Origin of the sequence: Actinomyces sp. HMT 175 (assembly GCF_016694895.1) — a bacterium.
Lineage (GTDB): Bacteria > Actinomycetota > Actinomycetes > Actinomycetales > Actinomycetaceae > Actinomyces > Actinomyces oris.
Genome location: NZ_CP068012.1, coordinates 1495137 through 1552807, shown reverse-complemented (window position 1 = coordinate 1552807; position 57671 = coordinate 1495137). Strand labels below are relative to the sequence as shown.

The 57671-nt window shown below is 67.7% G+C and carries 40 protein-coding genes and 1 riboswitch (2 of these 41 cut by a window edge); of the genes, 27 read left to right on the top strand and 13 right to left on the bottom strand.

The window, feature by feature from the left end; genetic code table 11:
* From pyrR to JJJ14_RS06570, 12 genes are all read left to right on the top strand, one after another.
* Positions 1-646, top strand: the 3' portion of a protein-coding gene (gene pyrR / locus JJJ14_RS06625) for a bifunctional pyr operon transcriptional regulator/uracil phosphoribosyltransferase PyrR (protein ID WP_201443653.1). 23 nt of this gene lie to the left of the window's left edge; the window shows 646 of its 669 coding nt (coding positions 24-669); its start codon lies off the left edge, out of view; the stop codon is at positions 644-646.
* Positions 643-1632: an aspartate carbamoyltransferase catalytic subunit gene (locus tag JJJ14_RS06620; protein WP_201443652.1), complete on the top strand. Its 990-nt coding sequence runs from the start codon at positions 643-645 to the stop codon at positions 1630-1632. The genes pyrR and JJJ14_RS06620 overlap by 4 nt, the downstream gene beginning before the upstream one ends.
* The gene (locus tag JJJ14_RS06615) at positions 1629-2951 is read left to right on the top strand and encodes a dihydroorotase (protein ID WP_201443651.1); all 1323 of its coding nucleotides are present in this window, start codon (positions 1629-1631) and stop codon (positions 2949-2951) included. Before JJJ14_RS06620 ends, JJJ14_RS06615 begins: the two co-directional genes overlap by 4 nt.
* On the top strand, positions 2944-4167 hold the full coding sequence (carA, locus tag JJJ14_RS06610; RefSeq protein ID WP_201443650.1) for a glutamine-hydrolyzing carbamoyl-phosphate synthase small subunit: 1224 nt from the start codon (positions 2944-2946) through the stop codon (positions 4165-4167). The genes JJJ14_RS06615 and carA overlap by 8 nt, the downstream gene beginning before the upstream one ends.
* Before the next feature lies 1 nt (position 4168).
* The gene (gene carB, locus JJJ14_RS06605; RefSeq protein ID WP_201443649.1) at positions 4169-7528 is read left to right on the top strand and encodes a carbamoyl-phosphate synthase large subunit; all 3360 of its coding nucleotides are present in this window, start codon (positions 4169-4171) and stop codon (positions 7526-7528) included.
* Positions 7525-8403 carry an orotidine-5'-phosphate decarboxylase gene (gene pyrF, locus JJJ14_RS06600; RefSeq protein WP_201443648.1) on the top strand — a complete coding sequence of 293 codons (879 nt, stop codon included), beginning with the start codon at positions 7525-7527 and terminating at the stop codon, positions 8401-8403. Before carB ends, pyrF begins: the two co-directional genes overlap by 4 nt.
* Before the next feature lie 154 nt (positions 8404-8557).
* Complete coding sequence (gene mihF, locus JJJ14_RS06595) at positions 8558-8869, top strand: integration host factor, actinobacterial type (protein ID WP_101558155.1); 312 nt, start codon at positions 8558-8560, stop codon at positions 8867-8869.
* Positions 8870-8926: 57 nt separating this feature from the next.
* A complete protein-coding gene (gene gmk / locus JJJ14_RS06590; RefSeq protein ID WP_201443647.1) occupies positions 8927-9520 on the top strand; it encodes a guanylate kinase in 594 nt (197 codons plus the stop codon).
* Between the two features lie 45 nt (positions 9521-9565).
* Complete coding sequence (gene rpoZ / locus JJJ14_RS06585) at positions 9566-9964, top strand: DNA-directed RNA polymerase subunit omega (protein ID WP_009405492.1); 399 nt, start codon at positions 9566-9568, stop codon at positions 9962-9964.
* Between the two features lie 12 nt (positions 9965-9976).
* Positions 9977-11314, top strand: coding sequence for a bifunctional phosphopantothenoylcysteine decarboxylase/phosphopantothenate--cysteine ligase CoaBC (gene coaBC / locus JJJ14_RS06580; RefSeq protein WP_201443646.1), 1338 nt, complete (start codon positions 9977-9979; stop codon positions 11312-11314).
* A gap of 69 nt (positions 11315-11383) precedes the next feature.
* Positions 11384-12589, top strand: a complete 1206-nt coding sequence (gene metK, locus JJJ14_RS06575) for a methionine adenosyltransferase (protein ID WP_004564862.1) — start codon at positions 11384-11386, stop codon at positions 12587-12589.
* 39 nt (positions 12590-12628) lie between these two features.
* Positions 12629-14776: a primosomal protein N' gene (locus tag JJJ14_RS06570; RefSeq protein WP_201443645.1), complete on the top strand. Its 2148-nt coding sequence runs from the start codon at positions 12629-12631 to the stop codon at positions 14774-14776.
* 47 nt (positions 14777-14823) lie between these two features.
* Here the strand turns inward: JJJ14_RS06570 and JJJ14_RS06565 are convergent, their stop codons facing one another.
* The 7 genes from JJJ14_RS06565 to JJJ14_RS06535 form a co-directional block, all read right to left on the bottom strand.
* Positions 14824-15486 carry a TetR/AcrR family transcriptional regulator gene (locus JJJ14_RS06565; RefSeq protein ID WP_201443644.1) on the bottom strand — a complete coding sequence of 221 codons (663 nt, stop codon included), beginning with the start codon at positions 15484-15486 and terminating at the stop codon, positions 14824-14826.
* Positions 15487-15682: 196 nt separating this feature from the next.
* Positions 15683-17047, bottom strand: a complete 1365-nt coding sequence (locus JJJ14_RS06560) for an MFS transporter (RefSeq protein WP_201443643.1) — start codon at positions 17045-17047, stop codon at positions 15683-15685.
* A 131-nt stretch (positions 17048-17178) separates the two neighbouring features.
* Positions 17179-18192: a DMT family transporter gene (locus JJJ14_RS06555; protein WP_201443642.1), complete on the bottom strand. Its 1014-nt coding sequence runs from the start codon at positions 18190-18192 to the stop codon at positions 17179-17181.
* A gap of 187 nt (positions 18193-18379) precedes the next feature.
* Positions 18380-19507, bottom strand: a complete 1128-nt coding sequence (locus JJJ14_RS06550; protein ID WP_201443641.1) for a serine/threonine protein kinase — start codon at positions 19505-19507, stop codon at positions 18380-18382.
* 209 nt (positions 19508-19716) lie between these two features.
* Positions 19717-20697: a carbamate kinase gene (gene arcC / locus JJJ14_RS06545; RefSeq protein ID WP_004564868.1), complete on the bottom strand. Its 981-nt coding sequence runs from the start codon at positions 20695-20697 to the stop codon at positions 19717-19719.
* Between the two features lie 3 nt (positions 20698-20700).
* Positions 20701-21708, bottom strand: a complete 1008-nt coding sequence (gene argF / locus JJJ14_RS06540; RefSeq protein WP_201443640.1) for an ornithine carbamoyltransferase — start codon at positions 21706-21708, stop codon at positions 20701-20703.
* A 65-nt stretch (positions 21709-21773) separates the two neighbouring features.
* The gene (locus JJJ14_RS06535; protein ID WP_201443639.1) at positions 21774-22997 is read right to left on the bottom strand and encodes an arginine deiminase; all 1224 of its coding nucleotides are present in this window, start codon (positions 22995-22997) and stop codon (positions 21774-21776) included.
* A 343-nt stretch (positions 22998-23340) separates the two neighbouring features.
* Here JJJ14_RS06535 and JJJ14_RS06530 point away from each other — a divergent pair, with 343 nt between their 5' ends.
* From JJJ14_RS06530 to JJJ14_RS06470, 13 genes are all read left to right on the top strand, one after another.
* Complete coding sequence (locus JJJ14_RS06530) at positions 23341-24021, top strand: HAD family hydrolase (protein WP_442859437.1); 681 nt, start codon at positions 23341-23343, stop codon at positions 24019-24021.
* A 39-nt stretch (positions 24022-24060) separates the two neighbouring features.
* Positions 24061-25035, top strand: coding sequence for a methionyl-tRNA formyltransferase (gene fmt / locus JJJ14_RS06525; RefSeq protein ID WP_101558166.1), 975 nt, complete (start codon positions 24061-24063; stop codon positions 25033-25035).
* A 239-nt stretch (positions 25036-25274) separates the two neighbouring features.
* Positions 25275-26666 carry an RsmB/NOP family class I SAM-dependent RNA methyltransferase gene (locus tag JJJ14_RS06520; protein ID WP_201443637.1) on the top strand — a complete coding sequence of 464 codons (1392 nt, stop codon included), beginning with the start codon at positions 25275-25277 and terminating at the stop codon, positions 26664-26666.
* 38 nt (positions 26667-26704) lie between these two features.
* Positions 26705-27394, top strand: a complete 690-nt coding sequence (gene rpe, locus JJJ14_RS06515) for a ribulose-phosphate 3-epimerase (protein ID WP_201443636.1) — start codon at positions 26705-26707, stop codon at positions 27392-27394.
* Positions 27395-27777: 383 nt separating this feature from the next.
* Entirely contained in the window at positions 27778-29613 is a 1836-nt protein-coding gene (locus JJJ14_RS06510) for an ATP-binding protein (RefSeq protein WP_201443635.1), read from the top strand.
* A 66-nt stretch (positions 29614-29679) separates the two neighbouring features.
* Positions 29680-31248, top strand: a complete 1569-nt coding sequence (locus JJJ14_RS06505; RefSeq protein ID WP_236592943.1) for an acyl-CoA carboxylase subunit beta — start codon at positions 29680-29682, stop codon at positions 31246-31248.
* Between the two features lie 124 nt (positions 31249-31372).
* Positions 31373-40825 carry a type I polyketide synthase gene (locus JJJ14_RS06500; protein WP_201445020.1) on the top strand — a complete coding sequence of 3151 codons (9453 nt, stop codon included), beginning with the start codon at positions 31373-31375 and terminating at the stop codon, positions 40823-40825.
* A gap of 140 nt (positions 40826-40965) precedes the next feature.
* Positions 40966-41472: a holo-ACP synthase AcpS gene (acpS, locus tag JJJ14_RS06495; protein ID WP_101558170.1), complete on the top strand. Its 507-nt coding sequence runs from the start codon at positions 40966-40968 to the stop codon at positions 41470-41472.
* A gap of 265 nt (positions 41473-41737) precedes the next feature.
* Entirely contained in the window at positions 41738-43231 is a 1494-nt protein-coding gene (gene putP / locus JJJ14_RS06490) for a sodium/proline symporter PutP (RefSeq protein WP_201445019.1), read from the top strand.
* 141 nt (positions 43232-43372) lie between these two features.
* Positions 43373-43523: riboswitch (FMN riboswitch) on the top strand.
* Positions 43524-43806: 283 nt separating this feature from the next.
* Entirely contained in the window at positions 43807-44652 is an 846-nt protein-coding gene (locus JJJ14_RS06485; RefSeq protein ID WP_330831703.1) for an ABC transporter permease, read from the top strand.
* A gap of 65 nt (positions 44653-44717) precedes the next feature.
* Positions 44718-45704: an ABC transporter substrate-binding protein gene (locus tag JJJ14_RS06480; RefSeq protein ID WP_201445017.1), complete on the top strand. Its 987-nt coding sequence runs from the start codon at positions 44718-44720 to the stop codon at positions 45702-45704.
* A gap of 105 nt (positions 45705-45809) precedes the next feature.
* A complete protein-coding gene (locus JJJ14_RS06475; RefSeq protein WP_201445016.1) occupies positions 45810-46961 on the top strand; it encodes a PASTA domain-containing protein in 1152 nt (383 codons plus the stop codon).
* Positions 46958-49516, top strand: a complete 2559-nt coding sequence (locus tag JJJ14_RS06470; protein ID WP_201445015.1) for a VWA domain-containing protein — start codon at positions 46958-46960, stop codon at positions 49514-49516. The genes JJJ14_RS06475 and JJJ14_RS06470 overlap by 4 nt, the downstream gene beginning before the upstream one ends.
* A gap of 84 nt (positions 49517-49600) precedes the next feature.
* Here JJJ14_RS06470 and hisG read toward each other — a convergent pair whose 3' ends face one another.
* Complete coding sequence (gene hisG, locus JJJ14_RS06465; protein WP_009406030.1) at positions 49601-50446, bottom strand: ATP phosphoribosyltransferase; 846 nt, start codon at positions 50444-50446, stop codon at positions 49601-49603.
* 56 nt (positions 50447-50502) lie between these two features.
* Positions 50503-50766, bottom strand: coding sequence for a phosphoribosyl-ATP diphosphatase (locus JJJ14_RS06460; protein WP_070658136.1), 264 nt, complete (start codon positions 50764-50766; stop codon positions 50503-50505).
* 635 nt (positions 50767-51401) lie between these two features.
* Here JJJ14_RS06460 and JJJ14_RS06455 point away from each other — a divergent pair.
* On the top strand, positions 51402-52040 hold the full coding sequence (locus JJJ14_RS06455; RefSeq protein WP_201445100.1) for a DUF6318 family protein: 639 nt from the start codon (positions 51402-51404) through the stop codon (positions 52038-52040).
* Positions 52037-52876 carry a zinc transporter gene (locus tag JJJ14_RS06450; RefSeq protein ID WP_442859492.1) on the top strand — a complete coding sequence of 280 codons (840 nt, stop codon included), beginning with the start codon at positions 52037-52039 and terminating at the stop codon, positions 52874-52876. The genes JJJ14_RS06455 and JJJ14_RS06450 overlap by 4 nt, the downstream gene beginning before the upstream one ends.
* Before the next feature lie 229 nt (positions 52877-53105).
* On the opposite strand, the gene JJJ14_RS06445 is transcribed toward JJJ14_RS06450, so the two are convergent.
* The 4 genes from JJJ14_RS06445 to JJJ14_RS06430 form a co-directional block, all read right to left on the bottom strand.
* A complete protein-coding gene (locus JJJ14_RS06445; RefSeq protein WP_201445014.1) occupies positions 53106-54791 on the bottom strand; it encodes a hypothetical protein in 1686 nt (561 codons plus the stop codon).
* Positions 54788-55579: an ATP-binding cassette domain-containing protein gene (locus tag JJJ14_RS06440; protein ID WP_201445013.1), complete on the bottom strand. Its 792-nt coding sequence runs from the start codon at positions 55577-55579 to the stop codon at positions 54788-54790. The genes JJJ14_RS06445 and JJJ14_RS06440 overlap by 4 nt, the downstream gene beginning before the upstream one ends.
* Before the next feature lie 98 nt (positions 55580-55677).
* Positions 55678-56433 (bottom strand): response regulator, encoded by a 756-nt coding sequence (locus tag JJJ14_RS06435; RefSeq protein WP_201445012.1) that lies wholly within the window; start codon positions 56431-56433, stop codon positions 55678-55680.
* Positions 56430-57671, bottom strand: the 3' portion of a protein-coding gene (locus JJJ14_RS06430) for a sensor histidine kinase (protein WP_201445011.1). Its footprint extends 147 nt past the window's final position; 1242 of the gene's 1389 nt are visible here — the last part of the coding sequence; its start codon lies beyond the right edge, outside the window; its stop codon occupies positions 56430-56432. Before JJJ14_RS06430 ends, JJJ14_RS06435 begins: the two co-directional genes overlap by 4 nt.

Genomic DNA, 57671 nt, shown 5'->3' with positions numbered 1-57671 from the left:
CTCTGGCGCACCGATCCAGGGCAAGGAGATCCTCGGACCTCCCGATATAGCCCGTTCCCTGTTCCGTATCGCGCACGAGATTCTGGAGCGCAACCACGGGACGCAGGACATCGTCGTCCTCGGGATCCCCAGTGGGGGAGCGCCACTTGCGCACAGGCTCGTCGAGGCGCTCGCCGTCGCCTCGGGCGAAGGCACGCAGTGGTCCAAGCAGGCGGGGCAGGCACAGACCGCCGCCAAGGTCCCGGTCGGCACCCTGGACATCACCATGTACCGCGATGATCTGGGACGTCATCCCATCCGAGTTCCCCGTCCCACGGAGATCCCCCAGGGAGGCATTGACGGCAAGGTCGTCATCCTCGTGGACGACGTCCTCTACTCCGGACGCACCATCCGGGCCGCCCTCGACGCCCTGGGCGCCGTCGGCCGCCCCCGGGCCGTGCAGCTAGCCACGCTCGTGGACCGCGGACACCGGGAGCTGCCCATCCGAGCCGACTATGTGGGTAAGAACCTGCCGACCTCCCGCACCGAGAAGGTCGTGGTCTCCCTGACCGAGCTCGGCGCCTCCACCGACGCCGTCACCATCGTCCCTGCAGACGTCCCCACTGAGCGTTCGAGTGAGCGCAGCAACCAGGAGGCCACCCGATGAAGCACCTGCTCTCCGCTAAGGACCTGACCCACGACGAGGCGGTCATGGTTCTGGACACCGCCGAGGCGATGGCCGCCACCCAGCGTCATGCGGTCAAGAAGCTCCCGACGCTACGAGGCAAGACCGTGGTGAACCTCTTCTTCGAGGACTCCACCCGCACCAGGCTCTCCTTCGAGGCCGCCGCCAAGCGTCTGAGCGCCGACGTCATCAACTTCTCGGCCAAGGGCTCCTCACTGTCCAAGGGCGAGACCCTCAAGGACACCGCTCAGACGATCATGGCCATGGGGGCGGACGCCGTCGTCGTGCGCCACTCCGCCTGCGGCGCCGCGCACCTGCTGGCCCACGCCGGCTGGATCAACGTGCCGGTCCTCAACGCCGGTGACGGCACCCACCAGCACCCCACCCAGGCCCTTCTGGACGCCATGACGCTGCGGCGCTGGTACGTCCCCGGAGCGCCGGCCACAGCGGACGGCAGCCCCTGCCCGCAGGGGCGCGACCTGGAGGGCGCCCGCCTCATCATCGTCGGTGACGTCCTGCACTCCCGGGTGGCCCGCTCCAACGTGGACCTCATGACGGCGCTCGGCGCCAAGGTCACGCTCGTCGCACCGCCCACGCTACTGCCCGTCGGCATGGACGACTGGCCCTGCGAGGTCTCCTACAACCTCGATGAGGCGATCGAGGAGATTCAGCCCGACGCCGTCATGATGCTGCGCGTCCAGCGCGAGCGCATGAGTGCCGCAGGAGGGGGCTTCTTCCCGAGCCCTGGTGAGTACTCCAGCGTCTACGGCCTCACCTCCGCCCGTCGCCGGGCCATGCCGGAGCACGCGATCGTCATGCACCCCGGCCCCATGAACCGCGGCCTTGAGATCACCGCCGAGGCCGCCGACGACCCCCGCTCGCGCATCATCGAGCAGGTCGGCAACGGAGTCTCCGTCCGTATGGCCGCCCTCTACCTCCTCCTCGCTGACGAAGGGAACCAGCTGTGACCTCCCACCTCCTGACCGGTGTCCGCCCCTACGGCGAGGACTCCACCGACATTCTCATCACCGACGGCACTATCACCGCCATTGGCCCTGACGCCGCAGCGAAGGCCCCGGCCGATGTCCAGCGCCACGACCTGGACGGGCTCATCGCCCTGCCCGGGCTCGTCGATATCCACACTCACCTGCGCGAGCCCGGAGGGGAGTCCGCCGAGACCATCTACTCCGGTACCCGCGCCGCAGCCGTCGGCGGCTACACCGCCGTTTTCGCGATGGCCAACACCACGCCCGTCCAGGACAACGCCGGAGTCGTGGAGCAGGTGCTGCGGCTGGGCCGTGAGGCAGGCTGGGTGGATGTCCACCCGGTGGGCGCCGTCTCGGCGGGACTGGCCGGCGAGCACCTGTCCGACATGGGTGCCATGGCGGCCTCCGCCGCCCGGGTGCGGGTCTTCTCCGACGACGGCAAGTGCGTCTCCGACCCCGTCCTCATGCGCCGGGCCCTGGAATACGTCAAGTCCTTCGACGGCGTCATCGCCCAGCATGCTCAGGACCCCCGCCTCACCGAGGGCTCCCAGATGCACGAGGGCGTCGTCTCCGCCGAGCTGGGACTGCGTGGCTGGCCGGCGGTGGCCGAGGAGTCGATCATCGCCCGCGACGTCCTGCTGGCCGAGCACGTCGGCTCGCGTCTGCACGTGTGCCACCTGTCCACCGCCGGCAGCGTCGGGATCATCCGCTGGGCCAAGTCCCGCGGCATCAATGTCACCGCCGAGGTCACACCGCACCACCTCCTGCTGACCGATGAGATGGCCCGCACTTACTCCCCGCTGTACAAGGTCAACCCCCCGCTGCGCACGGCCGAGGACGTCGAGGCGGTTCGCGAGGCCCTGGCCGATGGCACCATCGACGTCGTCGGCACCGACCACGCCCCGCACCCCGTGGAGGACAAGGACTGCGAGTGGCAGGCCGGAGCCTTCGGCATGACCGGCCTGGAGACCGCACTGAGTGTCCTGATCGAGACGATGGTCGCCACCGGCCGCATGTCCTGGCGCGACATCGCCCGGGCCATGTCCTCGACCCCGGCCCGCATCGGCCGCCTGAGCGATCAGGGCTGCGAGCTCGAGGTCGGTGCCCCGGCCAACATCACTGTGGTCGACCCCGAGGTGCGCCGCACCGTCGACGCCTCCGCCCAGTGGACCAGCTCCACCAACACCCCCTACGCCGGGATGGAGCTGCCGGGACAGGTCATGGCCACCTTCCTCCACGGCCGCCCCACCGTGCTCGACGGCGCTCCCGTTGAGGCTCCCGCCGGCTCGGCTCATGCCTGAGCTGAGCCACCGCCCAGCCGCCCTCCTCGTGCTGGAGGACGGCTGGGCCCTGCGGGGCCGCAGCTACGGGGCCCAAGGGCGCACCATTGGAGAGATCGTCTTCTCCACCGGGATGACCGGGTACCAGGAAACACTGACCGATCCCTCCTACCACCGCCAGATCGTCGTGCAGACCGCGCCACACATCGGTAACACCGGGGTCAACGATGAGGACGCCGAGTCGGACCGTATCTGGGTGGCCGGCTACGTCGTACGCGAGCCTGCTCGGCGGGCCTCCAGCTGGCGCTCCCATCGGGAGCTGGAGGACGATCTGCGTGACGCCGGCATCGTTGGCCTCTGCGAGGTCGACACCCGGGCCCTGACCCGGCATCTGCGCGAGGCGGGCGCGATGCGTGGCGGCATCTTCTCCGGGGACGCCCTGCCTGCCGGAGGCACTGACCCCGGTGGTCCCAGCCAGGCCTGCATCGACATCTGCCTGGAGGCCGTGCGCAGTGAGCCGCCCATGAGCGGCCGCGCCCTGGCCGCTGAGGTGACCACTCCCTCCGGCTACGTCGTCGAGCCCACCGGACCGGCCAAGGGACATGAGCCGGTCGCGGTGCTGGTCGCCATCGACCTGGGCATCAAGTCCCGCACCCCGTGGCAGTTCGCCGAGCGCGGCGTACGCGTCCACGTCCTGCCCCAGTCCACGACTCTGTCCGAGATTCTTGCCCTCAGACCCGATGGCGTCCTGTTCTCCAACGGCCCTGGAGACCCGGGGACTGCCGACGCCGAGATCGAGCTCCTGCGTGGCGTCCTCGACGCGCGCATTCCCTTCTTCGGCATCTGCTTGGGCAACCAGCTCTTGGGACGTGCCCTGGGCTACGGCACCTACAAGCTCACCTACGGGCACCGCGGCGTCAACCAGCCCGTTGTCGACCGCGCCACCGGCAAGGTGGAGATCACGGCCCACAACCACGGCTTCGCCGTCGACGCCCCCATCGATGAGCCCTCTGTAGCCCCCTTCGACAACGGTCGCTACGGTCGGGTGGAGGTCTCCCACCTGGGACTCAATGACGGTGTGGTCGAAGGGCTACGGGCGCTGGACCTGCCGGCCTTCTCCGTCCAGTACCACCCCGAGGCCGCTGCTGGACCCCATGACGCCGAGCACCTCTTCGACCGATTTGTCCGCCTCATGCGGGAGCACCGCCGGGGCCAGGACCGCGAGGACACGAACTGACATGCCTGTTCGCCCTGATATCAGCTCCGTCCTGGTCATCGGATCGGGCCCCATCGTCATCGGGCAGGCCTGCGAGTTCGACTACTCCGGCACCCAGGCCTGCCGCGTCCTGCGCGCTGAGGGAATCCGCGTCATCCTGGTCAACTCCAACCCGGCCACGATCATGACCGACCCCGACGTCGCCGACGCCACCTATATCGAGCCGATCACCCCCGAGGTGCTGACCACCATCATCGCCAAGGAACGGCCCGACGCCCTCCTGCCCACCCTGGGCGGGCAGACCGCCCTCAACGCCGCCATGAGCCTGGTCGAGCGGGGCGTGCTCGATGAGTACGACGTCGAGCTCATCGGCGCCTCCGCCGCGGCCATCAACGCCGGGGAGGACCGTGACGAGTTCAAGGACGTCGTCGAGCGTTGTGGCGCCGAGGTCGCCCGCAGCGTCATCGCCCACACCATGGATGAGTGCCGCGCCGGGGTCGATGCCCTGGGCGGATACCCGGTCGTCGTGCGCCCCTCCTTCACGATGGGCGGCCTGGGCAGCGGTGTCGCCTTCAATGACTCGGACCTGCATCGCATCGCCGGGGCGGGTCTGGCGGCCTCCCGCACCACCGAGGTCCTCCTGGAGGAGTCGATCCTGGGCTGGAAGGAGTACGAGCTCGAGCTCATGCGCGACACCGCCGACAACGTGGTGGTCGTGTGCTCCATCGAGAACGTCGACCCCGTGGGAGTGCACACCGGTGACTCCATCACGGTCGCCCCGGCCCTGACCCTCACCGACCGCGAGCTCCAGAGGCTGCGGGACATCGGCATCGCCGTCATCCGGGAGGTCGGGGTCGATACCGGCGGCTGCAACATCCAGTTCGCCGTCGACCCGGCCACCGGCAGGATCATCGTCATCGAGATGAACCCCCGCGTCTCCCGGTCCTCAGCCCTGGCCTCGAAGGCCACCGGCTTCCCGATCGCCAAGATCGCCGCACGCCTGGCCGTGGGGTACACGCTCGACGAGATCCCCAATGACATCACCGGCTCCACCCCGGCCTCCTTCGAACCGACCCTGGACTACGTGGTCGTCAAGGTGCCGCGCTTCGCCTTCGAGAAGTTCCGGGGCGCTGACCCCCGGCTCACCACCACCATGAAATCGGTCGGCGAGGCCATGGCGATCGGTCGCTCCTATACGGAAGCCCTCCAGAAGGCCTTGCGCTCTCTGGACAAGAAGGGAACCGTCTTCCACTGGGACGGACCGGCGCCCAGCCAGCAGCAGACCGCTGAGCTGCTGGAGTCCATCGCCGTGCCCACCGAGCACCGGCTGGTCGACCTCCAGCAGGCCGTGCGCGGTGGAGCCACCATTGCTCAGCTCCACGAGGCCACCCGCATCGACCCCTGGTTCCTGGACCAGATGCTGCTTCTTGAGGAGGTGGCCCAAGAGGTCAAGGGCGCACCCGCGCTCACCGCGGACGTCCTGGCCCTGGCCAAGCGCCACGGCTTCTCCGACGTCCAGGTCGCCTCCCTGCGCGGCATCAGCGAGGACACGGTGCGAGAGGTCCGCCATGCCTTTGGCCTGCGGCCCGTCTACAAGACCGTTGACACCTGCGCCGCCGAGTTCGCCTCACGCACCCCCTACCTCTACTCCAGCTACGACCTGGAGACCGAGGTGGCATCCCGTGAGCGTGAGGCCGTCATCATCCTGGGCTCGGGGCCTAACCGGATCGGCCAGGGCATTGAGTTCGACTACTCCTGTGTTCACGCCGCGATGGCCCTGTCCGATCGCTACGAGACCGTCATGGTCAACTGCAACCCTGAGACCGTCTCCACCGACTACGACATCTCCGATCGGCTCTACTTCGAGCCTCTGACCTTCGAGGACGTCATCGAGATCTACGAGGCCGAGCTGGCAGCCGGACCCGTGACCGGTGTCATCGTCCAGCTCGGTGGTCAGACACCGCTGTCCTTGGCGGCCAGGCTGGCCAAGGCCGGGGTACCGATCCTGGGAACAAGTCCCGAGGCGATCGACGCCGCCGAGGACCGTGAGGCCTTCGGGGTCGTTCTTCAGCGTGCCGGCCTGCCCGCACCAGCGCACGGCACCGCTCTGAGCGACGAGCAGGCGCGCTCAGTCGCCCAGGGCATCGGCTATCCGGTCCTGGTGCGCCCCAGCTACGTGCTCGGCGGCCGCGGTATGGAGATCGTCTACGACGCCCAGGGTCTTGACGACTATCTCCAGCGCGCCGGTCTTGAGCCCGGAGGCGTCTACGGTACCGGGCCACTACTCATCGACCGTTTTCTCGACGACGCCATCGAGATCGATGTCGACGCCCTGTACGACGGCAGTGAGCTGTTCCTCGGCGGCGTCATGGAGCATATCGAGGAGGCCGGTATCCACTCCGGTGACTCCGCCTGCGTCATGCCGCCCATGACCCTGTCCGACACGGAGATCGCTCGCATCCGGCGCTCCACTGAGGCGATCGCCAAAGGTGTGGGCGTGCAAGGGTTGCTCAACATCCAGTTCGCCCTGGTCTCCGACGTTCTCTACGTCATCGAGGCCAACCCCAGGGCCTCGCGCACAGTCCCCTTCGTCTCGAAGGCCTCTGGTGTGCAACTGGCCAAGGCGGCGGCCCTCATCATGACGGGGGAGACGATCGCCTCGCTCAGGCGCTCCGGTCACCTTCCCGAGGCCGACGCCGCCGTCACCGATCCCGATGACCCGATCGCCGTCAAGGAGGCGGTCCTGCCCTTCAAACGGTTCCGTACCACCGAGGGCCGCGTGGTTGACACGATCCTGGGGCCGGAGATGCGTTCCACCGGCGAGGTCATGGGCTACGACGTCGACTTCCCGCGGGCCTTCGCCAAGTCCCAGGCCGGTGCCTACGGTGGTCTACCAGGAGAGGGAACGCTGTTCGTCTCGGTGGCCGACCGGGACAAGCGAGCCATCATCCTGCCGGTGGCTCGGCTCGCGGAGCTCGGCTTCACGGTCCTGGCCACGACCGGGACCGCACAGGTGCTGCGCCGCAACGGGATCGACGCCTTGGCGGTGCGCAAGATCAGCCAGGGCGTTGGTGACCACGGCGAGCAGACGATCGCCGAGCTCATCGAGTCCGGAGCCATCGACATGGTGGTCAACACCCCCAAGGGCCAAGGGGCCCGCGCCGACGGCTACTCCATCCGCGCGGCCACCACCGGTGCCGACCGTCCCATCATCACCACCGTCCAACAGCTCCAGGCAGCGGTCCAGGCCCTCGAGGCCCAGCTGCGCGGCCCCTTCCAGGTTCGCAGCCTCCAGGAGCACATCGCCGCCCGCCGATCCCGGCGAGGCTCGGTATCCGAGTCCCACCCCGTGGCCCCCGTTGACGACAAGGAGACCAGATGAGTTCCGCCGCCGCTCACCAGACCAGTCGACGCCCCTTCGGATCCCGCCTGGCCGACGCCATGGACGACCACGGGCCCCTGTGCGTCGGCATCGACCCCCACCCGAACCTGCTCGAGGCCTGGGGCCTGGCCGACTCGGCCGCAGGCCTGCGGGACTTCGCCCTGCGGACCATCGATGCGGTTGGTGGACACGTGGCCGCCGTCAAGCCCCAGTCCGCTTTTTTCGAGCGTCATGGCAGCGCCGGCATCGCGGTCCTCGAGGAAACCCTGGCGGCCCTACGCGACCTCGGCACCTTGTCCGTTCTCGACGTCAAGCGCGGGGACATCGGTTCCACGATGGCCGGCTACGCTCAGGCCTACTTGTCCGATGACGCTCCTACAGCCGCCGACGCCATCACCGTCTCGCCCTACCTGGGCTACGGGTCCCTCACACCTGCACTCAACCTCGCCGAGGCCAACGGACGCGGCGTTTTCGTCCTGGCCCTGACCTCCAATCCGGAAGGAGTCGGCGTCCAGCACGCCGTCAACGGGGACCAGGCCGTGGCCGCCGGCATCGTGGAGGGCGTGACCGCCTCCAACGCCCAGGCCAGTGGCGAAGGCAGGCTCGGCAGCATCGGGCTGGTCATCGGCGCCACCGTCGGTGGGGCCGTGAGTGACCTGGGAATCGACCTGCAGCGCGCCAATGGTCCGTTGCTGGCGCCGGGCGTGGGCGCCCAAGGCGCTGGGCCGGCCGAGCTGGAGGCTGTTTTCGGGACGGCGCGCCGTCAGGTCCTGGCCTCCACATCACGAGGGGTTCTCAAGGCAGGACCCTCCATCGACGAGCTGCGAAAAGCAGCGTCGGCATCCGCCTATGAGGCCGCAACAGCTCTGCGCTGAGTCTGAAGGTGCTGCAGCCCGCCTTGGATTGAGGATGTGTGCGGAAACACGAAGTCGGTGGTGGAATATAGGCCCCTGCGAATGCGAGTACACCTGGCCCGACTTATGCTCGTGGTGCGGGTCACTGGTATTCGACCGGGAGGAGACACACACCATGACGCTTCCGACGCTGACACCCGAGCAACGGGCTCAAGCACTGGAGAAGGCTGCTGCGGCGCGATCGCATCGCGCCCGTATCAAGTCCGAGCTCAAGAGCGGGGAGCTCAAGCTCTCCGAGTTCTTCACCGCCTCAGAGACGGATGATGTCTTGGGCAAGATGAAGGTCAGAGCACTGCTCATCTCCCTGCCACGCGTGGGGACCACAACAGCTGATGCCATCCTCGCTGACGTGCGTATCGCCGAGTCCCGGCGAGTGCGTGGGCTGGGAGCGAACCAGCGGGCGGCACTCGTGGAGCGCTTCGGCTAGGAAGGCCGCTTAGACGCTGGGTCGTGCCGACGGGTCCCGGTAGGCCATGATGTGGCCATGACCGACGTTGCTGCCACAGACCCGTCCGCTCCCGCTCTCGCCCGCCTGACCGTTCTGGCCGGCCCCACGGCGGTGGGTAAGGGCACTGTCGTCACCGAGCTGCGCAGACGCCATCCGGACCTGTTCATCTCGGTCTCGGCCACCACCCGTCGGCCTCGTCCCGGTGAGGTCGACGGCGTGCACTATCACTTCGTCAACGATGAGGACTTCGACTCGCTCGTCGCCAGTGGCCAGATGCTGGAATGGGCACTGGTCCACGGAGCGCATCGTTACGGCACCCCCCGGGGCCCGGTCCAGGACCGGCTCGATGCCGGATGCCCCGCACTGTTGGAGATCGACCTGGACGGTGCCCGGCAGGTGCGTCGGGCGATGCCTGAGGCCCGCCTCGTCTTCCTCGCGCCGCCGAGCTGGGAGGAGCTCGTCCGCAGGCTCGTCGGTCGCGGTACTGAGGATGCCCATGAGCAGGAACGGCGCCTGGCCACGGCCCGCACCGAGCTGGACGCGGCCGGCGAGTTCGACCACGTCGTCATCAACGACACCGTGGCGAGCGCCACCGCGGAGCTGGAGAGACTCATGGGATTGGGCAGTTAGAATAACGTGGCTCTGAACTATCGAGACTGAACCGGAGGCATGCACATGCTCGGAACCTCTCCCCAGCCCGAGGGCATCACCAACCCGCCGATCGACGACCTTCTGGAGAAGGTCGATTCCAAGTACGGGCTCGTGGTGGAGGCCGCCAAGCGCGCCCGCCAGATCAACACCTACACCCAGCAGCTCGAGGACAACCAGTTCGAGTTCTTCGGTCCGCTGGTCGACTCCGAGGTCGGCGAGAAGTCCCTGGGCATCGCTCTGCGTGAGATCGCCGAGGACAAGCTCGAGGTCATCCCCGGGGACGTGGCCCGAGCCCGCCGCGCCGAGGCCGAGGAGGCCCGTCGAGCCGCGGAGGCTGACATGTTCAGCGACATCTCGCTGGATGCCCCGGTGTCCCTCGAGGGCGGCGAGACTCCCACCAGCCTCGACGACATCCAGTTCTGAGCCTGGCTCGCCATGGACGAGCCGCACACTGCTGTGACTGAACGCGCCGTGACCGCCGTTAAGCGGCCACGGCGCGTCGTCGTCGGCGTCGCCGGGTCGATCGCCGCCTACAAGGCCCCTTTCGTCGTTCGACTGCTGCGTCAGGCCGGGCACGAGGTCAAGGTGGTGGCCACCGAGTCGGCGTTGAGGTTCATCGGTGCTCCGGCTCTGGCGGCGGTCAGTGGAAAGCCGGTATCCACCGGGGTCTTCGATGACCCGGCCGCCGTCGAGCACGTGGCCGTGGCCGAGTGGGCCGAGCTCGTCGTGGTCGCTCCGGCCTCGGCGGACCTACTGGCGCGGGTACGAGTAGGACGGGCCGACGACATGCTTACCGCGACGATACTGACCTGCCAGGCCCCCGTCGTCCTGGCGCCGGCCATGCACACCCAGATGTGGGTCAACCCCGCCACCCGGGAGAACGTGGCATTGCTGCGTGAGCGTGGTCTGACGGTCATCGAGCCGGACAGCGGGCGCCTGACCGGCAAGGACTCCGGAGTGGGCCGGATGCCCGAACCCGAGCAGATCGTGTCGCAGTCCCTGGCCGCCTTGACACATGCCGCCGCCGGGTTCGCGGGAGCGCAGGAGGCCTCGGGGGAGGGCGACAAGAGTCTGCAAGGACGGCACGTCGTCATCTCGGCCGGCGGTACACGCGAGCCCATCGATCCGGTGAGGTACCTCGGCAACCGCTCCTCAGGACGCCAGGGCTGCGCTCTGGCGGCGGCCGCTGCCGAGCAGGGAGCCCGCGTCACCCTGGTGCAGGCGCACGTGGCCTCCGACCTGCTCAAGGCCCTGCCTGCGCAGGTGAGCGTTGTTGCGGCCGGTACCGCCGCGGACATGCTCCGTGTCGTGCGCGACGCCGCCCGCGACGCCGACGCCGTCATCATGGCTGCCGCCGTCGCCGACTACCGGCCCGTCACCGTGGCCACCACCAAGCTCAAGAAGCAGGCGCCCGCCGGCGAGGAGCCCCTCAGCAAACCGACCATGTCCATTGAGCTCACCACCAACCCGGACATCCTGGCCGGGTTGGTGAGCGACCCGCCTCGGCCCGGACAGATCGTGGTCGGATTCGCCGCCGAGACCGGGGACGAGAACGGTGACGTGCTCTTCCACGGCAGGGCCAAGGCCCGCCGAAAAGGGGCACACCTTCTGGCGGTCAACGCGGTGGGGGAGGAGCTCGGCTTCGGAGACGTCCCCAACGCCGTCGTCGTCCTGGATGCCCACGGCGCTGAAGTCGCGCGTGGACAGGGCAGCAAGATGGACGTCGCCCGCCTTCTCATCTCTCTGACCGCTGACCTGGTGAATGGGGCCTGAGGGCCGGCTTCCGCATTTTCGTGGGTAACGCCACGACGGATCAGTTCCGGCGGTGACTACGATGGGTGCGTGAGTTCCTCCTTACGTCTGTTCACGTCCGAGTCGGTCACTGAAGGTCACCCGGACAAGATCTGCGACCGTGTCTCTGATGCGATTCTCGACGCCATTCTCGAGCAGGACCCCACCGCGCGCGTCGCGGTGGAGACCATGGTGACGACCGGCCTGGTGCACGTGGCCGGAGAAGTCACGACGGAGAGGGCCTACGTTGAGATCCCTGAGATCGTTCGCCAGGAGATCTCCGCCATCGGCTACACCTCCTCAGATGTCTGCTTCGACGCTCGCTCCTGTGGTGTGTCGGTATCGATCGGGCAGCAGTCCGCGGACATCGCGGCGGGGGTCGACAAGTCCCTTCAGGCCCGTCGGGACGACACGGACATCGATCCTCTCGACCTGCAGGGTGCCGGAGACCAGGGGCTCATGTTCGGCTACGCCTGCGACGACACCGCGGCCCTCATGCCCCTGCCCATCCATCTGGCTCATCGTCTGGCGGAGCGTCTGGCCTTCGTGCGCAAGCAGGGCATCGTCCCGGGACTGCGCCCCGACGGCAAGACGCAGGTGACGATCGGCTACGACGGCCAGCGCCCGGTGAGCCTGGACAACCTGGTCATCTCCACCCAGCACGACGCGGACCGCACTCGTGCCTGGCTGACCGACGCTCTGCGTACGGAGGTCATCGAGCCGGTGCTGGCCGCCCAGGCAGAGGCCGGTACCGAGCTCGACACCGCCGACACCGACGTCCTCATCAACCCCTCGGGACAGTTCGTCATCGGTGGTCCGGCAGGTGACGCCGGCCTGACGGGACGCAAGATCATCGTGGACACCTACGGCGGAATGGCCCGTCATGGCGGGGGCGCATTCTCCGGCAAGGATCCCTCGAAGGTGGACCGCTCCGCCAGCTATGCCATGCGCTGGGTCGCCAAGAACGTCGTCGCAGCCGGACTGGCCAGAAGGTGTGAGATTCAGGTGGCCTACGCCATCGGCTCCGCTCACCCCGTGGGCGTCTACGTGGAGACATTCGGGACGGCGGCCGTTCCTGAGGAGCGCATCATGAAGGCCGTCAACGAGGTCTTCGACCTTCGTCCGGCCGCGATCGTGCGCGATCTCGACCTGCTGCGTCCCATCTACCGCGCCACCAGCTCCTACGGCCACTTCGGGCGTCCCGGCTTCAGCTGGGAGGCCACCGACCGTGTCGAGGCCCTGCGCCAGGCCGTCTGAGTCCCGCGTACTCGGGGCGGGAGACTTCCGAGGGGTTGTATGGCAATCGGCTACGACGACGCCGCTTCTGCCTCCGGTGCGTCGGATGGCCCCGCACGTGGTTACGGCGTCAGCAGGCAGGGTGAGCTGCTGGAGCTGCCGGAGCCCGGTCAGCGCACAGTGACGGTGGCCGGGGTCCGTGACCCCGTGGCCAGGGTTCTCCTGGACTCCCCGGTGCCGCACCTCGACCGCACCTTCGACTACTTGGTTCCTGTGGCGATGGCGCAGCAGGCCCTGCCTGGCACCCGGGTCATGGTTCGCTTCGGTGAGCAGGAGATGCGCGGATGGATCTGGGAGCGAGGGTCCACGACCACCCATATCGGCCGGCTCTCGGCTCTGCGGCGAGTGGTCTCCGACCTCCCGGTCCTGCCGGAGGGCTCGCGTCGCCTCATCGAGGCCGTTGCCTCCCGCAGCTGCGGAACACGCTCCGACGTCATCCGTCTTGCGGTTCCGGCCAGGCACGCCACCACGGAGAAGGCTGAGAGGGACAAGGCTCCCCTCGCACTTCCCACCTGGGAGCCGCCGTCCTCAAGTGAGCTCAGCTGGCAGCCTTACGACGGTGGTGAGGAGTTCCTGAGACGGCTGGCTCACGGTGAGGCTCCACGCGCGGTCTGGTCCGCCCTGCCGGCCCAGCTGCAGCCGCCCGAAGCACGTTCGTCGGACGACGACGGCAGGCGCGTCCCGGTGGTGTCGCCGTGGCAGCTGTGTCTGGCCCGAGCCGTCCAGGCCACCTTGGCGAGCTCTCGCGGCGCCGTCGTCGTGGTGGCAACGACCCATCAGGCTGAGACCCTGGCAGCCCGGCTCAGGCGCGACCTGGAGGGGGAACCGGTGGTGGTGCTCTCGGCCGAGCACGGTCCTGCGCGCCGTTATCGGGCGTTCCTGGCTCTCCTGCTGGGGCGAGCCCGGGTGGTCGTCGGCACCAGGGCGGCGGCCTTCGCCCCGGTGCACCGGCTTGGGCTGGCGGTCGTCTGGGACGACGGGGACAACCGGTTGGAAGAGCCTCACGCCCCCTACAGTCATACGCGCACAGTCCTGGCCCTGCGCTCGACGTTGGATGGAGCCGGCCTGCTCATCGGTGGATTCAGCCGTTCCGTGGAAGCACAGTCGCTCGTCGAGCAGGGATGGTGCCAGAGTCTGGCTGCGCCACGGCACATTGTGCGCGGTGTTGTCCCTCGTGTGGAGGTTCCTGGCCCGGCAGAGCTGGACCGGGAGGGTGCGTCCGGGGCGGCCCGGCTCCCGTCGCTCGCCCATCAAGCACTGCGGCGGGCCCTGCAGGACGGACCGGTTCTCATCCAGGTGCCGCGCGCCGGCTACGCGCCGTTGGTGGCCTGCGCCCGGTGCCGCGAAGCCGCTCAGTGCGCTGTCTGTGGCGGCCCGCTGGCGATGGATCAACGGGGTCGCACCTCCTGCCGTTGGTGCGCTCGTACGGTGGGGCGGTGGAACTGCCCCGAGTGCGGCGGCCATGGACTGAGGATGGCGACGGTCGGTTCCACGCGTACGGGTGAGGAGCTGGGGCGGGCCTTTCCCGGCGTCCCCGTGGTGGTCTCAGGAGCCAGGGAGGCCCACGGCGTCGTCGACGAGGTAGACGACGCGCCACGTCTCGTGGTGGCCACGCCCGGGGCGGAGCCGGTGGCCGAGGGCGGATTCCGGGCTGTCCTACTTCTCGACGGTGCCGCTCTGTCCTCCCGTCCCGATCTTGGTGCTGCCAGCGAGGCATTGCGCCAGTGGTCCAATGCCGTGGTGCTGGCGGCGCCGTCGGCCCGCGTTGTCCTTCTGGGAGGCCCGGATCCGGTGGCGGCACAGGCTCTCGTGCGATGGGACCAGGCCGGATTCGCCCGCAGAGACCTTCTGGAGCGGGCCGACCTGCACCTACCGCCCGCATGGCGAGTGGCCCGCTTGGACGGGCCGGTACACGCCGTGGAGTCCCTTCTGGCTCAGGCCGACGCCGATGGCTTTGAGGTGCTCGGCCCGGTGGCTCCACCGCCCGTTCACGGCCAGGTGCTCCCCGGCGCGGCCAGGGCCCTGGTGCGCGCTCCGCTGTCACGTGGCAAGGCGCTTGCCACCATGCTCGGGGTACGACTGCGCGACCGATCAGCCCACCGCGAGGAGCCGGTTCGTGTTGAGCTCGATCCCACCCGTTTGTGGTGAGGGGCCATCAACATCGAGGCGGGAGGCAGACCCGCTCGGATGGTGCACTAGTCGGCGGTGCTACCTGTCACCGCAGCGACGGCCGGTGTGGCAGGGGAGCCATGAGGCGACGCAGCGCTCACTGTGCCACCAGGCGCCTGGAAGGGCGGCATGCCATGGGCCAAGGAGATGAGATCCGTCAGTAGCCCTGCGGCGGTGGACTTGACGTTCCACCCCTCACTGAGCGCGGTGACCGCAGCACCATCCACGACAGCGATGACCATCTCCGGTTCGAGCGGGCTGTCGAGCTGGCGCAGCACGCGGCGCAGTGCGGCATTGAGACGTTGCCGCCCCTGACGGTAGGCGTGCTTCACCGGTGATGCCTGGCTGGCTGAGATGAGCTGAAGATAGTGCCCGAAGTAGGCGCCATGGGCGGGAAGAGTCGCTTGGAGGATGAACCGCACCCGTTGGGGGACGTCCGGAACGCCCTTGAAGGCCTCCACCCGGTCGGCGACGTGCTCCGCCCGAGACGCCCACAGTCCGATGTTGACCAGCCCTGCCTGGTGGAGGAGATCCTCCAAGCCGTCGAAGTAGTAGGTTGTCGCGGACAAGGAGCACCCGGCTCGCTTGGCGACACTGCGGTGGCTGATCGCGGACGGTCCAGACTCACGGATGATGGCCGCCGCGGCTTCGATGATGGTCTGACGACGGTCCTCACCTCGCGGGGTCACTCGCGATTCCGTGCGAGAGCCTGCGGGAACGGAAGTATCACTACTCGCTGCCTCTCCAGCGTCATCTGCATCAGTACGAGCCATGCCCATCATCTTACGACGACAACGCGTTGAAGTCCGTAACAAGACGGTGATAATGACCTCGTGAGCAAGCAGGCTATATTCAACCTGTCGCCACATGCTATCAGTGAGTGGGTCAGAGTTCGGAGTGAGCCTGCTCCTCAGTCAGTTCCGACCCATGAATCGCACGAGAACGGAAGATTGCCACCATGGCGATCAGCGCGATCACCGTGAGATAGACCGCAGGTGCCAGGGGGGAACCGGTGACCTTGATGAGCCATGTGACAATGAACGGCGTTGTTCCGCCAAGAAGCGCATTGGCCCCATTGAAGGATAGGGCAAAGCCCGAGTATCGCACGTTGGTCGGGAAGGACTCAGCCAGGAAGGTGGCCAGAGTTCCATCATTGGCTGTCAACGCTATAGCGAACACGATCTGACACAGGATGACCGCTGCAAGCATGCCCGCAGCCTTCGTCATCACAACGAACAACGGAATCGTGAGCATAATGAACGCGACGCAGGCGGCGATGAGCATCCGACGACGCCCGAATGAGTCCGACAGGTGCCCCATGAGGAAGATCGCCACAATGTAGACGACCAGCATCACCGAGGTAGCCAGAGTGGAGGTGTCCTGGGAGAACCCGAGCTCTTCGTGAACATACGTCGGCATGTAGGTGAGAAGCATGTAGAAGGCAACGGCGTTGAGGCAGGAGACTCCAAAGGTAATGAGGGTCTCATGCAGGTGGTCTCGCAGCAGCAGCCGCAGCGGCTCGGACCAGCTGGTGGCCTTCTGTTCCTGCGGCATCTCCGCGCGCATCTCCTGGTATGCGGGAGAGTCCTCCAGGTGCACCCGGATGTAGCGGCCGATGAGACCCAGTGGCCCCGCCAGAAGGAAGGGGACTCGCCACCCCCAGGTATTCATGGCATCGTCACTGAGGACCGAGAACATGCCCGTCACCATGAGAGAGCCGGCAAGCAGGCCACAGGCTGTAGAAGCCGGAACCAGTGACGTGTAGATACCGCGTCGAGCCGGAGGTGCGTACTCGGCAAGGAAGGTTCCGGCACCCGCGTACTCACCGGAGGCGGAGAATCCCTGAATCATTCGCAGGACAAGGAGGCCGATAGCACTTGCCATGCCGATAGCCGCATAAGTGGGAAGGAGACCGATGAAGAATGTCGATCCGGACATGATAAGAATCGACCAGGACAGTGCCCAACGGCGCCCCCAACGGTCTCCCCATGCCCCCCATACGACGGCTCCGATCGGGCGCAGAATGAAGGACATCGCGAATACTGCGTATGTCGAGAGCAACTGGACTGATTTGTCAGCGGCAGGGAAGAAAGCGTGACCAATGACGGTAACCAGGTATCCGTACGAGGCGTAGTCGAACCACTCAATGAAGTTGCCGATGAAGCTCGCCTTCGCTGCACGCTTCAGTGCGAGACTTCGTTCTGAGTCCAGATGATGGTCCTTCGTGCTTCCTGAGTGGGAGGTGTTCATGGCCTATGGCTCCGGCTCGGTGGATGTCGACGATGACGTAATAGTCATCTCAAGGTGAGACATTGATGATTCTACCTGTGATCCTGCCTGCCCGCTGGGAGTTGACGCAGGCAGACAGGATCGCAGGAGGATCAGGACGTGGAGGCACGTGATTTCCGGGCGGTGGCATCGACAATGATCGGGGCCAACCCACCACCGACAATGAGCAGTCCACCGATCATCCCCATGGGCGTGAGCTTCTCTCCCCAGACGAGCAGGCCGCACAGAATGGCGACCGGACACTCCCAGTAGGAGATCGTCGAGTACTCAACGGCGGGCAGGTTGCGTCCTGCAACGACCAGGAACCCCAGTGCGAAGAGGCCGCAGACGAGGAAGAGGGCCACTGCCCACATCCAGTTAGTGGCGGTGAAGGTGGAAACGCCGTGCCAAGGACGCAAGACGATGGACATGACCAGCGTTGCGCAGGCGGCCCAGAAGAAGTTCCACACACCGCGGACGATCGAATCGACATCCTTGCGGTACCCGTAGAAGAACAGTGCCAGACCGTAAAAGACGCCGGACAGCAGGCCTAAAAGATCCCCTAGGCTCTTCTGAGGGAACTCTGGAGTTGTGGCCGACAGATCCAGTCCGAAAGTCAGACTCCCGTTCTTGAAGTCGATGATTCCAATGGTCAGCAGCATTCCTATGAACACGAGCGACAGGAAGATGCCGGAGAGCGCGCTGATCTTCTCTTTGCGGAAGATGCGTGCGAGCAGTGCGCAGAACAGGGGTCCTGTATAGATGAGGAAGACGGCGTTGGAAATGGTCGTCATCAGGGTCGAGGAGATGTAGCAGCCCAGGGACAGGCCGATGCTCACACCTCCCAGGATCACGGTGGTGCTCAGACGGGTGCTCTTGAACAACCCGGCCTTCCCGGTGAGAACGAGGATGAGGATGAATCCAAGCAGTCCGACGCTCATGCGCCCGAAGGCCAGGAACGAACCGATGACGGACTTGTCGGCGTCAGCGAGGCCGGCGGTCGTGCCACGACTGATGGTGCCGACAAGCCCCATCCCGGTGGCGGAGAGAAGCATGGCGATGGCGCCCAGCTTCTTGTTCATGACGTACTCTGTGACAGAGGATTCAGCGGACGATGTCTGTGACATGGCAGTTGTGTCTCCTGAGTTCTCCCCCGGCGTGCACGACAGACCGGCATCCTTGCCGGGTCTCACGCGGTCAGGTGGGCCTTCCCAGTCCTATGGAGCGTCCGCTGACCGCGCTGCGAAGAGCAGAGCCGGGAAAGGTGCGGGGCGGCAGCCCGGTCCCATGAGCCGCCGCCCCGCACCCTTGAGATCAGACCAGAGTCGGGTCAGCGACCTGGTTGGGGAAGTAGTCCTCGCAGCCACCCTCACGGTAGACGTCGGCCGTTGCGCAGTGCAGACCACCGCCGAAGGCGTAGGCGTCGCGGAAGGGAACCGGGATGACATTCATGCCGAGCTTGTCCATCTGCTCCATCTGGTGGACCTCGCTGGCCTCGACACACACGGTCTTGTGGTCGATGACCAGGCAGTTCATGGACAGCCAGACCGAAGAGTAGCACAGCGGCGGCGGAACCTCGTGGGCCGGGGGAGCTGCTTCGACGATCTGCCAGTCGTTGGCCTCGAAGATCTTGCGCTGCTCCTCGGGCAGGCGGCGGTGCGGGTTGTTGATGATGAGCCCGGGCCGCAGCGGCACGAAGGTGGCGTCGATGTGGATCGGGTAGGGGTCGCCGGGGAAGTTCACCGCGTGCACCCGCAGGTCCGGGTAGTAGCGCTTGAACCACTCCATCGCCTTGCGGTTGGTGGTCAGACCGTGCTGGATGAACAGGTCCTTACCCACGCGCATGACGTCGGCGGCGTCCCACATCGGCTCGAACTCGGTGGTCACGAAGTCCTTGGCGGCGGTGCGCTCAAGGCGCTCCTCCAGGGAGATCCGCTCGTCGTAGTAGTTGTGCTTGTAGGACTTGTCCGTCAGCCGCGGACGAGGGGCCTGAGTCCACTTGAACTCGGGGTCCTCCTCGAAGTACTGGTTCATGAGGGGCCAGTAGGCGAGGTACTCGAAGTAGCGGCAGCGGAACGAGTTGGCCGACGCCATGATCTCGTCACCGATGGTGAGCAGGATGTCACGCGGGGGCATCTGGGTGAAGCCGGACTCCGTGCGGAAGTCGGGCGTCTGGATGGCCTGGTTCCACTGCAGCGGCGTGGGGCGGTCCACCTGGACGCCCAGACCCTCGAGGATCTTGACGTAGTTGTCGAGCTGCTCGTTGGCGGCCTCAACGGTGGCGGTGGGGCGGGGGCCCCACATTCCGCGCATCTCGGAGTCGATCGGCACCTTCTCAGAGGTGGCGGGCTCCTCGGGAGGAATTACCGAGAAGTCGGCGCGTCCGACGATGACACGCTTGAGAGGGTCGAAGTCGTTCCAAGAGTTGACGATCTTCGTCATGAGTAAGTCACTCCTTTGTGCTCGATGTGTGATGAGTGAATGAAGACAAGTGATGTGTCTATGGCTCAACATTGTCATTCTACTCTGAACGAACTGCAAATGTAGCCGTAGGAGTATCTGAGTATAAGAATGATTGCTGAACCGTGGCACGGTCATTGTGGGTTAAGGGTGTTCACCACCTCCTTGAAAGACCGATGCCGTTGCGCCGGTCAGGCCCTGCGGATGCGCGTGTCGAGCTGCTCGGGAATCGGGGGATGGATATCGTCCGGCCCCCCGTAGTTTCCCCCGGGAGTCACGATAGTCCCTGCATGGCCCTCAATGATGGAAACGGCGTCCTCGAGGCGCCCGATTGCCGCCATGTCGCCAGTCAGCTCAACAAATCGGCACACCGCCTCAACCTTTGGTCCCATGGAACCACTGGGAAGTCCCATGGACCGCAGCTCTGCCGGCGTCGCCCTCGGAACCTGTTTCTGGTTCTCGGTCCCGAAGTCCCGAAACACTCCATCAACGTCCGTGAGGATAAGAAGCGCATCGGCCTCCAGGGCCTCGGCCATGACCGACGCCGTGAGGTCCTTGTCGATGACGGCTTCAATACCCTTGAGCTTGCCCTCCTCGCTGCGGACGACGGGCACACCGCCGCCCCCGGAGCAGACGACGATCGCGCCGGCATCCAGCAGTGTGCGCACTAGACGGGTCTCGATGACGCGCTGCGGCATGGGGGAGCCGACGACGCGGCGGTAGTGCTCGCCGTCGGGCTTGACCACCCAGCCCCGCTCCTCAGCCAGCTTCTCGGCCTCCTCCTTGGTGTACACCTCACCGACGAACTTGGTGGGGTTGGAGAAGGCCGGGTCACCGGCCATCACCAGGGTCTGATTGACCATGGCGGCCACGTGGCGACCGGGCAGGGCGTTCTGCATGGCCTGCAGCAGCCAGTATCCGATCATGCCCTGCGTCTGGGCACCGAGGGTATCGAAGGGGTAGGGCTCGGAGAGGCGCTCGTCATTGGCGGACTGCAGGGCCAGGACACCCACCTGGGGGCCGTTCCCGTGAGTCAGGACCAGCTCGTGCTTCTCCGCCAGCTTGGCCAGCTCGTGGGCCGCGATCTCGACATTGCGGATCTGGGTACTGGCGTCGGGCTTCTCCCCCCGACGCAGCAGGGCGTTTCCTCCGAGGGCGACGACGATTCTCACAAGTCAGTCCCACTGTCCCAGGGTCGCGACCATGACGGCCTTGATGGTGTGCATACGGTTCTCGGCCTGGTCGAAGGCGACGTTGCGCTCGGTCTCGAAGACGTCGTCGGTCACCTCCAGGCCCTCCATGCCGGTCTTGGCGAAGATGTCCTCACCCACCGTGGTGTTGCGGTCGTGGAAGGCCGGCAGGCAGTGGAGGAACTTCACGTCCGGGTTGCCGGTGGCCTCCACCAGCTGGGCGTTGACCTGGTAGGGCGCGAGCAGAGCGATGCGCTGGTCCCAGACCTCCTTGGGCTCACCCATGGAGACCCACACGTCGGTGTAGAGGAAGTCGACGCCCTTGACGCCCTCGGCGACGTCGTCGGTGATGAGGATGCGAGCGCCGCTGTCCTTGGCCAGCTTCTCAGCCTGAGCCACCACCTCGGGAGAGGTCTGCAGCTCCTTGGGGGCCACCATCCGCACGTCCATCCCCATGAGGGCCGCCGAGATGAGCAGCGAGTTGGCAACGTTGTTGCGCGCGTCGCCCAGGTAGGCGAAGGAGATCTTCTCGATCGGCTTGTCTGCGTGCTCCAGCATGGTCAGCTGGTCGGCCAGCATCTGGGTGGGGTGCCACTCATCCGTCAGTCCGTTCCACACCGGGACGCCGGAGAGCTCAGCCAGGGCCTCGACGTGCTCCTGCTTCTTGCCGCGGAACTCGATGCCGTCGTAGAAGCGACCCAGCACCCGGGCGGTGTCCGCCACAGACTCCTTGTGGCCCATCTGGGAACCGGAGGGGTCGAGGTAGGTGACCTGTGCGCCCTGGTCATAGGCCGCCACCTCGAAGGAGCAGCGAGTACGCGTCGAGGTCTTCTCAAAGATGAGAGCGATGTTCTTCCCGGCCAGGCGCTTCACCTCGCGGCCGGCCTTCTTGTCCGCCTTGAGCTGGGCGGCCAGCTCAAGCAGGGAGCTCCACTCCTCAGCCGTGAAGTCAAGCTCTTTGAGGAAACTGCGGTTGTGCAGGGGGTGGGACATGAGGATTCCTTCGTCCAGTGTGGTGATGTACTGACAGTTCTTCTTATGCGTCGGCCAGGGCCGACTCAGGCAAGCGGGTCCCGCAGGGTCGGGCAGCTCATGCAGTGTGGACCACCGCGACCGCGACCGACCTCCGAACCGGGAATGGTCAGGACCTCGATGCCATGGGAAGTAAGGTACTCGTTCGTGTTGACGTTACGTTCATAGGTAACGATGACACCGGGGGCGATGGCCAGGGAGTTGGAGCCGTCGTCCCACTGCTCACGGGCGGCGGCCATCGAGTCCTGGGGCGTGATGAGAACGTTGAGCCCGTCGACACCCAGAGCCTGGGCGATGACGCGGTACATGTCCACGGGGGCGTTGCGCGTGACGCTGATCTGCCTGTCTCCGTCTGGGCGCAGCGTGAGCGTCGGCAGCTTCCCCAGGCCGCCGTAGATGGTGAACGTGCCGACGTCGACCATGGTCATCACCGTGTCCAGGTGCATCTGGGCGCGCGTCCGGTTCATCTCGACGGCGACGATCCGGTTCACCGTGCCTCCGTCGAACAGTCGGCTGGCAAGCCTTTCGATGCCCTGCGAGGTGGTGCGCTCGGAGACTCCGACCAGAACGGCGCCGTTGCCGATGATCTGGACGTCTCCACCCTCCACGGTGGCGGGGCCTGCCTGCGTGCCCTCGGACCACACGGGGAAGTCGGAGCCGGCGAAGAGAGGGTGCCAGCGGTAGATCGCCTCGTAGTTGATGGTCTCGCGCTGGCGGGCCGGCATCATCATCGAGTTGATGGACACCCCGTTGTAGATCCAGCAAGACGTATCGCGAGTGAAGAGGTGGTTGGGCAACGGCGGCAGAAGCAGGTCGTCGTCGTCCATGGAGGCCAGCACGAGCGAGTCCGGGCAGGAGATGCGCTCGAGCAGCTCGGCCTTCGTGATCCCGGCAACGAGCACCTCGGCCAGCTCAGCGCCGGACAGCCCCTGAGCCAGGGCGCGCAGCGGCTCGGCGGCACTGGGGCCGTTGGTGTTCTCGTTGACGACTCGGTCCAGGACGTACTGCCTGGCTTCGGGCACCTCGAGGGTCTGAGCCAGCAGGTCGCTGAGGTAGAGCACCTCGATGTCGCGGTCGGTCAGCACTCGTGCGAACTGGTCGTGCTCCTCCTGGGCCCGCTCGAGCCACAGCACGTCATCGAACAGGAGGTGGTCCTTGTTCTGCGGAGTGAGTCGGAGCATCTCGTTGCCGGGTCGGTGCAGGATGACCTGGCGAAGCTTCCCGATTTCGGAATCTACGGAAAATTCCATGACTCCCTCTCTGACACAGCACTGTGTCACCGATGTGGATCATGACGCGCATCACGCGCTCTGATTGTCGAAGTAGTACGCCTGTACTGGATTGGTACGAGCGTACCAGAGTTCTTGAGGGTTGGAAACCCCCTGGTAGAAAGAAGTTTCAAACATGTCGATCGGGCGTTCTCGAGCGGAGGGTGATGTTGCTCCCACCAGGCGCTTTGCCGCTTCGGGCACTGCTGTGGAGCGCTCCTGGACCGTCGATGCGGCGGACCCGCGTCAGTAGGTGACTCACAAACGTCAAGGGCGATCCGTCCCGGATGGAGCCACCCGAGTCCCGAGGCGCCGGAGTGGGAGGATGGCGGACGTGAACGCACCGTCCCCCTTCGCCACGACCTCCAGCCCCGCAGACGCCGTCAGTGCCGTCGTCCTCGACTACGGCAACGTCCTGTACGCGTGGGAGCCCATGGCGGCTGTCGCCGGATACGTCTCAGCCGACGACTGGGAGGAGTTCGTGGTCGACGGAGGGTTCCTGACCTGGAATGAACGACTCGACCGGGGAGAGCCCTTCGAACAGGTGCTCGCCGACTACACCCGGGCCCACCCCGGCCGCCCCGACTGGGCGGAGATCCTCTCCTTGTACCGGCAGCGCTTCGCCGAATCGCTGACGGGTCCCGTTCCCGGCATGGCCGCTCTGCTCGAGGATCTCCTTGGGAGGGGCGTGGCGCTGTACGGGCTGACCAACTTCGACGCCGCGCCCTTCGAGCGGGCCAGGCTCCTGGTTCCCCAGCTCGAACGCTTCGCGGGCATCGTGGTCTCCGGGCGCGAGCACCTAGCCAAACCGGATGCCGCCATCTTCGACCTTCTTCTGAGTCGTTACCGTCTACAGGCCTCCCGCACCCTGTTCATCGATGACTCGGCGGTCAACATCGAGGCGGCTGGCCACCTGGGAATGCGCACCCACCACTTCACCGGTGTGGGACGGCTGCGCTCCGAGCTCATCGCACTGGGCCTGCTCCCCACGCCGGACCGGCATTGAACCCCGCACTGGGTGACGTCGACCCTTAGACTCAGCCGCATGCGTGTGCTTTTCGCCGGAACCCCCGAGGCGGCCCTGCCCACCCTGGAGGCCCTCATCGCCAGTGAGCACGACGTCGTCGGGGTCCTCACCCGTGCTGACGCTCGCAAAGGGCGCGGCCGGACGCTGCACCCCTCGCCGGTGGCGGCCGTGGCTCGTGACGCGGGGCTCGATGTACGCACTCCGGCCACCCTCAAGGGGGAGCAGGCCGACGACGTGCACGCGTGGGTCGGTGCTCTGAAGGTCGACGTCGCCGTCGTGGTCGCCTACGGTCGCCTGGTCCCGGCCGATCTGCTGGAGGTACCAGAGCACGGCTGGCTGAATCTGCACTTCTCTCTGCTGCCCGCGTGGCGCGGAGCCGCCCCGGTCCAGCGGGCGGTCATCGCCGGTGAGGAGGTCACCGGGGCCTGCGTGTTCCGCCTCGAGGAGGGTCTCGACACCGGCCCCGTCTATGGCCGACTCACGGAGGCCATCAGCGGTCGGGACACCAGCGGGGATCTGCTCGAGCGGCTGGCGCAGGCCGGGGCGCCCCTGGTCCTCGATGTGCTGCGCCGGGTTGAGGACGGCAGCGTGCGTCCGGAGCCGCAGGAGGACGCGCTGGCCACGTTGGCCCCCGTGCTCTCCTCGGCCGACGGTCTGATCCGCTGGGAGGATCCGGCGCTTGCCATTGACCGTCGGATCCGGGGCGTCACTCCGGCGCCGGGTGCCCACACCACTTACCAGGGGTCCCGGTTCCGTCTGGGCCCGGTCACCCCGGTCCCGGAGGTCACCGATCTGTTGCCCGGCCAGCTGCGCGCCACCAAGCGCGAGGTCCTCGTGGGAACCGGGGGCTGTGCCGTCCGTCTGGGGCAGGTCGCGCCCGCCGGGCGCAGCTGGATGCCTGCCGACGCCTGGGCCAGGGGAGCGCGTCCGGAGGTGGGGGCCGTCCTGGGGACCTCGTGCGTGACGAACGACGACGGTGAGGCGATGAGCTGATGGGGGAGCGATCGACACGCCGGGGCGCGTCGGGCGGCCACGACGAGAACCGGCGAGGTGCAGGCCACGGGCGGGGTGGCGCTCCTGGCAGACGCCGGGAGCAACGCGGCAGGCGAACTGAGCGCGGCGGTCCTCACCAGGGTCGCCAAGCCCAGGGCCGGCGCTCCTTCAAACAGGACGGCCCGCAGGCGGGTGCACCGGCGCGCCCGGCGAGGGGCCGATCTGGCTCGGCGCGTGAGGTGGCCCTGGAGGTGCTCACCCGCGTTCGCCGCGATGACGCCTTCGCCAACCTCCTTCTGCCCGAGCTGCTGGAGACCGCTGACCTGGATCGGCGTGACGCCGGCTTCGCCACTGCTCTGACCTACGGGACCCTGCGGCTGCTGGGTCGCTACGACGCGATGATCGCCGCCTGCACGGACCGTCCCCTGGAGCGCATCGATCCAGCCGTGATCGACGTCCTGCGCTTGGGGGCCCACCAGCTCATGGCTATGAGGGTGGCCCAGCACGCCGCCGTGAGCACCACCGTGGACCTGGCCACCACCTCCTGCGGGCGCGGCGCGGCCACCTTCGTCAACGCCGTCATGCGTCGCCTCAGCGGACGGGACCTGGACTCCTGGATGGATGAGCTGCGCCGGGACGCGCCCGATAAGACGGCCGCCCTGGCCCGCACCCAGTCGCACCCGGAGTGGATCGTCAAGGCGCTGCGCCAGGCCCTGGTCACCCACGGCCGCAGCGGCGAGGAGCTCGAGGCGCTCCTGGCCGCGGACAACGCCGACCCCGAAGTGGCCCTGTGCGCCAGACCCGGCCTCATCGCCCCGGAGGCGCTGGCCAAGGCCGCCCGCAAGGCCGACCGAGCCCACGACGTCGAGCCGCGCCCCGGCAGGATCAGTCCCCTCGCCGTCGTCATGGTTGGGGGAGATCCGGGCCGGATCGAGGCGATCCGCGACTGCCGGGCCGGGGTCGAGGACGAGGGCAGCCAGCTGGTGGCACTCGTTGCGGCGCACGCCCCTGTGGAGGGCCGCGACGCGCGCTGGCTCGACCTGTGCGCCGGGCCCGGTGGCAAGGCCGCGCTTCTCGCCGCGAGGGCCGCGCAGACGGGCGCCCAGCTGCTGGCCAATGAGGTCAGCCCCCATCGGGCCGACCTGGTGCGCTCGGCCCTGCGAGCCATCGCGCCGGACGTCGCCCGGGTGCGTTGCGGTGATGGACGTGACCTTGGGCGCGATGAGCCCGGCGCCTACGACCGGGTCCTGGTTGACGCTCCCTGCACGGGGCTGGGGTCGCTGCGCCGCCGCCCCGAGGCCCGCTGGCGCCGACAGCCAGGGGACGTCACCGTTCTGGCCGAGCTTCAGCGCGAGCTGCTGGCCAGTGCCCTGCGCGCCGTGCGACGCGGGGGAGTGGTGACCTACGTGACCTGTTCCCCGCACGCTCTGGAGACGACCCTCGTGGTGCGCGACGTGACGCGGCTGCTGGAGCGCGAGGGCCTGCGCACCGAGCCCCTGCACGCCGGGGACGTCGCCACCCGCCTGGCCCCTCATCCGCTGGCCGGATCCGACCGGGAGGCGCTTCAGCTCTGGCCCCACCTCGACGGCACCGACGCCATGTTCTGCGCCCTGCTGCGCCGCACCAGCTGACTGACCAACCACACCAGCGCATCATGAGGAGCATCCCGATGACGGCCATCCACCCCTCGATCCTCAACTGCGACATTGCCCACCTGGCCGACGAGCTCGACCGGGTCACGGGCGACGTCGGCGCCCCGGGCGCCGACGGGCTCCACGTCGATGTCATGGACAACCACTTCGTGCCCAACCTGTCATGGGGGCTGCCGGTGGTCGAGGCGGTGCTCGCCCATTCCTCGCTGCCCGTGGACGCCCACCTCATGATCCGCGACGCCGACCGCTGGGCGCCGGCCTACGCCGAGGTCGGCTGCCAGATTGTCACCCCCCACGCCGAGGCCACGACGGCGCCGGTGCGTCTGGCGCGCGAGCTCCACCGGCTCGGCGCCGGCGCGGGCATCGCCCTGAGGCCCGCCACCCCCCTGGAGGCCGTCGCCGATGTCCTGGGGGAGTTCGACCTCCTCCTGCTCATGACCGTGGAGCCGGGCTTCGGGGGCCAGTCCTTCATCGAGTCGATGCTGCCCAAGATCGGCCGGGCGCGCGAGCTGGTCGGTGCCATGGGGCTCGACCTGCGAGTACAGGTCGATGGCGGCATCACCGCCCAGACGATTGAGCGCGCGGCCGAGGCCGGGGCGGACGTCTTCGTCGCCGGGTCGGCCGTCTACCGGGCCGACGACGCCCTGGCCGCCATCTGCGAGCTGCGCGAGGCGGCCTCCTCGCACCGCCATGACGCTCGCGGCTGACACTGATGACGCCGCGGGGCGCTGCCCGCGACCGGCATCGACGCCCTGTTGGAGGAGGTGTTCGTGATGCAGGTGTGACAGCCGATGCGCTGGGCCACACCACCCCATCGGGCTTGTGGGAAACCTCAAAGGCCTTCGAGGGGCGGGAGCCGTCTTTGTCAGGCCCCCGTTATGCCGCCCCATTACTGGGGTCTCGATTGTTACACCAACGCAACTCTCAGTCTTTGTGAGGTTTCCACAAATGGAATGTGGTGCCCTGACCACGTAACGTCATAGTCCAGTGGACCCGCCCCTCGACGATTGTAGGGAAGGCACGGATCCACCCCGCCGGCCCAAGGAGGGCCCGCCGCCAGCCCGGCAGCGTCCAGGTAAGGAGACTCTTGGTGACCCTCTCCCGTATCCTCATCGCCAACCGTGGTGAGATCGCACTGCGTATCGTGCGAACCGCCCGCGACCTCGGGGCGACGTCGATCCTTCCGTACACGCCCGAGGACCTCATGAGCCCCGCCGCAGAGCTCGCCGATGAGGCCTACGCACTGCCCGAGGGATCGTCCTACACCGACGCGGCGGCGCTGCTCGAGCTGGCCCGCGCCACCGGCGCGGACGCCATCCACCCCGGATACGGGTTCCTGTCCGAGGACGCAGACTTCGCCCGCTCCATCATCGAGGCGGGGATCACCTGGGTCGGGCCCTCACCCGAGGCCATGGACGCCCTCGGAGACAAGATGAGCGCCCGAGCCTCTGCCGAGCGGGCCCAGGTCGCCCCGGTGCCGGGCATCACCGACTCGGTCACCGACGCCGAGACCGTCATCGCCTTCGCCGCCGCCCATGGCTACCCGGTCGCCCTGAAGCGCACCGACGGTGGCGGCGGACGCGGCATCACCGTCCTGCACAATGACGACGAGGTCCGGACCACCCCGGCCTTCGAGTCCGCGGCGCAGGGCGGCGGAACCCTCATCCTGGAGCGGTTCGTCACGGCCGCACGTCATGTCGAGACCCAGTGCGCCCGCGACAGCCACGGCGGTTTCGCCGTGGTCTCCACCCGCGACTGCTCCCTGCAGCGACGCAACCAGAAGCTCCTCGAGGAGGCTCCCGCACCCTTCCTGCCCGAGGGCGTCCACGGGCGTCTGGTCGAGGCCTCCCGTCGCCTCCTGGAGACGGTCGACTACGTCGGCGTGGCCACCTGCGAGTTCCTCCTGACCCCCGAGGGCGATATCTGGTTCCTGGAGGTCAACCCCCGTCTGCAGGTGGAGCACTGCGTCACCGAGGAGGTCGCCGGCACCGATCTGGTCGAAATCCAGCTGCGCATCGCCGAGGGCGGTCACCTCGGACAGGTCAACGAGCCCCGCGGTCACAGCCTCGAGCTGCGCATCACCTGTGAGGATCCCGCCCGAGGTCTGGCCCCCTCCACCGGTACCATCACCCGCCTGCGCTGGCCGGCCGGTCCCGGTATCCGCATCGAGTCCGGAGTCACTGAGGGCGACGTCGTCACCCCCTTGTTCGATCCGATGCTCGCCAAGATCATCATCACCGGTGCCAGCCGGGAGCAGGCCATCGCCCGAGCCCGGCGAGCCTTGCGGGAGACGGTGGTCGAGGGCGTCACCGTGTGCACTGCCCTGCACTCCGAGGTCCTGACCCGCCCCGAGTTCACCGCCCCTGACGAGACCGGGCGGCTGGCTGTGACCACGCGGTGGATCGAGAACGAGGTGCTGCCCGATCTCGCCGACGCCGCGGCGACGTCACAGGCCGACGGCTCGGCGGAGACGGTCGCCAACCCGCGTACCCGCTCCAGCTACATCATCGAGCTCAACGGCCGCCGCATGCAGCTGACCCTGCCCGATGGGATCCTCGCCCCCTCCAACCCGGCGCGAGGCTTCAGCCCCCGCAGCAACCGGGCCCAGCCGCTGCGCGGCCGTTCGGGCGCGACCCGCTCACCTCGAGGCGCAGCCCCTGGTGAGACCGGGACCGCCGGCGGTGAGCCCGGTGTCATCGCCGCCCCCATGCAGGCCATCGTCACCCGGATCTGCGTGGAGCCGGGCCAGCCGGTCTGCCAGGGCGATCTGCTCGTGGTCCTGGAGTCCATGAAGATGGAGAACTACGTCCACGCACCCAGCGACGGCACCATCTCGGAGATCCCCGTCAGCGCCGGACGCACCGTCTCGGCCGGCGATGTCCTGGTGCGCATGAGCACCCCCGAGAACGACTCCGAGGAGGCCTGAACCGTGACCACCGCCCCCATCACCGGCCCCGGCGCATCTGCCGAGACACCGGCCCAGGGAACCACTATGGCCGACTCGGAGGCCACCACCGCCTTCCGCCAGCGCATCGCCCGCATTGACCGGGAGGCCGAGGAGCACGCCGCCGCCCGTCAGCACGCCAAGGGCAAGCGCACCGCCCGCGAGCGCATCAACGACCTGCTCGACGACTCCACCTTCCTGGAGATCGGCCGCTACTCCGGTTCAGGTGCCGGCGACAAGGCCCGCCCCTCGGGCGTCGTCACCGGCTTCGGCCAGATCGACGGCCGCCAGGTGGCCGTCTACTCCCAGGACTTCTCCGTCTCCGGCGGCGCCCTGGGCACCATCGAGGGGGACAAGATCGTCCGCCTCCTGGACGACGCCCTGCGCCTACGCATCCCCGTCATCGGACTCATCGACTCCGGCGGCGCCAAGATCCAGGAGGGCGTGGGAGCTCTGCGCCAGTACGGGCGTATCTTCAACCGCACCTGCGCCGCCTCCGGACTGGTCCCGCAGATCAGCGTCATCCTGGGACCCTGCGCCGGCGGCGCCGTCTACAGCCCGGCCCTGACCGACTTCGTCATCGCCACCCGCCAGGCCTCGCACATGTTCGTCACCGGCCCCGACGTCGTACGCGCCACAACCGGTGAGCAGATCAGCGCCGAGGACCTCGGCGGTGCACAGATCCACGGTTCCGTCTCCGGCGTCGTCCACTACGTGGCCGACGACGAGGAGGACGCGTTGGGGCAGGTCCGCACCTTCCTGGCCTACCTGCCCTCCTCATCCGAGGTCAGCGCCCCCCTGTACGCCTACGACGACGCTGACGCCCAGGCCGACGCTGAGGCCGCCCGCAGTGTCGGCGAGATCGTCCCGGCCTCCACCCGGCAGGCCTACGACGTCGTCGAGGTGGTCTCGGCCGTCGTCGACCACGGCGAGCTCGTCCAGGTCCAGGAGGAATTCGCCCCCAACGTCGTGGTCGGCTTCGCATGCTTCGAGGGCCACCCGGTGGGGATCGTCGCCAACCAGCCGCTGGTGGACGCCGGCACCCTGGACGTCGACGCCTCCGAGAAGCTCGCCCGCTTCGTGCGCTTCTGCGACGCCTTCGGGCTGCCGGTGGTCACCTTCGTCGACGTCCCCGGCTACCGTCCCGGAGCCGAGCAGGAGCACGCCGGCATCATCCGCCGCGGAGCCAAGGTCATCAACGCCTACGCCACCGCCACTGTGCCGCTGGTGACGATCGTTTTGCGCAAGGCCTATGGCGGCGCCTACATCGTCATGGGCTCCAAGGCCATCGGCGCCGACCTCAACTTCTGCTGGCCGGGAGCCGAGATCGCCGTCCTGGGCGCCGCCGGCGCCGTCGGCATCATCCACCGCCGCGACCTGGCCAAGGTCCGTGACGAGCAGGGGGAGGATGCCGCCACCGCCGAGCACGAGCGGCTCGTGGCCGAGTACACCGATGCCGTCATCAACCCGGACAAGGCCGTGGCCATCGGTGAGATCGACGCCGTCATCGCCCCTGAGGACACCCGCAACGTCATCGTCGACTCACTGGCCGCGCTGCGCGCCAAGAACGACGCCCGCCCCGAGTCCCCCAAGAAGCATGACAACATCCCCCTCTGACCCCGGCTCCGAGACCCACTCGCCTCCGCCTCCGCCGTATTCCCCCTCTTCACCCGACCCCAGTTCAGGTAACCGTTCCGAGACCACCGACCACGCCGTCGCAACACCGAAGGACACCACTACCGTGCACACGAACTCGCAAGCCCCCAGCCCCGCGACCACCATCGCTGAGCGCCTGAGCGGAGGCGAGCCCTACATCATCACCTTCGGCGGCCAGGCCACCCCCTGGCGCCAGACGCTGGCCGACCTGGTCTCCCTGGACCACGCCCTGGCCGCTGACGTCGTGGCGGTCGACCAGGCCGTGGCCGAGCGCCTGGCCCCCGTGTCCACCGACCTGCTCACCGTGACCCCGCGCGGCTCGAGGCTCCTGGACGACGAGGCGGCCCCGGTCGCCCCTCAGCACCGCACCACCGCCGACGGCGCCGACGTCTCCGTGCCCGGCATCCTCATGGCCCAGCACGCCGCCCTGGCCTCCCTGCCCGGCGCCGGCATCGACCCGGCCTCCCACGCCCCGGTGAGCGCCATCGGCCACTCCCAGGGCGTCCTGGGCGTCAGCCTGCTCCAGGCCGTGCAGGCCGGCGAGCGCGAGCGCGTCATTGAGGTTCACGCCATCGCCCGCCTCATCGGCGCGGCGGCCACCCGCACCACCCGCCGTCTCGACCTGGGCACGGTGGGGGAGTCCACCCCGATGCTCTCGGTGCGCGGCGTCACCCGCAGCGTGCTCGACGCCGTCCTGTCCCGGGTCCCCGGCTCGGAGCGGATCTCCGTGGGCGTGACCAACGGCCGTCAGGCGCACATCCTCTCGGGGCGCCCGGCTGACCTCGAGGCCGTTGTCACCGCGCTGGAGGCGGCCGCCGCCCGCAGCGCCAAGGCCCGCAAGGACCGCCGCCGCGGCGGCGCCGTCCTGGCCCCGGTCACCGAGTTCCTCACCACCTCGGTGCCCTTCCACACCCCGCTGCTCGCCGGCGCGGTCGACGACGTCGCCGCCTGGGCGGCCGCCTGCGGCCTGAACGAGAAGCTCGCCCGCGACCTGGCCACCGCTGTGCTCATCGACCCGGTCGACTGGCCCGGTCTGGTCACCGGGGCCCTTGCAGCCGGATCGGACGCCCCGGTGCGCACCGTCCTGGACCTGGGGCCGGGCAACGTCCTGGTCCGTCTCACCGAGGGCGTCGTGGCCGGCACCGGCACCACCGTCGTGCCCGCCGGGACCGCCAAGGCCATTGACGACCTCGACCGGGCCGGCGCGGCCCCCCGGCCCGGCGTCGACCGCTCCCGCTTCGCCCCGCGCATCACTCGCCTGCCCGACGGCCGCCTCACCCTTGACACCGCCTTCACCCGCCTGACCGGGCGCAGTGCGGTGCTGCTGGCGGGAATGACCCCCACCACCGTGGATCCCGCCATCGTGGCGGCCGCCGCCAACGCCGGTTACTGGGCCGAGCTCGCCGGTGGGGGCCAGACCACTCCCGCCGTCCTGACCGAGAACCTCCAGGGCCTGGAGAAGGCCCTCGAGCCCGGGCGCACCGCGGCCTTCAACGCCATGTTCATGGACCGCTACCTGTGGAACCTGCACCTGGGGACCCAGCGCCTGCTGTCCAAGGCCCGCGCCGGGGGCGCCCCGATCGACGGCATCACCATCTCCGCCGGGATCCCCGAGCTCGAGGAGGCCACCGCCCTGCTTGAGCGCCTCCACGCCGAGGGCTTCCCCTACATCGCCTTCAAGCCCGGCACCGTGGACCAGATCCGTCAGGTCCTGGCCATCGCCCGTGCCGTGCCCGACAGCCCCGTCATCATCCAGATCGAGGACGGGCACGCCGGTGGCCACCACTCGTGGGAGGACCTGGACACCATGCTCCTGGCCACCTACGACGCCATCCGCGCCGTGACCAACGTGGTGCTCGTCGTCGGCGGCGGCATCGGTACGCCCACCCGCGCCGCCGACTACCTCACCGGCCGCTGGGCCGAGGCCTACGGCACGGCTGCCGCCCCCGTCGACGGCGTCATGATCGGCACCGCCGCCATGACCTGCCTGGAGGCCAAGACCAACGACGACGTCAAGCAGCTCCTCGTCGACACCCCTGGAATCCCCGAGGACTCCGGGGTCGAGGGCGGCTGGGTCGCCTCCGGGGAGTCCATCGGCGGTATGACCTCCGGACTGTCCCACCTGCGCGCCGACCTCTACGAGATCGACAACTCCTCGGCCCGGGCCTCCCGCCTCATCCAGGAGCTCGCCGGTGACGAGGCCGCCATGGCCGCACGCCGCCAGGAGATGATCGACGCCCTGGCCAAGACCGCCAAGCCCTACTTCGGCGACGTGGAGGAGATGACCTACCTTCAGTGGGCCACCCGCTACGCCGAGCTGTGCGTCGCCCCCCACGAGGGGCGCAGCGCCACCCGCGCCGACTGGGCCGACGAGGGCTGGTACGACCGCTTCATCGACCTGCTGCACCGCATCGAGGCCCGCCTGAGCCGGGCCGACCACGGCGAGATCCCCACGCTCTTCGCCGACTACGACGCCGTCATCGACTCCGACGCCGCCCTGGCCGCACTGGCCGAGCACTACCCGTCGGCCGCCTCCACCCTGGTGGAGCCCGTCGACGCCGCCTGGTTCGTCGACCTGTGCCGCAAGCACCCCAAGCCCGTGCCCTTCGTGCCCGTGGTCGACGCCGACATCCTGCGCTGGTGGGGCACCGACTCCCTGTGGCAGTCCCAGGACCCGCGCTACACCGCTGACCAGGTGCGCATCATCCCCGGTCCGGTCGCCGTTGCCGGCATCACCACCATCAATGAGCCGGTCGGCGAGCTGCTGGGCCGCTTCGAGACCGCCGCCGTCGAGGCCCTCCAGGAGGCCGGCACGGGCGAGCAGGAGGCCGCCGGCCGCCTGGGCGCCGCCCCCGCCGTGGCCGACGGCGTCCTGGCAGCTCCCGTGGCCGACGCCAAGGAGCTCGTCCAGGTGGCCCCCCACGTCCTGTGGAACGGCCACCTGACGGTCAACCCGGCCATCGTCCTGGACGACGACGCCTACAACGTCGTCGCCCGCCCGGACGTGGCCGAGGACGCCTACGACCTCGACATCCGCCTCGACACCCACTGGGACGGCACTCCCGGCGGAGATGAGATCCACGCCGTGCGCCGCCTCGTCGTGCCGCTGCGCCTGGCCCGCGCCTGGGACGGTGCCGCTCCGCTGGTCGACCCCGAGCGCATCAGCGAGACGATGAACGACCTGCTGCGGGCCACCGCCGGCGTGGGGGCCGTGTCCATCACGGGCGACCATGTCGACCACCTGCCCGAGGTCCGCCCCGCGCAGGCCGGGGCCACGGACGTCCTGGGACGCCCCACGACCCAGCCCTTCGGCACCATCCACGGCTCCTTCACGCTGGCGAGCACCCTGGGCCACGACCACGCCTCGGTGACCGCCGACGCCCTGCCGTCGGACCTGTCCGCCGCGCCCTTCGTGCCCGACGCCCTGCTCGGCCCCTGCTGGCCGGTGGTCTACGCCGCCCTGGGCAGCGTCGTCGAGGACGGCATGCCGCTCATCGAGGGCCTGCTCGGTGCCGTCCACCTGGACCACACCATCGACCTGCACCTCACCCTCCACCAGCTCCAGGAGGCCGCGGCCACGACCAGCCCCACGATCAACGTCACCGGCTGGGTCGCCGCACTGGAGGAGTCCAGCGCCGGCCGCGTCGTCGACGTGCGCCTGGAGCTGACCGACGCCACCGACGGCACCGTGGTGGCACTCATGCGTGAGCGCTTCGCCATCCGCGGCCGCGCCTCCGGCAACGCCGTGCCCAGCGCCCCCGAGCTCGCCGGCGGCACCGGACGCGAGACGGCCCCGGCCGCACGCCGCATCCTGCGCCGCACCACCGTCACCGCGCCCGCGGACATGACCGCGTTCGCCCGGGTCACCGGTGACTTCAACCCGATCCACACCTCCTACAACGCCGCCCACGTGGCCGGTATGGAGGCCCCGCTCGTCCACGGCATGTGGCTGTCGGCCACTGCCCAGCAGGTGGCGGCCTCCACCGCGGCCGACGGCTCGCGCCACGTCCTGGCCGGCTGGACCTACGTCATGACCGGTCCGGTCGAGCTGAGCGACGACGTCGAGATCACCGTGGAGCGCACCGGACTGGTGGTCGGCGGCGGCTACGTCCTGGAGGTCGTCTGCCGCATCAACGGCGAGGTCGTCTCCCGCGGTACCGCCGTGACGACGCCCGAACCCACCGCCTACGTCTATCCCGGCCAGGGCATCCAGGCCCCCGGCATGGGCCTGGACGAGATGAACTCCTCCAAGGCCGCCCGGGAGATCTGGGAGCGGGCCGACGCCCACACCCGCGCCGAGCTGGGCTTCTCCGTCATCAACCTGGTGCGCGACAACCCCACCGAGATGACCGCCCGCGGCGTCACCTACCGCCACCCCGAGGGCCTGCTCAACCTCACCCAGTTCACCCAGGTGGCCCTGGCAACCGTCGCCATGGCGACCACTGCGCGCCTGGCCGAGGCCGGTGCCCTGGTGGACAGCGCCGCCTTCGCCGGCCACTCCCTGGGCGAGTACACGGCGCTGAGCGCCTACGGGCGCGTCATGCCCGTGGAGACGACCATCTCGATCGTCTTCCAGCGCGGCTCCACCATGCACTCGCTGGTGCCCCGTGACGCCGACGGCGCCTCGAACTACCGCATGGGGGCCCTGCGCCCCAACCAGGCGGGCATCAAGGCCGACGAGGTCGAGGCCTACGTGCGCTCGATCTCCGAGGCGACCGGCGAGTTCCTCCAGATCGTCAACCACAACCTGGCCGGCGTGCAGTACGCCGTGGCCGGCACGATCAAGGGCCTGGACGCCCTGGCCGCCGACGCCCGCGCCAAGGCCAAGGCCCGCGGGGGCAAGAACCCCTTCATGTTCGTCCCCGGCATCGACGTGCCCTTCCACTCCGAGGTGCTGCGCCCCGGCGTGCCGGAGTTCCGTGGCCGCCTGCTTGAGCTCGTCCCTGAGGACCTGGACGTCGCGCGCCTGGTGGGCCACTACGTTCCCAACCTTGTGGCCCGGCCCTTCGCGCTGACCCAGGACTTCGCCCGTTCGATCCTTGAGGTCGTGCCCTCCGGGCCCGTCGAGGAGATCCTGGCCGACTGGGACTCCTGGGTGAAGCGCCCCACGGAGCTGGCCCGAGTCCTGCTCGTCGAGCTCCTGGCCTGGCAGTTCGCCTCTCCGGTGCGCTGGATCGAGACCCAGGAGGTCCTGCTGTCCTCCCCGAGTGAGGGCGGCCTGGGGATCGAGCACATCGTCGAGGTGGGCCTGGCCAATTCCCCCACCCTGGCGAACCTGGCCACCAACACCCTGCGTCTGCCCCAGCACGCCGGGCGCCACGTCACCGTGCACAACGCTCGTCGCGACGAGGCCCGGGTGCTGGCCACCGACACCGACCCGGCCGTCGAGCTCACCGAGCCGGACTTCGATGTTCCGGCTGCCGAGGAACCGGCTGCTGAGACCGAGGCTCCTGCGCAGAGCGCTGCAGCCGAGCAGGCTCCCGCCCCCGCGGCCGAGGCCGCACCGGCTGCGGCGGCTCCAGCCGCCGGCGGACCGGTGGACGACCTGCCCTTCGGTGCGACCGATGCCCTGACGGTGCTCCTGGCCCACGCCTCGCGCATCCGTCCCGAGCAGATCGGCGCCACGGACACCACCGAGACGCTCACTAACGGAGTCTCCTCGCGTCGTAACCAGCTCCTCATGGACCTGGGTACCGAGCTCGAGCTCGCCTCCATCGACGGTGCCGCTGACGCCGACATGACGGCCCTGGCCGCCACGGTCGCCAAGGGCGCTCCCGGTTACAAGGCCTTCGGTCCGGTCCTCACCGAGGCCATCCGCGTGGGGCTGGCCCGGCTCCTGGGCCCCTCCGGCGTGCGCGCCTCCCGCATCGCTGACCGCGTCACCGGCACCTGGGGCCTGGGGCAGGGGTGGGTCTCCCACGTGACCGCCGCACTGTTCCTGGGCACCCGGGAGGGCGCCTCGATGCGCGGCGAGGACCTGGCCTCTCTGGGCTCCTCGGCCCCGCTGACCAGCGCGGGTGCCGTGGACACCCTCATCGACTCCGCCGTCCAGGCCGTCGCCGCCGACCACGGTGTGAGCGTCGCCAAGCCGAGTGCCGGCGGTGCCGGGGGCGCAGTGGTCGACTCCGCTGCCCTGGACGCCTTCGCCCAGAGCGTCACCGGCTCCGAGGGCGTCCTGGCCACCACTGCCCGCACCCTCCTGGACGCCCTGGGGCTGGCCGAGAAGGCCACTGTCCCGGCTGATGCCGATGACGAGGCCTCCCGTACCCGGGCCGCCATGGCCGCCCTGGACGCCGAGCTCGGCGCCGGATGGGTCAAGTCCGTCACCCCGGCCTTCGCCCCTGAGCGCGCCGTCCTCATCGATGACCGCTGGGCCACGGCCCGTGAGGACGTCGCCCGCCTTGGCTCCGGCGAGACCGACCTGGACGCCTCCCGCCGGCTCCTGGCCCCCGAGCGCTTCGTGGGTCTGGGACAGGCAGTGGCCGATCACGCCACCTGGTGGGCCAAGCAGGTCAAGGCCTCCGACCTGGCCGACGGCGCCGAGCGCGCCGCCGTCCTGACCGCGATCGCCCAGGCCGCGCCGAAGACCCCGCAGGCCGGTGACGCCACGGTGCGCTGGTCCGAGGACGTCGCCGTCGTCACCGGTGTGGCCCCCGGCTCCATCGCCGCGGCCGTTGTCGGGGAGCTGCTGGCCGGTGGCGCCACCGTGGTGGCCACCAGCTCGCGCCTGACCCACGAGCGCCTCGAGTTCGCCACCACCCTGTACCGCGAGCACGCCGCGGCCGGCGCCAAGCTGTGGATGGTTCCCGCGAACCTGTCCTCCTACCGGGACGTCGACGCCCTGGCGGAGTGGATCGGCAACGACCAGGTGGTCACCTCCGGCGGCTCCACCAAGGTCGTCAAGGAGGCCCTGGTTCCCACCCTCCTGTTCCCCTTCGCTGCGCCGCGAGTCTCGGGCACGCTGGCCGACGCCGGCCCGGCGGCCGAGTCCCAGACCCGCCTGCTGCTGTGGTCGGTGGAGCGCACCATCGCCGCTCTGAGCGCCATCGGCACCGACACCCACGTCGACCACCGTCTGCACGTGGTCCTGCCCGGCTCCCCGAACCGGGGCACCTTCGGCGGTGACGGCGCCTACGGCGAGGTCAAGTCCGCCCTGGACGCGATCGTCAACCGCTGGTCCTCGGAGCGGGCCTGGGCCCAGCGCGTCACCCTGGCCCACCCGCGCATCGGCTGGGTCAAGGGCACCGGCCTCATGGGCGGTAACGACCCGCTCGTCGCCGCTGTCGAGGCAGCCGGGGTGCGCACCTGGACCACGGAGGAGATCGCCTCCGAACTCACCGGCCTGTGCACCACCGAGGTGCGCACCCAGGCGGCTCAGGCCCCGGTGAACGCCGACCTCACGGGGGGACTGGGTGACGACATCGACCTGGTGGCCCTGCGTGAGAACGCCGCCGCGCAAGCCGCTGCGCCCGCCAAGGAGACCGAGGCCCCGGCCGTCATCAAGGCCCTGCCCACCCCCGTGGTCCCGACCCAGCCCACCGCCCCCCAGTGGGGCGAGGTGAGCGCCGACCTCGATGACCTGGTCGTCATCATCTCCACCGGAGAGGTCTCCACCTGGGGATCGGGCCGTACGCGCCGCGAGGCCGAGTTGGGAATGAGCGGCGGCGAGGACGTCGACCTGACCGCCGCCGGTGTCCTCGAGCTCGCCTGGGGCATGGGTCTGCTCACCTGGCAGGACAGCCCCAAGGCCGGCTGGTACGACACCGACGGGGAGATGGTCGAGGAGTCCGACATCCTGGAGCGCTACCGCGACGAGGTCGTGGCCCGCTGCGGTATCCGCGAGTTCGTCGACGACGGCGTCATCGCGCCGATCGCCGACGAGGAGGTCACCGTCTACCTCGACCGCGACATCACCCTGTCGGTTCCTGACGAGGCCACGGCCCGCACCATCGAGGCCTCCGACCCCGAGCACACGCTCGTGGTTCCCGACGCCGAGACCGGCGAGTGGACCGTCACCCGACTGGCCGGCTCACTGGCCCGGGTGCCGCGACGCGCCGCGCTGTCGCGCACGGTCGGCGGCCAGTTCCCGCGCGACTTCGACCCGGAGCGCTGGGGCATCCCCGCCTCGATGACCCAGGGCATGGACCCCATCGCCTCCTGGAACCTGGTCACCGCCGTCGACGCCTTCCTGTCGGCCGGCTTCACCCCGGCCGAGCTCCTCAAGGCCGTCCACCCCTCCGACGTGGCCTCCACGCAGGGCACCGGGTTCGGTGGCATGGAGTCGATGCGCAAGATGTTCGTCGGCCGGTTCCTGGGGGAGGAGCGTCCCAGCGACATCCTCCAGGAGGCCCTGCCCAACGTCGTGGCCGCCCACGTCATGCAGTCCTACATCGGCGGCTACGGTGCCATGGTCCAGCCGGTGAGCGCCTGCGCCACCGCGGCCGTCTCCATTGAGGAGGGCTGGGACAAGATCGCCCTGGGCAAGGCCGACGTCGTCGTGGCCGGCGCCATCGACGACATCTCGATCGAGTCGGTCGTCGGCTTCGGCAACATGAACGCCACCGCGGAGGCCGCGGCCATGCGCGCCAAGGGCATCTCCGACCGCCACTTCTCACGCGCCAACGACCGCCGTCGCGGCGGATTCGTGGAGGCCGAGGGCGGCGGCACGGTGATCCTGGCCCGTGGCTCGGTGGCGGCCCGTATGGGGCTGCCGGTGTCCGGTGTGGTTGGTTTCGTCTCCTCCTACGCCGACGGTGCCCACACCTCGATCCCGGCACCCGGCCTGGGCGCCCTGGGCGCCGGCCGCGGCGGGCGCAGCTCGCGCCTGGCCAAGGCCCTGGCGGCCCTGGGTGTGGAGGCCGACGACATCGCACTGGTCTCCAAGCACGACACCTCCACCGGCGCCAACGACCCCAACGAGTCCGAGCTGCACACGCGTCTGGCGCGCGCCCTGGGACGCTCCGAGGGCAACTCGCTGGTGGCGGTCTCGCAGAAGACCATCACCGGTCACGCCAAAGGCGGCGCCGCCGTCTTCCAGGTCGCGGGCCTGACCGAGATCCTCGCCTCCGGTGTGGCTCCCGGTAACGCCTCCCTGGACGTTGTGGACGCCCCGCTGGCCAAGGACGCCTTCTGGGTGTGGCCGCGCAGGCCCATCCGTCTGGCCGGTCGTGGTGGCCAGGACGGGCGTGTCCCGGGTGCCGGCCCGGTGCGTGCCGGTCTGCTGACCTCGCTGGGCTTCGGACACGTCTCCGGTCTCATCGCGATCGTCCACCCCGGTGCCTTCGAGGCCGCCCTGCGGCAGGCCGAGGGCCAGGAGGCGGTTGACGCCTGGCTGGCCTCAGCCAACGCCCGCCTGGCCGCCGGGACCAGGCGCCGCCGCGCAGGCATGATCGGTCGGGCCCCGCTGTTCGAGCAGGTCCAGGGCCGTCGTCTGGGGGAGGAGTCCAAGCAGCGCGACCCGCATGAGGTCGAGGCCGCCATGCTGCTCGACCCCGATGCTCGCTTGGGCTCCGACGGCGTCTACCACGCGGGGGAGTAATCACCTCACCTCAGCGCTCACAGGACCGGTTTCACGGCTAATGGGTTCCATTTCCGTGGAACCGGTCCTGTGCGTGCACACAGTCTCGCCAAAGGGAATTCCTCAATGATTTGTAAGTCTTTCTTTTCCGGAGTTCGGTGATGGCGGAACCACAGCTTCCAGATACTCCGCAGACTCCCCCCGGTTCCGCTGTTCTGTCAGTGGGTACGGACCTGGTGCACATTCCGGGTTTCTCCGCCCAGCTCGAACAGCCCGGCAGCGTCTTCGCACAACGCGCCTTCACGGCACGCGAGCGCCGAGAGGCCCGAAACCGTTCGGAGGAGAGGGGAACCAACCCGGCCCAGCACCTGGCAGCGCGGTGGGCGGCCAAGGAGTCCTTCATCAAGGCCTGGAGCCAGGCACACGTTCTGTGCGCAAAATGTCGCGGAACGAGTACCTCTCCGGTTATCCTGGCCGAGGACGTCGACTGGCGTGAGATCGAGGTTGTCACCGATCGGTGGGGCCGGCCTTCTTTGCGCCTGAGCGGCACCGTTGCCCACGCTGTTGAGCGCAGCCTCGGAGAGGAGGTATCAACCCCAGGGTGTTGGCCGGTTTCCATGAGCCATGACGGTGACTACGCCGCGGCCATCGTCCTTCACGTGCGTTGAGTCGTGCCCACACAGAAGGACCGGTGAGGAAACCTTGACCATGATCCAGTGAGCGGTCACTGCTGCCCGTCATGTCATGTCACGTACGGATTTGCACATCATCCGTAGTACTTGTCCATCGCTCATGGTCGCGCCATCAGGAACATCAACGACGAGCCGCGATATGCCGCGCACGCCGATACGGATCACTCACGAGACTCCAGGAGTCCCTTCTCCAACGGCTGCAGCGGTATGTCTCCCCTCTGACTGACGTGAGGACATATAGATGACTGCCACTACCTATCAAGCCATCGCGATGATCGTCTACTTCGTGGCCATGCTCGCCATCGGGGGCTGGGCCTATCTGCGAACGGATAACTTCGACGACTACATGCTCGCCGACCGCGACCTCAATCCCTGGGTGGCGGCACTGTCGGCGGGAGCCTCGGACATGTCGGGGTGGCTGCTGATGGGACTGCCGGGAACCCTGTACGTCAGTGGACTGGTCGAGGGATGGATCGCCGTCGGACTGACGGTCGGAGCCCTGGCCAACTGGCTGCTGGTGGCCCCGCGTCTGCGCGCCTACACCGAGGTCGCCAACAACTCGATCACCGTCCCCAGCTTCCTGGACAACCGACTCCACGACACGCATCGGTTGCTGCGCTGGTCCAGTGGCCTCATCATTCTGGTCTACTTCACCTTCTACGTCTCCTCCGGCATGGTCGCCGGCGGCCGTTTCTTCGAGTCCTCCTTCGGAATGGACTATCGCCTCGGCATGGTCATCGTCGCCGCCATCACCGTGGTCTACACGCTGATCGGCGGGTTCCTGGCCGTGTCCTACACCGACTTCGTGCAGGGAGTCATGATGGTGACCGCCCTGGTCATGGTGCCCGTCGCAGGTGTCATTCGGCTCGGGGGACTGTCCAACCTGACCAAGGCCATCGCCGAGGTCGACCCTCACTACTGGGTCATCTGGGGGCCGACGACGACGCTGCTCGGCGTCATCTCGGCACTGGCCTGGGGCCTGGGCTACTTCGGTCAGCCGCACATCATCGTCCGGTTCATGGCCATCCGCAGCCCCCGGGAGGCCGTGGCCGGAGGCACCATCGGAATCGGCTGGATGCTCTTCGCCGTGCTCGGTGCAGCCGGCACCGCGATCGTGGGCGTGGCCACCTACCAGCACGACAAGAAGCAGCTGGCCGACCCGGAGACCGTCTTCATCACGCTGGGCAAGCTGCTCTTCCACCCGTTGGTCGCCGGTTTCATGCTGGCAGCCATCCTCGCCGCCATCATGTCGACGATCTCCTCTCAGCTGCTCGTGACCTCCTCAGCGCTCATCGAGGACCTGTACGGCTCCTTCGCCCGCACCCGAGAGGAGAAGATCAGTGGCAACCGCATGGTGCTCTACTCGCGCATGGCGGTCTTCGCCATCGCCCTGGTCGCGGCGGTCATGGCCTGGAACCCCAGTAAGACGATCCTCGACCTCGTGGCCTTCGCCTGGGCCGGCTTCGGCGCCTCCTTCGGACCGACCATCCTGCTGTCCCTGTACTGGAAGCGCTTGAGCGCCATGGGTGCCTTCGCCGGAATGATCACCGGGGCCGTCGTCGTCATGATCTGGGGGAACGTCTCCGGTGGCCCGGGCGGCATCTTCGACCTCTACGAGATCGTGCCCGGATTTGTGGGCAACCTGGCTGTGGCCGTGGCCGTATCTCGGATGAGTCAGCCCTCGAAGGAGATCTCCGAGGAGTTCGACGCCGCTGTCGCGGCCTCACGGGCATAGACGGCCCACACCATTGCTCGCGGCGCTGTGGATCATCATGGCGCCGTGAGCGGTCCACGACTGCGGCTGTGGTGGCCCACAACGACGGTCGCCACAACCGCAGTGGCCGTGTGGCGATCAACGTTGTATCCTTGCGGCCAGCAACGTGCTCCGGGGTCGGTGAAAGTCCGAACCGGCGGTCACAGTCCGCGACCCGCTCGCACCACAGCTGCCTGAGGCGGCCATGGGTGCGGCGGCTGAGCCGGTGGAATCCCGGCACCGACGGTGAAAGTCCGGAGGGGAGGATGCGCGTGGCGCTCGGCGGGGTGACCCGCGGCTCGAGGCAACGTCCCGATCTCACGGACGACGGTGAGCTCACTGGATGGTGAACCGAGCGAGCGCCCAGCACGTGTGTGCGCCGACCGACGGTGTACAGGCGGACCCCGGTGCATCCGGGAGCGCCCGTTCCCGGAACGACCCGGGAGGACACCGTCGTGTACAGCCCCAGCCCCATCGGCAAGGCCGCACGCTCTCAAGCTTCCTCCACCGTGGCATCCTGCGATGTCCAGGAGCCGTTGACGTCCTCGACCTCACCGATGCCCTCGCCGTCGGGGTCCGCCTCAGAGTCGTCGCGCACGGCTCCGGCTCACCATGTGCCTCGTGTCCGCTCAGCAGGCCGCCGCGGCCCGTGGCCGGCGTTCCTTCTCGGCGCTACTCTGCTTGTCGCGTGGCAGGCCGCCGCGGCCTCAGGCGCTGTTCCGGCCATTTTCCTTCCCAGTCCGCTGGCCGTCATCAACCGGATGTGGCTGGGCCTGACCCAGGCGGGGCTGGCCTCCTACGCAGGGGTGACGCTCAAGGAGGCGCTGCTGGGCTGTCTGCTGGCCGCCGCCTTCGCGCTGCCACTGGCCTGGGCACTGCACCATTGGCGGTTCTTCTCCCGGGCCGTCTTGCCCTATGTCGCTGCGAGCCAGGCGGTTCCCGGTATCGCCCTGGCCCCGCTCCTCGTCCTGTGGATCGGCTACGGCACTCTGCCGGTGGTGATCCTGTGCGCCTTCATGGTGTTCTTCCCCATCACGATCACCGTGCTTCTGGGGCTGCGGGGCCTGGACACGGACGTCATCGATGCTGCCCGGCTCGACGGCGCGCACGGGCTGAGCATGCTCGTGCACATGGAGCTGCCCATGACGCTTCCGGCGATCTACACCGGACTGCGCACAGGGTTCACCCTGTCCATCACCGGGGCGGTCGTCGGAGAGATGATTATGGGTGGCGACGGTTTGGGAATGCTGTTGTCCACCCAGCGCGACAAGGTGGACACCACCGGCATGTTCTCCACCATCACCCTCCTGTGCATCCTGGCCACCACCATCCACTGGGCGCTCCACGAGCTCGAGCAGCGCAGCCGCACCGTGGACGCCCTGCGCGGCCGGCGCACCGGCTGAGCCTCCTCGACCATCGCGCTCCGGCTCGATCGCCCCACCCCGATCCCCCTGGAAAGGAAATACTCATGCCCCTCTCGCGCCGCCACCTGCTCGCCAGTGGTCTCGTCCTGAGCGGAACCGGTGTGCTCGCCGCCTGCTCCTCACAGGCGAGTAGCCCACTGACCATCGGCCTGACCTACACGCCCAACATCCAGTTCGCCCCCTTCTACATGGCCAAGAAGGACAGCAAGTACGCCTCCGGGGTGAACCTGCGTCATCACGGGGCCCAGGAGGGACTCTTCGACGCTCTTCTGAGCGGGAAGGAGCAGCTCGTCGTCGCCGGAGCAGATGAGGCCGTCGTCGCCGCCTCCAACGGGTCCGACCTCGTTGTCGTCGGCGGCTACTACCAGTCCTACCCGGCCTGCCTCATTGTCCCGGAGGGCTCTGCGATCAAGGCGCCTGCGGACCTTAAGGGCAAGACCGTCGGTACACCGGGACGCAAGGGGGAGACCTGGTACGCCCTCCAGCTGGCCATGGACACCGCCTCGCTGAGCGAGTCCGACCTGACGATCCAGGACATCGGCTACACCCAGCAGGCGGCGCTCGTGGGCGGCAAGGTTGACGCCGTCGTCGGCTTCTCCAACAACGACGCCGTGCAGATCAAGCAGGCCGGCACCGCGGTGCGCACGATCCAGCCGGCCGAGTCGATCCCCCTCATCGGCGTCTCCCTGGTGACGACCCGTAAGCTGCTGGACTCCCGGCGTGAGGACCTTCAGGCGGCGGTCAAGGCCTCAGTGGAGGGCATGACCGCTTTCGTCAAGGACCCCGACGCCGCCGTCGAGGCGACCAAGGAGTACGTGCAGGACCTGGTCGACTCCACTCAGGCCGCCAACGCCCGCGAGGTCGCCGTGGCCACGGGCAAGCTGGTCAGCGGGGAGGGCAAGGCGGCCGTCGGCTCAGTGCGGGTCGACGACTTCACACCGATGATCGAGTTCCTCGCCTCCCACAAGATCCTGGGCGACAAGAAGACACCCAAGGCCGCCGACATCTGCGTGCCCCTGACAGGCAACTGACTCCAGGTGGTCGCCAAGGACATCTGTATAACAACTTATACAAATCCCCAGGTATAACTACCGGTAAAATGCGATACACAGGCTCAAAACGAGAGGTGTGGACGCATGGACAGCAAGACCCCAGCCCCTTCTGAGATATCCCTTAACACACCTCCAGAAGACGAGGTGGCCTCAGTCGAGCCCGACACTGTGGCCGCAGTTCTCCCACCACGGCGGCATCGACGACTATTGAAGGCGATCTCATCCAAGTTTTCTGGTGTCCGCCGACTAAGGGTCTTCGGAGCACGCCACAGGGGCAGGCTCATCGTGGCTGGGGCGATGTCATTGTTCCTCGGTATATTCTCGGGCGGGTTTCTGACGGGCTGGATAGTCAAGGAAGAGGTTGCGGTTCGCAGTTCCGAGCCAAGACCGACTGTCGTTGAGATTCCGGTTCTCGACACTCAGGCCGATTCCCGTGTCCCTGATGTGCGCGGGATGGAAACAGCTGTTGCCAAGCAGGCTCTGGCAGACCTTGATATTGACCCGAACGCAGTCACGATCCGCGAAGTTGAATGGGCCGGCACTCCGGGCGTCGTCGTTGCACAGGAGCCGGTCGGCGGTGAACAGGTGACAGGGTCGTTGACGCTCTCCGTATCCAAGCAGGCGAGTGTTCCAGAGGTGACGGGAAAGAAGAAGAAGGACGCCATCGATGCCCTCCAGGCACTGGGGGCCGAAGTCACCGTCACCGAACAGTACAGTGCCAGCGCCACTACTGGGACAGTTCTCTCGGTATCACCGCAAGTTGGTTCCCCACTTGACAGCAGCGTCCAACTCGTCGTGGCCGAATCAGGAGGATCGATCCTGCTGAGCTCTGTCAACACGGCAGGTTCGGGATCATCGTGCTCGACGGACACCAACGTTTCCATGAATGGAACCTCATACAAGGAAGCACTGGCCTGCTCGGGAGGCTTCAGCAACAAGGAGAGTACGTATGCATGGGTTCTGGGGCGCCACGCCTCCACATTATCAACGACCGTCGGCCTGGCAGACTCGGGGAAAACAGATGCCACCGCCACTGTTAGGATTCTGGCCGACGGCAACGAGGTTGCACGTGCGGACGTGGCTTACGGAAAACCCGCAAAGGTTGACGCCGACGTCTCCAATGCTCTTCGACTTGAGATAGCTGTCTCCTCGAAGAACGGCGACACCGTCTACCTGGGTGACGCCCTGGTCAAGGGAACGACCGCCCAGATCGATCAGCTGGAGGCAGAGAAATGAAGCATCGTTTTGCAGTAATCATCACGTCCACCATTGTGTGCCTCACGATGTTCGCCACTGCGACCCCAGTCTCCTTGGCAGCACCAAGCTCGCCGCCCAGCGCCGGTCCGAGCGTCTCAGCCGCAAGCAGCACCACCGCGATGCCGGAATCGAAGGAACAGGCACCACTCGTTCTCGTCGTAGACGTCTCCGAGTCCATGACTGAGAACGACTCGAGCGGCCGGAACAAGCTGAGCTCAGCCAAGAAGACCATGTCAACCCTCGTTCAGGGAAGACCGGAGTCGACGGATCTTGGGGTGTGGACCTACCCGGGTGGAACCACGTCCGGAGAGTGCGCTCCTGGATCGTGGATACCGGGACTCCAACCGGATCAGCATCCCGACCCCACCGATGTCGACGCTCATATTCGTCAGCTCACGGCGAGCGGCAATACCCCAACAGGTCCCGCCCTCAGAGGGGTTGTCGACAGCCTCAAGCAGAAAGGCTTCACCTCCGCCACACTACTGCTGATCTCCGACGGTGAGTCCAACTGCGGAGAGCCTCCTTGCGAGGTGGCCAAGAGTATTGTTGACGAGGGATTCGCACTTTCTGTTCCCTCCATCGGATTCACCATTTCCGACAAGGGCCGAGACGAACTCACATGCATATCCCAGGCGACCGGCTCCAGCTATCGCGAGGCCGATAACGCGGATCAGCTCATTAAGGAGCTCTCCCAGTATGAGCAGCGAGACCTGGAAGTGAGTGTTGAAGCTCCCACTCGTATCAGACAAGGGGCGAATGCGGCGATCACTGCCACTATCAAAAATTCCTCGCACTACACGGTGACGAACATCAGGGCAGCGATCTCTATTGACCCAGGGACGTCTCGCACGATCTTCCCGCTCATCCTCTCTCCGGTTCGACATCTTCCTGCACTGAAGGAAGGAGAGTCGACTCGGGTCACCTGGGCGGCGACTGGGGCCAGCGGTCAAACCGGAACGGCTGGTTGGAAAGTGGCTGTAGGCTCTCGTGACGCCGGATCAGTTCTCAAGACCGGCAAGATTGAAGTGACCGATGAAGGACTCACCCTCAACGACGCCGGTCCTCTGCTTCAGGACGTTTCCGGGCCGGTGGTGGTGATCGGGGACTCCTTCTCCTCAGGAGAAGGAGCAGGAAGCTACCTGGACGAAGGAGAACCTAAGTGCCACCGGGCGCAGACCGCCTACGGGGCGGTCCTGGGAGGCCGGCAGACGCATCTCATCGCCTGCTCCGGCGCGGTAACGGCTGACGTCACCGACAAGTCTCAGCACCCCTCGGAGCCACCCCAGGCCAAGGCCCTCCAGGACATCCCGGACAACCCGGGACTGGTGTACCTGACCATCGGCGGCAACGACATCCATTTTGGGGACATCGTCACGGGATGCATCTTGGGCAACTGTACGGCCGACCGGGCGGAGATGACGCGTCGGCTCTCTGACATCCCCCAGCGCAAGGAGTCGCTGAAGAAGACCTATCGTGCCGTCATGAAGGCGGCTAACACCCGAGAGCGTGTTAAGAAGCGACAAGGCAAGGTGGCTCCGCTGATTGTCTCGCCCTACCCGGACCCGTTGTGGGAGAAGGAACAGGGAAACTGTGCCACCGTGATGCCCAACGTCTCTCTGTCGCCATCCGAGATCTCTTACGGACGCCAGATCCTCACCCTGCTCAACCGCACCGTCCGTGACGCAGTCACCGAGCTCTCCAAGGAGGGCTACCCGGTCTACTACGCGCAGGACGTCGTCGACCTAGCCAAACCGAACCATACAATCTGCAACAGCGATTCCTATTTCGTGAAAGTCAACCTACAAAACTACGTTCATGATCGTAACGAACTCTTTCATCCCAACATTTCTGGGCACGAGGCCTGGGCTCAGTCGCTGATCGCCTGGTCTCAGACCAAGGAGGCTCAGGTTGTCAACACGACGATGCCGAATGAGGGAGGAGGACTGCGATCCGCCGCCGCAGGCGGCCTGAAAAGGCTGGGGCGGGCGGTGCAACCACCGCAGGACCATGCCCTGACCGCCCAGCTCCAGCCACTGGCAGCCGACGGCAGCGCCTCCCGTCAAGTGACAACCACGACGGTGCGCAACGGTGACACCCTCACCCTCACTGTCACCGGCGTCAACCCGGGCAGCACCGTTACCGTCACAGTCCATTCCGACATCCAGACCCTGGGAACACTCACCGCTGACGCCAACGGCAAGGCGAGCGGGACTCTGGCTCTGACGGCGGACATTCCGTCAGGAAACCACACGTTGGTACTTGAGGGGCTCAAGGAGGACGCGCAGATGGGCTACTACGAGATTCCGCTCTCCGTACGAGAGACGAGTGGATGGCTGGTGCTCCTGGCGTACGGCATTACCCTCCTGCTAATCGCATGTGGCGCCATGACCTTGGTGCTCAGCAGGCGCCGTCGTCATCATCTCGCGGCTGCTCCAACGGCCTCATCCACCTCAGTTGCAGCGGACGTTGTTGATCCGGAAGGTGCAGATGACACATCCGAGGGGGACGCCGACACAGAGGAAGTATCCTCGTAACTACTCCACACAATGCGGCCTGGACTTCCCGTAACTGGGGAGTCCAGACCGTCGATGGGGAACCTTCCCGGTCGGCTCAGCCTCTCACAGCCGGCAGGCCAACAGTGAGGAGACGAGGATGGCGCGCGCCCCGACCTCGTAGAGCTCGTCCATGACCCGGTTCATGTCCGCCCGCGGGACCATGGCGCGTACCGCCACCCAGTCGGGGTTCTGCAGGGGGGAAACGGTGGGGGACTCGATGCCCGGGGTGAGGGCTGTCGCCAGGTGCAGCTTGTTCATGGGGATGTCGTAGTCGACGAGCACGTAGGCGCGGGCACGCAGCACTCCCTCCAACCGCCGTACGAGCGTGGCCAGCCCGGGCTCTGCGCGGAACTGCTCGGTGGTGATGAGCACGGCCTCGCTGACAAGGATCGGATCCCCGAAGGTCTCCAGGCCGGCGGCCCGCAACGTCGTGCCGGTCTCGACGACGTCGGCGATGAGGTCGGCCACGCCCAGCTGGACTGAGGACTCCACGGCGCCGTCGAGGTGAACGGTCTGGGCATCCACGCCCCTGGCGGCCAGGTAGCTGCGTACCAGGACGTCATAGGAGGTGGCCACCCGGCGCCCGGCGACGTCGGCCAAGGAGCTCATGGTCCCCTTGGGGGCGGCAAAGCGGAAGGTGGAGCGGGCGAAACCCAAGGGCAGGTGCTCGACGGCGTCAACCCCGGAGTCCAGGAGCAGGTCGCGGCCGGTGATGCCGGCGTGGACGGTGCCCTGACCGACGTAGACGGCGATGTCGCGCGGACGCAGGAAGAACAGCTCGACGTCGTTGGCCTCGTCGACGAGCACGAGCTCACGGCCCGTGCGGCGGGTGCGGTAGCCCGCCTCGGAGAGCATGGTGATGGCGGGGTCGGACAAGGAGCCCTTGTTCGGGACGGCGATACGTAGCACGGCGGTTCCTGATCTGTGGTGGGGGAGTCGAGTAGGAGGCGTGAGGGGCTCGGGGACTACAGGTAGCGGTAGACGTCCTGGAGGCTGTAGCCCTTGGCGAGCATCATGACCTGGGCGTGGTAGAGCAGCTGGCTGATCTCCTCGCAGGCGGCCTCATCGGACTCGTGCTCGCAGGCCATCCAGGCCTCGGCGGCCTCCTCCACGAGCTTCTTGCCGATGAAGTGGACCCCACGGTCCAGCTCCTCCACAGTCCCGGAGCCCTCAGGGCGGGTGGCCGCCTTGTGCTGCAGCTCGTCGAAAAGGTCCTCAAAGGTCTTCATGGGCCTAGGCTATCGGAAAGCCGGTGGGACACTGACCGACCGTTGTCCCATGACCTCTGTAAGACCGGGCCGGCTCGCAGCGCCCAGCACCGGTGCCTGCGACGGAGTCAGCCATCGTCGAGTGATGTCCTTCCCTGAGGTTTTCCACAGGGTGTCCTCGGGGGCTGGTTTGGGGGCGTTGGGGCAGGTAATGTCAATGCACCGTCTGGACGGGCAGTGTCGCCCGGCCGGGCGGGGTATGGAGTTGTTTCGGTGGCGAGGAGGCTTCCGTGATGAGTGCGTCCCTACGATCCGCTGCGCCCGCGGGCGCCCGGCGGCCAGTAGCTGGCCCCGGTCGCTCGATCCCGCCAATGCAACGCTCCGCCGCGCACGATCGTCGAGCTGAGTTGCCCCTCGACGGCATCAGCAGGCACGCGGAGCAGGAGGCTCCGGCGGAAGGGCCGCAGGGGCCGAGCAGCCGACCAGGCACTCCAGAGTCAGGCTTGGCCGTGCGCGACCGTTGCTCCCACTCAGATCCCGGCGGCCCTGGAGAGCGAGCGGGGCGGTCGAGTGGGGACCTGTTGGTGGGGCGCATGGCCCGACCCAGGGCCCGGTCTGGTTCTCGTTTCGGGCACCGGAGGGGTGTGGCCGGGTTGGTGGCGGTGTGTGCGCTGGCGCTGGGGATGGCGGCCTGCTCGGTGAAGGACGCCAAGGCGGAGGCCAGTGCGAGCGCCAGTGCCAGCGCGTCGGCGGCTATTGCCCGGGCTGAGAAGGGCATCGCTGACGCCAACGCCTCGGCGACTGCCTCGCGGGAAGCGGCTCTGACTCCTGAACTGCGCGCCAAGCGCGACGCCGCCCTGGCTGAGCCCGCACCGGCCAAGCCCCCACAGATGAACGAGGAGAGCGCCGAGGGCGCAGCAGCCAGCGTCGGCTACTTCCTCAACCTCTACCGCTACGCCTTCATGACCGGCAACACCACCGAGCTAGCAAAAATGAGCGAAGACGGTTGCAAGTTCTGCCAATCAGCCATCAGCAGAGCAACCAGCCTGCATGCTGCCGGAGGCTGGATTGACAAATGGGAACAGGATGTCACCAACGTGACATACTACGAAAAACTAGAGGGTCGCGACTACAATCGCGTCACGGTAGTCGTAGATTACGGACCCATGACTTCCCATCCTGGAGATGGAGGGGTAGCCAAGACATCCGCTCCGGACGAAGGAAGAAACCTTAACTTCGGCGTACGATACGTTAATGGACGCTGGTCTGTCGGCGGGGTCGAGGTAGTCAAATGACGGCGCCACACCCTTTTATCGTCGCCAGCCTCGCCGCGCCACTCATATTCCCGACACTAGCCCTTGGAAACACAACCCCAGATTCCACCACTGTTGAATCTAATGTAACTGCTGGAAATACGGATGCAGGAGTGGAAACCTATGGGGAGGTGACTGAAACCATCCCTCAGGAGGGCTCGTCGGATTCTGGTGAGCCTCCATCTCAGGAGCATCCGACTGTGAGGGCCTCGGATCCGTCGATGTGGGAGGAGCAGTCGCATCGGGAGTGCTCGCCGGAGAAGGACGCCTACGGGCTGGACAAGTACAAGTGCAACCTGGCCACCCTCAACCGCCCCGGCCAGCCCGACCAACCCACCACCAGTGGTGGTCCCCGTACGGTCACCATCACCACCCGCCAGGCCGCCACGCTCATCGCCTCCGGCTCAGGCATCACCCGCCAGCCCCCGGGACCCAAGGTCATCATCTCCAAGGCCTTCATCGTCTACACCAACCCCGCCGTGCGCTACCAGACCACCACCATCCTGGGCACCTCCATCGAGGTGGAGTTCACCCCCACCTCCTACACCTGGGGCTGGGGAGACGGCACCACCACAACCACCACCAACCCCGGAGCCCCCTACCCCCACCAGACGGTGACCCACCACTACCAGCACACCGCCACCGGCATCACCACCACCCTGACCACCACCTGGACCACCAGGTTCCGCCCCGCCGGCGAGAGCCAGTGGCGGCCCATCGAGGGCACCATCACCACCACCGAGACCTCCACCCCCTACGACCTGGTCCGCGTCATCACCTACCTCACCGACGACGCAGAAGAAGCCCAAGGCCACTAACCCCCACACCCAGCACACGCGGCCGCACCACAGACCACCAGGCTCACTCCACGACCGGTGTCACAAACGGCGACTTTTAAGACCACACCCGGCCCGACAACCACCGCACCCTGGCACATATGCGCTGGTCAGAGCCATACAGGCCCAGGCACGCCAACCGATGGACGGCCTAAAAGTCGCCAAACGTGACACCAAGACCTCTCAGACCACCGCCGAGCCCCCCCCCCACTCAGTCCCGGATGGCGGCGCGCCGGGCACCTAGGGCCGCTGTTCCCATCGCCACCGATCCGATGAGCAAGCTGAGGACGACGATCGTCAGCCAACGCTCGGGGAACTGGTGAGCGATACTCATCCAGCCCCAGGGGGCCAGCCGCCACAACCAGGTGGCCGCCAAGACCTCGTTGCCGCCGATGAGCAGCCCCATGATGACCAGGATGATATTGAGGACGATCGCCACGACGATCCGGGTGCTCAGAGCCACCGCCAGGCTGACGGCCGCGATCATGAAGGCGACAGCCGGCATCACCATGACCCCGTAGACGGTGCCGGTCACCGCCGGCAGATTCGGGTCGGTGCGGGTCAACGTGTCACCCAGGACCGTCATAACCCAGGAGGCACCCAGGACCGGGATGAGGAACAACCCACTCAGGACCGCAGCTGAGGTCAGGATGGCCCCGGCACCTCGGCGGGTGATGAGCGCACGCCAGGCAGGTTGGAAACGTCCCCACACCGTGATGCCGACGAGGGCTGCGGCAACCGGCACTCCCATGAGCTCGAGGAAGCTCTGCCCGTACCCGGGTGGGTACACGGTGTGGAGGACCCCCAGGAAGGCGAGCAGCAGGATTGCCAGGACCGCCCACACGATCCAGGGCAGAACGCCGGCCATCGCCAGGATGGCACTGCGCGGCCCGGGAACACGGGCCATACGGGTGGTGGGCGTGGCTCGGCGAATCGGGATGCTTTGGGGTCGCGCGCCTGGGGCCTGCTCCGGTGACTGCACCGTGACGGTCTCCGACTGATCGTCAGCGGCATCCCTTCCGCCGGGAAGCAGCCGGCTGAGCTGGGAAACCGACGACGCCGAGGACCCAGCACCACCGGAAGCCCCGCAGAGTACGGCCAGTCCGATGCCGGCCAGGGTCAGGCCGATCGTCAGCAGGAACCCGGGCAGGAGCGGGTAGTCCCACACCGGCGAGTCCGCCTCAAGCAGCACGCTGCTGCCGTGAACACCCAGCAGGGGCAACGGGACCCTCGCTGTCCAGGCCCACGGGAGCATCCACCAGTCGCTCCGCTCGGCCTGGACCACGCCCGCCACGGACCAGACGAAGCCGAGGACAGGGGCGACCCCGACGGAAACAACTCGCAGCACGTGGAAGGCTGCCATGCCCCAGGCGCAGGCGCCGGTGACGACGATCCACATGTAGGTGGCGAACAGCAGGTACCGGTCCCAAGGACCCCAGCCGTTGCCGACGATGAGGGCGTGCCCCACCACCGGGACGACCAGCGCCACCTGGCAGACCAGCGCGGACAGGCTCAGGACCACGAGGCGGGCACCCGCCACCCGGCGCGGCGCGACGGCGCGCCACGCCGTCCCACCCTGACGCCACCGCTGCTCACGCCACTGGGCCATCGCCCCGGTCAGCAGCCCCAGAGGCACCGCGAAGCCCCCGGCATACATATGCATCCACGCCAGAGCATTTCCGTTCCACTGGAGCTCCGTGACCACACCTGAGGAGATCGAGGCATTCGCCAGGATGATGGTGTGAACGGTGAAGATGAGAGTCGCCCCGATCACGCCCCAGGTGAAGGTGCGCCGACTGCGGGTGAGCTCGGCGCGCACCAGGTCCCACAGGCCTACTCTCACCTTTGCCGTCCCCTGTGCCTTCACCCGGGTCTGCAGCTGCACAACGGTGCTCATGCGCGCACCTCCGTCCGGGCAGGGCGTCCGCCTCCGGTGACTGCCGCTAGGAATGCCGCCTCCATGGCCCGTTCGTCGTCGGCGTCGGCGAAGTCGGCCAGCGGCCCCTCGTAGACGAGGCGCCCGGTCGCCAGGACCCCGATGTCGTCACTCATGCGGGCGATCTCCCCGAGCTGGTGGCTGGAGACGACGACGGTGCGTCCCTCGTCGGCCAGGTTCCGCACGAGATCGCGCAGCTCGATAATGCCCTGGGGATCCAGCCCGTTCTGAGGCTCATCAAGGATGAGGACCTCCGGGTCGGTCAGAAGCGCCATGGCCAGGGACAGGCGCACCTTCATGCCGGTGGAGAAGGAGCCGGCACGCTTCCTGCCGACTCCAGCCAGCCCGACACGCTCCAGGAGCGGAGTGATGGCCTCTGGGGACGTGCCGGTCAGACGGCAGTGGACGAGCAGGTTGCGTCGCGCGGACAGCTGGGGGAAAAGGGCGGGGCCGTTAATGGAGGCCCCCACCTGGGCCAGGCTGCGACGGGAGAACGGAGCCCCCTGGATCTCCACACGCCCGGCGTCGGGTGTGAGCAGCCCCAGGGCGATGTTGAAGGCGGTCGACTTGCCCGCCCCGTTGAGGCCGAGCAACCCGTACACGCGACCGGGATAGGCCGACAGGTCCAGATCGGCAAGGACCTTCTGGCGGCCGAAAGACTTGGAAATGCCGGCGAGCCTCAGCCCGGGGGTGTGACCGGCGCCGTAGGTGGGAGAGGGGGGAGGTGATGATGTTGCGGTGGCTGTCATGGCCCCATGCTCCTGTGCACCAGTACCTCAACGGATCCCCACCAGGGATACAGTCCGCATCCGCTCCCACACTCCTGTCTCCTCCCTGGGGAGGAGAGCTACCGCGGCTGGACGAGTCCCGTGGTCAGAGCATAGATGACGAGCTCGACCCGGTTATGGCAGCCCGTCTTGCCCAGGATCGTCTTGACATGGGACTTGACCGTCGACTCAGCCACATGGAGCCGTTCACCAATACTGGCGTTACTCAGCCCCTGGCACACCAATGCGAGTACGGCGTCCTCTCGGCTGGTGAGAGCCTCGTAGGGGCCCGACGGCGCCCCCACAACGGGCACGGCCCCATCGGTCGGTGCCGACGAGGAGGCCGACGACGACGGGGCATCAGGCCCGGTACCTGCATCAAGGTGCGCCAGAACGGTTCCGGTGACGGCCGGATCCAGCCAGGACCCTCCGCCGGCGACGACGCGGATCGCCTCCAGCAGCGTCGTCGGCTCGGCGTCCTTGAGGAGAAAGCCGTGGGCGCCGGCACCCAGCGCCGCCAGGACGAGGTCCTCATCATCGAAGGTGGTCAGGACCAGGACCCGCAGAGCGGCGGTGGCAGGTGTCGCACGCAGCTCGCGAATGGCACTGACCCCGTCCAGGACCGGCATCCGCAGGTCCATGAGCACCAGGTCGGTCCCTCCGTGGGGACCGGTGGCTCGAGTGGTCAGCCCCTCGATGGCCTGACGCCCGTTGACGGCTTCCAGAACCACTTCCATATCGGGCTGTGCGGCCACGAGAGCGCTGAAGGCACTGACCAGCAGCGGCTGATCGTCGACAACAGCCACCCTGATAACACCAGTCGTCCTGGTCGTCATCTGCAGTCTCCTGATTCTGTCTCGCCGGCGGTCATGGCGCTCGCGGGCAGCTCGAGCGGCGCCACCGGGAAGTCGACGTCAATGGTGAAGAAGCTGTGGTCCCCGTTGTTGTGGATGCCGTGGGTCATGGTTCCGCCCACGAGCCTGAGCCGCTCCTCGAGGCCGACGAGCCCGCTGCCACCGAAGGGGGAGTGCTCTGCGACGTCCGGCACCGGGTTGGCGACGTGAAGGTGGCAGGAGTCCTGCGACAGTGTCAGGCTCAGCTCGATCTGGCCGGTTCCGTGCCTGACGGCGTTGGTGAGGGTCTCTCCTACCAGACGCACGAGGGTGAGGCGTTGTATCGCAGACCACGCCGAGTTGCAACGCTCCAGGACCTCCGGTTCGGGAAGCACGGCGCTGATCCGGCTCCCCGAACTGCGAGTGGTCTCGATGAGGGCCGGGATGGTCCGCAGGTCCGCCAGGGGAGTGATCTCGCCGGCGTCGGAGCGCAGCACGGAGACGAGCTGGCGCACGGAGGCCAGGGAGGCATCGGCCGTGTCACGCACCGTGGTCAGGGTGCTGCGCAGCCGTTCCTCGCCTCCCAGGGCCAGGCCGGTGGCGGCCTGCACCTTGATCGTGGTGAGGCTGTGGCCCACCAGGTCGTGGAGCTCTCGGGCCAGGCTGAGGCGCTCGGCCGCAACCGCCTGGGCCGCGGCGATGCCGACGTCGAGGGCTTGGTTCTCGGCGATCCGGCGCCGGGAGGAGGCCAGCAGGTAGGTGAGTACCACGGCACCGACGAAGACCAGGCTGGAGAGTGCTCTGACCAGGAGGATGGTTCCGTCCCAGCCGGAGCCTGTCGTCGGGTCGGCGTCTGATTCGTAGGGCGGGGTGTAGGAGGCGAGGGTAACGGGGTTGACCAGGGCGCCGGCCAGAGCCAGCAGGAGTGCCGCCGTGCCCCAGCGCCGGTCGGGCTCCCAGCGGGTGACGGTGTAGAGACTGGTGATGGCCGTGGCGATGATCGGGTTGAGGCCGAGGTTGACGGGGGAGAGGACCACGAGGATCGCGTAGGCCGCCAGCAGGGCGTAGGTCGCGATGAAGGAGACACGCAGGAGACGCAACCGTCCGAACTGCGTCAGTGCCAGCGCCAGACACAGGGCGAAGTCCGCAACATAGATGGCATAGCCGCCGAAGCGCAGGATGAAGGTGACTGACTCCAGTGCGAAGGCGAGGAAGACGATCCCGAGGGCGAGATCCACGAC

Coding starts and splice junctions, on each gene's coding strand:
- JJJ14_RS06620 (WP_201443652.1), top strand. CDS start 643: ATGAAGCACCTGCTCTCCGCTAAGGACCTGACCCACGACGAGGCGGTC.
- carA (WP_201443650.1), top strand. CDS start 2,944: ATGCCTGAGCTGAGCCACCGCCCAGCCGCCCTCCTCGTGCTGGAGGAC.
- carB (WP_201443649.1), top strand. CDS start 4,169: ATGCCTGTTCGCCCTGATATCAGCTCCGTCCTGGTCATCGGATCGGGC.
- pyrF (WP_201443648.1), top strand. CDS start 7,525: ATGAGTTCCGCCGCCGCTCACCAGACCAGTCGACGCCCCTTCGGATCC.
- mihF (WP_101558155.1), top strand. CDS start 8,558: ATGACGCTTCCGACGCTGACACCCGAGCAACGGGCTCAAGCACTGGAG.
- gmk (WP_201443647.1), top strand. CDS start 8,927: ATGACCGACGTTGCTGCCACAGACCCGTCCGCTCCCGCTCTCGCCCGC.
- rpoZ (WP_009405492.1), top strand. CDS start 9,566: ATGCTCGGAACCTCTCCCCAGCCCGAGGGCATCACCAACCCGCCGATC.
- coaBC (WP_201443646.1), top strand. CDS start 9,977: ATGGACGAGCCGCACACTGCTGTGACTGAACGCGCCGTGACCGCCGTT.
- JJJ14_RS06570 (WP_201443645.1), top strand. CDS start 12,629: ATGGCAATCGGCTACGACGACGCCGCTTCTGCCTCCGGTGCGTCGGAT.
- JJJ14_RS06560 (WP_201443643.1), bottom strand. CDS start 17,047: ATGAACACCTCCCACTCAGGAAGCACGAAGGACCATCATCTGGACTCA.
- JJJ14_RS06555 (WP_201443642.1), bottom strand. CDS start 18,192: ATGTCACAGACATCGTCCGCTGAATCCTCTGTCACAGAGTACGTCATG.
- JJJ14_RS06550 (WP_201443641.1), bottom strand. CDS start 19,507: ATGACGAAGATCGTCAACTCTTGGAACGACTTCGACCCTCTCAAGCGT.
- argF (WP_201443640.1), bottom strand. CDS start 21,708: ATGTCCCACCCCCTGCACAACCGCAGTTTCCTCAAAGAGCTTGACTTC.
- JJJ14_RS06535 (WP_201443639.1), bottom strand. CDS start 22,997: ATGGAATTTTCCGTAGATTCCGAAATCGGGAAGCTTCGCCAGGTCATC.
- JJJ14_RS06530 (WP_442859437.1), top strand. CDS start 23,341: ATGGCGGACGTGAACGCACCGTCCCCCTTCGCCACGACCTCCAGCCCC.
- fmt (WP_101558166.1), top strand. CDS start 24,061: ATGCGTGTGCTTTTCGCCGGAACCCCCGAGGCGGCCCTGCCCACCCTG.
- rpe (WP_201443636.1), top strand. CDS start 26,705: ATGACGGCCATCCACCCCTCGATCCTCAACTGCGACATTGCCCACCTG.
- JJJ14_RS06505 (WP_236592943.1), top strand. CDS start 29,680: ATGGCCGACTCGGAGGCCACCACCGCCTTCCGCCAGCGCATCGCCCGC.
- acpS (WP_101558170.1), top strand. CDS start 40,966: ATGGCGGAACCACAGCTTCCAGATACTCCGCAGACTCCCCCCGGTTCC.
- putP (WP_201445019.1), top strand. CDS start 41,738: ATGACTGCCACTACCTATCAAGCCATCGCGATGATCGTCTACTTCGTG.
- JJJ14_RS06485 (WP_330831703.1), top strand. CDS start 43,807: ATGCCCTCGCCGTCGGGGTCCGCCTCAGAGTCGTCGCGCACGGCTCCG.
- JJJ14_RS06480 (WP_201445017.1), top strand. CDS start 44,718: ATGCCCCTCTCGCGCCGCCACCTGCTCGCCAGTGGTCTCGTCCTGAGC.
- JJJ14_RS06475 (WP_201445016.1), top strand. CDS start 45,810: ATGGACAGCAAGACCCCAGCCCCTTCTGAGATATCCCTTAACACACCT.
- JJJ14_RS06470 (WP_201445015.1), top strand. CDS start 46,958: ATGAAGCATCGTTTTGCAGTAATCATCACGTCCACCATTGTGTGCCTC.
- JJJ14_RS06460 (WP_070658136.1), bottom strand. CDS start 50,766: ATGAAGACCTTTGAGGACCTTTTCGACGAGCTGCAGCACAAGGCGGCC.
- JJJ14_RS06450 (WP_442859492.1), top strand. CDS start 52,037: ATGACGGCGCCACACCCTTTTATCGTCGCCAGCCTCGCCGCGCCACTC.
- JJJ14_RS06445 (WP_201445014.1), bottom strand. CDS start 54,791: ATGAGCACCGTTGTGCAGCTGCAGACCCGGGTGAAGGCACAGGGGACG.
- JJJ14_RS06440 (WP_201445013.1), bottom strand. CDS start 55,579: ATGACAGCCACCGCAACATCATCACCTCCCCCCTCTCCCACCTACGGC.
- JJJ14_RS06435 (WP_201445012.1), bottom strand. CDS start 56,433: ATGACGACCAGGACGACTGGTGTTATCAGGGTGGCTGTTGTCGACGAT.